Source organism: Amycolatopsis sp. NPDC049159, from assembly GCF_040648295.1.
Classification (GTDB): Bacteria; Actinomycetota; Actinomycetes; order Mycobacteriales; family Pseudonocardiaceae; genus Amycolatopsis; species Amycolatopsis pretoriensis_A.
This window is the reverse complement of sequence record NZ_JBEZDL010000002.1, coordinates 302,098-358,624: the sequence shown is the minus strand read 5'-3', so window position 1 is coordinate 358,624 and position 56,527 is coordinate 302,098. Positions and strand designations below refer to the sequence as shown.

Annotated in this window: 53 protein-coding genes (1 of these 53 cut by a window edge); 25 read left to right on the top strand and 28 right to left on the bottom strand. The window is 71.8% G+C overall.

Annotation, left to right across the window (positions count from 1 at the left end; genetic code table 11):
• From AB0B33_RS04920 to AB0B33_RS04895, 6 genes are all read left to right on the top strand, one after another.
• Positions 1-318: the 3' portion of a VOC family protein gene (locus tag AB0B33_RS04920; RefSeq protein WP_247011961.1), read on the top strand. It extends 93 nt beyond the left edge of the window; the window shows 318 of its 411 coding nt (coding positions 94-411); the start codon falls outside the window, past its left edge; it ends in the stop codon at positions 316-318.
• A 151-nt stretch (positions 319-469) separates the two neighbouring features.
• Positions 470-727 carry an AraC family transcriptional regulator gene (locus AB0B33_RS04915; protein WP_360766951.1) on the top strand — a complete coding sequence of 86 codons (258 nt, stop codon included), beginning with the start codon at positions 470-472 and terminating at the stop codon, positions 725-727.
• A gap of 34 nt (positions 728-761) precedes the next feature.
• Entirely contained in the window at positions 762-3,140 is a 2,379-nt protein-coding gene (locus tag AB0B33_RS04910; protein WP_360766948.1) for an excinuclease ABC subunit UvrA, read from the top strand.
• Between the two features lie 153 nt (positions 3,141-3,293).
• On the top strand, positions 3,294-4,313 hold the full coding sequence (locus AB0B33_RS04905) for an acyl-CoA desaturase (protein WP_360766945.1): 1,020 nt from the start codon (positions 3,294-3,296) through the stop codon (positions 4,311-4,313).
• Between the two features lie 9 nt (positions 4,314-4,322).
• Positions 4,323-5,384, top strand: coding sequence for an MBL fold metallo-hydrolase (locus tag AB0B33_RS04900; RefSeq protein WP_360766942.1), 1,062 nt, complete (start codon positions 4,323-4,325; stop codon positions 5,382-5,384).
• A 210-nt stretch (positions 5,385-5,594) separates the two neighbouring features.
• Positions 5,595-5,849, top strand: coding sequence for a Smr/MutS family protein (locus tag AB0B33_RS04895; protein ID WP_360766939.1), 255 nt, complete (start codon positions 5,595-5,597; stop codon positions 5,847-5,849).
• Here AB0B33_RS04895 and AB0B33_RS04890 read toward each other — a convergent pair whose 3' ends face one another.
• The 7 genes from AB0B33_RS04890 to AB0B33_RS04860 form a co-directional block, all read right to left on the bottom strand.
• Entirely contained in the window at positions 5,850-6,449 is a 600-nt protein-coding gene (locus tag AB0B33_RS04890; protein WP_360766936.1) for a hypothetical protein, read from the bottom strand.
• A 120-nt stretch (positions 6,450-6,569) separates the two neighbouring features.
• Positions 6,570-7,697: a hypothetical protein gene (locus tag AB0B33_RS04885; protein ID WP_360766933.1), complete on the bottom strand. Its 1,128-nt coding sequence runs from the start codon at positions 7,695-7,697 to the stop codon at positions 6,570-6,572.
• Positions 7,698-7,801: 104 nt separating this feature from the next.
• Positions 7,802-8,341, bottom strand: coding sequence for a 3-hydroxy-9,10-secoandrosta-1,3,5(10)-triene-9,17-dione monooxygenase reductase subunit (gene hsaB, locus AB0B33_RS04880; protein ID WP_247011974.1), 540 nt, complete (start codon positions 8,339-8,341; stop codon positions 7,802-7,804).
• Positions 8,338-9,249: an iron-dependent extradiol dioxygenase HsaC gene (gene hsaC, locus AB0B33_RS04875; protein WP_360766930.1), complete on the bottom strand. Its 912-nt coding sequence runs from the start codon at positions 9,247-9,249 to the stop codon at positions 8,338-8,340. Before hsaC ends, hsaB begins: the two co-directional genes overlap by 4 nt.
• Positions 9,249-10,094: a 4,5:9,10-diseco-3-hydroxy-5,9,17-trioxoandrosta-1(10),2-diene-4-oate hydrolase gene (hsaD, locus tag AB0B33_RS04870; protein WP_360766927.1), complete on the bottom strand. Its 846-nt coding sequence runs from the start codon at positions 10,092-10,094 to the stop codon at positions 9,249-9,251. Before hsaD ends, hsaC begins: the two co-directional genes overlap by 1 nt.
• Positions 10,094-11,257, bottom strand: coding sequence for a 3-hydroxy-9,10-secoandrosta-1,3,5(10)-triene-9,17-dione monooxygenase oxygenase subunit (gene hsaA, locus AB0B33_RS04865; RefSeq protein WP_360766923.1), 1,164 nt, complete (start codon positions 11,255-11,257; stop codon positions 10,094-10,096). Before hsaA ends, hsaD begins: the two co-directional genes overlap by 1 nt.
• A 33-nt stretch (positions 11,258-11,290) precedes the next feature.
• On the bottom strand, positions 11,291-12,889 hold the full coding sequence (locus AB0B33_RS04860; protein ID WP_360766920.1) for an FAD-binding protein: 1,599 nt from the start codon (positions 12,887-12,889) through the stop codon (positions 11,291-11,293).
• A 201-nt stretch (positions 12,890-13,090) separates the two neighbouring features.
• Between AB0B33_RS04860 and kstD the strand changes: the two genes are divergently transcribed.
• From kstD to AB0B33_RS04830, 6 genes are read left to right on the top strand one after another with little or no spacing between them, the layout of a single operon-like run.
• A complete protein-coding gene (gene kstD, locus AB0B33_RS04855) occupies positions 13,091-14,755 on the top strand; it encodes a 3-oxosteroid 1-dehydrogenase (protein ID WP_360766917.1) in 1,665 nt (554 codons plus the stop codon).
• Positions 14,752-15,888 carry a Rieske 2Fe-2S domain-containing protein gene (locus AB0B33_RS04850; RefSeq protein ID WP_360766914.1) on the top strand — a complete coding sequence of 379 codons (1,137 nt, stop codon included), beginning with the start codon at positions 14,752-14,754 and terminating at the stop codon, positions 15,886-15,888. Before kstD ends, AB0B33_RS04850 begins: the two co-directional genes overlap by 4 nt.
• Positions 15,885-16,142: a hypothetical protein gene (locus AB0B33_RS04845; protein WP_247011988.1), complete on the top strand. Its 258-nt coding sequence runs from the start codon at positions 15,885-15,887 to the stop codon at positions 16,140-16,142. The genes AB0B33_RS04850 and AB0B33_RS04845 overlap by 4 nt, the downstream gene beginning before the upstream one ends.
• Complete coding sequence (locus AB0B33_RS04840; protein ID WP_360766910.1) at positions 16,135-17,166, top strand: ferredoxin--NADP reductase; 1,032 nt, start codon at positions 16,135-16,137, stop codon at positions 17,164-17,166. Before AB0B33_RS04845 ends, AB0B33_RS04840 begins: the two co-directional genes overlap by 8 nt.
• 8 nt (positions 17,167-17,174) lie before the next feature.
• Positions 17,175-18,020, top strand: a complete 846-nt coding sequence (locus tag AB0B33_RS04835; protein ID WP_360766907.1) for a MaoC/PaaZ C-terminal domain-containing protein — start codon at positions 17,175-17,177, stop codon at positions 18,018-18,020.
• A gap of 57 nt (positions 18,021-18,077) precedes the next feature.
• Complete coding sequence (locus AB0B33_RS04830) at positions 18,078-18,530, top strand: riboflavin kinase (protein ID WP_360766904.1); 453 nt, start codon at positions 18,078-18,080, stop codon at positions 18,528-18,530.
• Positions 18,531-18,595: 65 nt separating this feature from the next.
• On the opposite strand, the gene AB0B33_RS04825 is transcribed toward AB0B33_RS04830, so the two are convergent.
• The 6 genes from AB0B33_RS04825 to AB0B33_RS04800 all read right to left on the bottom strand — a co-directional run bounded on the left by AB0B33_RS04825 (position 18,596) and on the right by AB0B33_RS04800 (position 24,133).
• The gene (locus AB0B33_RS04825) at positions 18,596-19,381 is read right to left on the bottom strand and encodes a DUF5134 domain-containing protein (protein WP_360766902.1); all 786 of its coding nucleotides are present in this window, start codon (positions 19,379-19,381) and stop codon (positions 18,596-18,598) included.
• 88 nt (positions 19,382-19,469) lie between these two features.
• Positions 19,470-20,639, bottom strand: a complete 1,170-nt coding sequence (locus AB0B33_RS04820; RefSeq protein ID WP_360766899.1) for a lipid-transfer protein — start codon at positions 20,637-20,639, stop codon at positions 19,470-19,472.
• Positions 20,636-21,022, bottom strand: a complete 387-nt coding sequence (locus tag AB0B33_RS04815) for an acyl dehydratase (protein ID WP_360766896.1) — start codon at positions 21,020-21,022, stop codon at positions 20,636-20,638. The genes AB0B33_RS04820 and AB0B33_RS04815 overlap by 4 nt, the downstream gene beginning before the upstream one ends.
• Complete coding sequence (locus AB0B33_RS04810; RefSeq protein ID WP_360766893.1) at positions 21,019-21,927, bottom strand: OB-fold domain-containing protein; 909 nt, start codon at positions 21,925-21,927, stop codon at positions 21,019-21,021. Before AB0B33_RS04810 ends, AB0B33_RS04815 begins: the two co-directional genes overlap by 4 nt.
• Positions 21,924-23,078, bottom strand: coding sequence for an acyl-CoA dehydrogenase family protein (locus AB0B33_RS04805; protein ID WP_360766890.1), 1,155 nt, complete (start codon positions 23,076-23,078; stop codon positions 21,924-21,926). Before AB0B33_RS04805 ends, AB0B33_RS04810 begins: the two co-directional genes overlap by 4 nt.
• A gap of 5 nt (positions 23,079-23,083) precedes the next feature.
• Complete coding sequence (locus AB0B33_RS04800) at positions 23,084-24,133, bottom strand: acyl-CoA dehydrogenase family protein (RefSeq protein WP_360766887.1); 1,050 nt, start codon at positions 24,131-24,133, stop codon at positions 23,084-23,086.
• 88 nt (positions 24,134-24,221) lie between these two features.
• Here AB0B33_RS04800 and AB0B33_RS04795 point away from each other — a divergent pair, with 88 nt between their 5' ends.
• On the top strand, positions 24,222-25,055 hold the full coding sequence (locus AB0B33_RS04795; RefSeq protein WP_360766884.1) for an alpha/beta hydrolase: 834 nt from the start codon (positions 24,222-24,224) through the stop codon (positions 25,053-25,055).
• Positions 25,056-25,068: 13 nt separating this feature from the next.
• Positions 25,069-25,566 (top strand): nitroreductase family deazaflavin-dependent oxidoreductase, encoded by a 498-nt coding sequence (locus AB0B33_RS04790; protein WP_360766882.1) that lies wholly within the window; start codon positions 25,069-25,071, stop codon positions 25,564-25,566.
• Here AB0B33_RS04790 and AB0B33_RS04785 read toward each other — a convergent pair.
• A complete protein-coding gene (locus AB0B33_RS04785) occupies positions 25,550-26,935 on the bottom strand; it encodes a wax ester/triacylglycerol synthase family O-acyltransferase (RefSeq protein WP_360766879.1) in 1,386 nt (461 codons plus the stop codon). The genes AB0B33_RS04790 and AB0B33_RS04785 overlap by 17 nt on opposite strands.
• A gap of 64 nt (positions 26,936-26,999) precedes the next feature.
• Here AB0B33_RS04785 and AB0B33_RS04780 point away from each other — a divergent pair, with 64 nt between their 5' ends.
• Complete coding sequence (locus AB0B33_RS04780) at positions 27,000-28,235, top strand: alpha/beta hydrolase (protein ID WP_360766876.1); 1,236 nt, start codon at positions 27,000-27,002, stop codon at positions 28,233-28,235.
• A gap of 41 nt (positions 28,236-28,276) precedes the next feature.
• The gene (locus AB0B33_RS04775; RefSeq protein WP_360766873.1) at positions 28,277-28,927 is read left to right on the top strand and encodes a DUF4145 domain-containing protein; all 651 of its coding nucleotides are present in this window, start codon (positions 28,277-28,279) and stop codon (positions 28,925-28,927) included.
• Between the two features lie 55 nt (positions 28,928-28,982).
• Here AB0B33_RS04775 and AB0B33_RS04770 read toward each other — a convergent pair whose 3' ends face one another.
• The 3 genes from AB0B33_RS04770 to AB0B33_RS04760 form a co-directional block, all read right to left on the bottom strand.
• The gene (locus AB0B33_RS04770) at positions 28,983-30,143 is read right to left on the bottom strand and encodes an SWIM zinc finger family protein (protein WP_360766870.1); all 1,161 of its coding nucleotides are present in this window, start codon (positions 30,141-30,143) and stop codon (positions 28,983-28,985) included.
• Positions 30,143-33,379, bottom strand: coding sequence for an SNF2-related protein (locus AB0B33_RS04765; RefSeq protein WP_360766867.1), 3,237 nt, complete (start codon positions 33,377-33,379; stop codon positions 30,143-30,145). Before AB0B33_RS04765 ends, AB0B33_RS04770 begins: the two co-directional genes overlap by 1 nt.
• Before the next feature lie 77 nt (positions 33,380-33,456).
• A complete protein-coding gene (locus tag AB0B33_RS04760) occupies positions 33,457-35,502 on the bottom strand; it encodes an acyl-CoA dehydrogenase family protein (RefSeq protein WP_360766864.1) in 2,046 nt (681 codons plus the stop codon).
• 146 nt (positions 35,503-35,648) lie between these two features.
• Between AB0B33_RS04760 and kstR the strand changes: the two genes are divergently transcribed.
• The gene (kstR, locus tag AB0B33_RS04755) at positions 35,649-36,269 is read left to right on the top strand and encodes a cholesterol catabolism transcriptional regulator KstR (RefSeq protein WP_247012022.1); all 621 of its coding nucleotides are present in this window, start codon (positions 35,649-35,651) and stop codon (positions 36,267-36,269) included.
• A gap of 7 nt (positions 36,270-36,276) precedes the next feature.
• Here kstR and AB0B33_RS04750 read toward each other — a convergent pair whose 3' ends face one another.
• Entirely contained in the window at positions 36,277-37,107 is an 831-nt protein-coding gene (locus tag AB0B33_RS04750; protein WP_247012024.1) for an LLM class F420-dependent oxidoreductase, read from the bottom strand.
• Positions 37,108-37,183: 76 nt separating this feature from the next.
• Here AB0B33_RS04750 and AB0B33_RS04745 point away from each other — a divergent pair, with 76 nt between their 5' ends.
• A complete protein-coding gene (locus AB0B33_RS04745) occupies positions 37,184-37,885 on the top strand; it encodes a class I SAM-dependent methyltransferase (RefSeq protein WP_360766861.1) in 702 nt (233 codons plus the stop codon).
• A complete protein-coding gene (locus AB0B33_RS04740; RefSeq protein WP_360766858.1) occupies positions 37,882-38,655 on the top strand; it encodes a hypothetical protein in 774 nt (257 codons plus the stop codon). The genes AB0B33_RS04745 and AB0B33_RS04740 overlap by 4 nt, the downstream gene beginning before the upstream one ends.
• On the opposite strand, the gene AB0B33_RS04735 is transcribed toward AB0B33_RS04740, so the two are convergent.
• The 3 genes from AB0B33_RS04735 to icmF form a co-directional block, all read right to left on the bottom strand.
• On the bottom strand, positions 38,642-39,052 hold the full coding sequence (locus AB0B33_RS04735) for a hypothetical protein (RefSeq protein ID WP_360766855.1): 411 nt from the start codon (positions 39,050-39,052) through the stop codon (positions 38,642-38,644). The genes AB0B33_RS04740 and AB0B33_RS04735 overlap by 14 nt on opposite strands.
• Entirely contained in the window at positions 39,049-39,330 is a 282-nt protein-coding gene (locus AB0B33_RS04730; RefSeq protein ID WP_360766852.1) for a hypothetical protein, read from the bottom strand. Before AB0B33_RS04730 ends, AB0B33_RS04735 begins: the two co-directional genes overlap by 4 nt.
• Before the next feature lie 64 nt (positions 39,331-39,394).
• Complete coding sequence (gene icmF / locus AB0B33_RS04725) at positions 39,395-42,658, bottom strand: fused isobutyryl-CoA mutase/GTPase IcmF (protein WP_360766850.1); 3,264 nt, start codon at positions 42,656-42,658, stop codon at positions 39,395-39,397.
• A gap of 144 nt (positions 42,659-42,802) precedes the next feature.
• Between icmF and AB0B33_RS04720 the strand changes: the two genes are divergently transcribed.
• The 3 genes from AB0B33_RS04720 to AB0B33_RS04710 are packed head-to-tail and all read left to right on the top strand — an operon-like array spanning position 42,803 to position 44,236.
• Positions 42,803-43,141: a metalloregulator ArsR/SmtB family transcription factor gene (locus tag AB0B33_RS04720; RefSeq protein WP_360767444.1), complete on the top strand. Its 339-nt coding sequence runs from the start codon at positions 42,803-42,805 to the stop codon at positions 43,139-43,141.
• Positions 43,134-43,580 (top strand): SRPBCC domain-containing protein, encoded by a 447-nt coding sequence (locus AB0B33_RS04715; protein WP_247012036.1) that lies wholly within the window; start codon positions 43,134-43,136, stop codon positions 43,578-43,580. The genes AB0B33_RS04720 and AB0B33_RS04715 overlap by 8 nt, the downstream gene beginning before the upstream one ends.
• Positions 43,577-44,236: a DUF899 domain-containing protein gene (locus tag AB0B33_RS04710; protein WP_360766846.1), complete on the top strand. Its 660-nt coding sequence runs from the start codon at positions 43,577-43,579 to the stop codon at positions 44,234-44,236. The genes AB0B33_RS04715 and AB0B33_RS04710 overlap by 4 nt, the downstream gene beginning before the upstream one ends.
• An 88-nt stretch (positions 44,237-44,324) precedes the next feature.
• Here AB0B33_RS04710 and AB0B33_RS04705 read toward each other — a convergent pair whose 3' ends face one another.
• The 4 genes from AB0B33_RS04705 to AB0B33_RS04690 are packed head-to-tail and all read right to left on the bottom strand — an operon-like array spanning position 44,325 to position 50,256.
• A complete protein-coding gene (locus AB0B33_RS04705) occupies positions 44,325-44,888 on the bottom strand; it encodes an ATP/GTP-binding protein (RefSeq protein WP_086861521.1) in 564 nt (187 codons plus the stop codon).
• Between the two features lie 28 nt (positions 44,889-44,916).
• Entirely contained in the window at positions 44,917-45,633 is a 717-nt protein-coding gene (locus tag AB0B33_RS04700) for a DUF742 domain-containing protein (protein WP_360766842.1), read from the bottom strand.
• 7 nt (positions 45,634-45,640) lie between these two features.
• Complete coding sequence (locus tag AB0B33_RS04695) at positions 45,641-46,093, bottom strand: roadblock/LC7 domain-containing protein (RefSeq protein WP_247012042.1); 453 nt, start codon at positions 46,091-46,093, stop codon at positions 45,641-45,643.
• Positions 46,090-50,256: a nitrate- and nitrite sensing domain-containing protein gene (locus tag AB0B33_RS04690; RefSeq protein ID WP_360767441.1), complete on the bottom strand. Its 4,167-nt coding sequence runs from the start codon at positions 50,254-50,256 to the stop codon at positions 46,090-46,092. The genes AB0B33_RS04695 and AB0B33_RS04690 overlap by 4 nt, the downstream gene beginning before the upstream one ends.
• A gap of 1,003 nt (positions 50,257-51,259) precedes the next feature.
• Here AB0B33_RS04690 and AB0B33_RS04685 point away from each other — a divergent pair.
• Positions 51,260-51,697, top strand: a complete 438-nt coding sequence (locus tag AB0B33_RS04685) for a DUF485 domain-containing protein (RefSeq protein WP_360766839.1) — start codon at positions 51,260-51,262, stop codon at positions 51,695-51,697.
• Entirely contained in the window at positions 51,694-53,286 is a 1,593-nt protein-coding gene (locus AB0B33_RS04680; RefSeq protein WP_360766836.1) for a cation acetate symporter, read from the top strand. The genes AB0B33_RS04685 and AB0B33_RS04680 overlap by 4 nt, the downstream gene beginning before the upstream one ends.
• Before the next feature lie 21 nt (positions 53,287-53,307).
• Here the strand turns inward: AB0B33_RS04680 and AB0B33_RS04675 are convergent, their stop codons facing one another.
• On the bottom strand, positions 53,308-53,874 hold the full coding sequence (locus tag AB0B33_RS04675; protein WP_360766833.1) for a TetR/AcrR family transcriptional regulator: 567 nt from the start codon (positions 53,872-53,874) through the stop codon (positions 53,308-53,310).
• A 136-nt stretch (positions 53,875-54,010) separates the two neighbouring features.
• On the opposite strand from AB0B33_RS04675, the gene AB0B33_RS04670 reads away from it, so the two are divergent.
• Positions 54,011-55,444 (top strand): MFS transporter, encoded by a 1,434-nt coding sequence (locus tag AB0B33_RS04670; protein ID WP_360766830.1) that lies wholly within the window; start codon positions 54,011-54,013, stop codon positions 55,442-55,444.
• Here AB0B33_RS04670 and AB0B33_RS04665 read toward each other — a convergent pair.
• A complete protein-coding gene (locus AB0B33_RS04665; protein ID WP_086857625.1) occupies positions 55,422-55,763 on the bottom strand; it encodes a DUF3817 domain-containing protein in 342 nt (113 codons plus the stop codon). The genes AB0B33_RS04670 and AB0B33_RS04665 overlap by 23 nt on opposite strands.
• A 10-nt stretch (positions 55,764-55,773) precedes the next feature.
• Positions 55,774-56,166, bottom strand: a complete 393-nt coding sequence (locus AB0B33_RS04660) for a hypothetical protein (RefSeq protein ID WP_360766827.1) — start codon at positions 56,164-56,166, stop codon at positions 55,774-55,776.
• Positions 56,167-56,527 lie beyond the last annotated feature (361 nt).

Below are 56,527 nucleotides of genomic sequence, written 5' to 3'. Positions count from 1 at the left end.
CAGAACGTCAAGTACGGCGCCATGCAGTGGATCACCGTCGGCCCGCCGAACCAGCCGGACACCGCGATCGTGCTGTCGCCGGTGTCCGCGACGCCGGGGCTGACCGACGACGAACGCCGCATGATCGCCGAGATGATGGCCAAGGGCACCTACGCCTCGGTCAACCTGGCCACCAAGGACCTCGACGCCCTCTTCGCGAAGCTCGAGGCGGGCAACGCCGAGGTCGTCCAGGAGCCGGTCGAGCAGCCCTACGGCATCCGTGACTGCTCCTTCCGCGACCCCGCCGGCAACCTGCTGCGCATCCAGGAGCTGCGCTGACCACGGCCGCGGCGCCGCCCGGCTACCGCGAAGTGCCGGGCGACCGGCGGGTCGCCGGCCTGCTCCTGGGGGACGCGCCGGCCGGCGTCGGCACAGGCATGCCGCTGGTCGCCCCGCTGAGTCCTCGGCCGCACACCGGAAAGGAACCGACATGTGCCTGAGCCTCGCCGTCGCCGCGCGGAAGCACCTGGCCGAATTGACGCTGCTGCGCCGCGTCCGCGACCGCATCGACCGCGAATGCGATCGGCCGCTCGACGTCGAAACGCTGGCGCTCGGCGTCGGCCTGCCGGTCACGCAATTCGTGCACCGGTTCCAGGAGGCTTTCGGCCTTTCCCCGCACGATTACCGGCGAGCCGCCGAAACCGTCAGGAATCGAGAAGCACGGGCCGCGCGGGCGAAAGCAGCGTGACCTCCGTGAACCCACCGAACGCTGGAGAACCCCGATGACCAAGCCCACGCGGAAGAGCGCGTCGCACACCGCCGACAGCCACGACCTGATCCGCGTCCACGGCGCTCGCGTGAACAACCTCAAGGACGTCAGCGTCGAACTGCCGAAGCGGCGCCTGACGGTGTTCACCGGGGTCTCCGGCTCCGGCAAGAGCTCCCTGGTGTTCAGCACGATCGCGGCCGAGTCGCAGCGGCTGATCAACGAGACCTACAGCACCTTCGTGCAGGGGTTCATGCCGACGCTCGCGCGGCCCGACGTCGACGTGCTCGACGGGATCACCACCGCGATCATCGTCGACCAGGAGCGGATGGGCGCGAACTCGCACTCCACCGTCGGCACCGCGACCGACGCGAACGCGATGCTGCGCATCCTGTTCAGCCGGCTGGGCACGCCGCACATCGGTTCGCCGCAAGCGTTTTCGTTCAACGTCGCCTCGATCAGCGGTGCCGGCGCGGTGACCATCGAGAAGGCCGGGCGGCAGATCAAGGAGCGCCGCAGCTTCAGCATCACCGGCGGCATGTGCCCGCGCTGCGAGGGCCGCGGCAAGGTCAACGACATCGACCTCACCGCGCTCTTCGACGAGACCAAGTCGCTCAACGAAGGCGCGATCACGATCCCGGGCTACAGCATGGAAGGCTGGTACGGCCGCATCTTCCGCGGCTCCGGCTTCTTCGACCCGGACAAGCCGATCAAGAAGTTCACCAAGAAGCAGTTCGACGACCTGGTGTACAAGGAACCGACCAAGATCAAGGTCGAGGGCATCAACCTCACCTACTCGGGACTGGTGCCGGCGATCCAGAAGTCCATGCTGTCCAAGGACGTCGACTCGATGCAGCCGCACATCCGTGCGTTCGTCGAGCGGGCGGTGACGTTCCAGACCTGCCCGGAGTGCGACGGCACGCGGCTTTCGGCGGAGGCCCGGTCGTCGAAGATCGACGGGATCAGCATCGCCGACGCGTGCGCGATGCAGATCAGCGACCTCGCCGGCTGGGTCGGGAAGCTCGCCGAGCCGTCGGTCGCGCCGCTGCTGGACGCGCTGAAGCACACGCTGGACTCGTTCGTCGAGATCGGCCTCGGCTACCTCTCGCTCGACCGTCCATCCGGGACGCTGTCCGGCGGGGAAGCCCAGCGCACCAAGATGATCCGCCACCTCGGGTCGTCGCTGACCGACGTGACGTACGTCTTCGACGAGCCGACGATCGGGCTGCACCCGCACGACATCCAGCGGATGAACGAACTGCTGCTGCAGTTGCGGGACAAGGGGAACACGGTGCTCGTCGTCGAGCACAAGCCGGAGGCGATCGCGATCGCCGACCACGTCGTCGACCTCGGGCCGCACGCCGGTTCCGCGGGCGGCGAGGTTGTCTTCGAGGGCACTGTGGACGGTCTGCGCAAGAGCAAGACCCTGACCGGGCGCCACCTGGACGACCGCGCGTCGCTGAAGTCCTCGGTGCGCTCGCCGTCGGGGTTCCTGGAGGTGCGCGGCGCTTCGACGCACAACCTGCAGGACGTCGACGTCGACATCCCGCTCGGCGTGCTGGTGGTCGTGACCGGGGTGGCGGGTTCGGGCAAGAGCTCCCTGATCCACGGCTCGGTGTCCGGCGGCGAGGGCGTGGTGACGGTGGACCAGACCGGCATCCGCGGTTCCCGCCGCAGCAACCCGGCGACCTACACCGGCCTGCTGGAGCCGATCCGCAAGGCGTTCGCCAAGGCCAACGGCGTCAAGCCGGCGCTGTTCAGCGCCAACTCCGAGGGCGCCTGCCCCAACTGCAACGGCGCCGGCGTCGTCTACACCGACCTCGGCATCATGGCGGGCACGTCGACCCCGTGCGAAGTGTGCGAGGGCAAGCGCTTCTCGGCGGAGGTGCTGGAATACACCTTCGGCGGCCGCGACATCAGCGAGGTCCTCGGCATGTCGGTCGCCGAGGCCCAGGAGTTCTTCGCCGACGGCGACGCGAAGACCCCGGCGGCGCACAAGATCCTGACGCACCTGTCCGACGTCGGCCTCGGCTACCTCACACTCGGCCAGCCCCTGACCACCCTGTCCGGCGGCGAGCGCCAGCGCATCAAGCTGGCGACGCACATGGCGGAACAGGGCGGGGTGTACGTCCTGGACGAGCCGACGGCGGGCCTGCACCTGGCCGACGTCGAGCAGCTGCTCGGCCTGCTCGACCGCCTGGTGGACTCCGGCAAGTCGGTGATCGTGATCGAGCACCACCAGGCGGTGATGGCCCACGCGGACTGGATCGTCGACCTCGGCCCCGGCGCGGGCCACGACGGCGGGAAGATCGTGTTCGAGGGCACGCCGGCGCAGCTGGTGAAGGCGCGGAAGAAGACCCTGACGGGCCGTCACCTGGCCGAGTACGTGGGCTGACCGAAGCACTCCGATGTGGCGTTCGGTGCGTCGGACGCAACCAACGCCACTCGGGGCGCTCGCATACCAGCGCGGCCGGTAGGGCTGGCCCCCCGAAGGTGCCGGGAGCCCACCGCATTCCGCTGGAGCCCGCCGTCGTGAAGACTCGGGTGGGTGACCGCAGACAACCTCGTGCGCACCGGGAGCGACTTCGCCCGGCTGAGCCACCGCATCTCCGCCGCCGGCCTGATGGCGCGCCGTCCCGGCTACTACGCCCTCCGGATCTCCGTCGTCGCCGGGCTCTTCGCCGGCGGGTGGGTGGCGTTCGCCTTCCTCGGGAACTCGTGGTGGCAGCTCGCCGTCGCGGCGTTCACGGCCGTCATGTTCGGGCAGATCGCGCTGCTCTCCCACGATCTCGCGCACAAGCAGGTGTTCCGGCGCCGCCGGCCGACCGAGGTCGCCGGGATGGTGGCGGGCAATCTCGGGGTCGGGATGAGCTACGGCTGGTGGATGGACAAGCACACCCGCCACCACGCCAACCCGAACCACGAGGAGCTCGACCCCGACGTCGACCCGGACATCCTGGTGTGGTCGAAGGACCAGGCGCGCGCCAGCCGCGGGGTGGCCCGGTTCATCGGGCGCTACCAGGCGTTCCTGTTCTTCCCGCTGCTCACCCTCGAAGGGCTGAACCTGCACTGGTCGGGGATCCGCGCGGTGCGCAAGCCGGGGCTGCGCCACCGCAAGACCGAGGCCGCGCTGCTCGTCGCGCACCACGTCCTGTACTTCGGCGCGCTGTTCACCGTCCTGTCCCCCGGCATGGCATTGCTGTTCTTCGCCGTCCACCAAGGACTGTGGGGTGTCTACATGGGGTCGATCTTCGCGCCGAACCACAAGGGCATGCCGACGCTGACCGGGCCCGCCGAGCTGGACTTCCTGCGCAAGCAGGTGCTGACGTCCCGCAACGTCCGCGGCGGCCTCGTCACCGACGTCGCGCTCGGCGGCCTCAACTACCAGATCGAGCACCACCTGTTCCCCAGCATGCCGTCGCCGCACCTGCGGCGGGCGCAGCCGATCGTCCAGGCCTACTGCGCCGAGCTCGGTGTCCCCTACCTGCAGACGAGCCTGGTCGAGTCCTACCGGCAGGCCCTCACCCACCTGCATGAAGCTGGGGCCCCTCTCAGGAACCGTTCGTAGACTCGGGTCATGAGGAAGACGATCGCGGCCCTGCGTGACCTGCCGGCGGCGTTCGGCGCGAAGGCGTCCGGGGCGCGAGCCGAGCGGATGCGTTCTTCGCCGCAGTTCGACGGCAAGGTGTTCCGCAACGTCGCCCCGCGCCACCCGATGACGGCGGCGTCGATGCGGACCATCTTCCGCGAGATGTTCTTCGGCGAGCACCGCGAACTGCGCAAACCGGGCGGCGCGGTCCCGCTGGTCGCGGCGGCCCCGGTCGATTCGGCCGAGGGCGTGCACCTGACCTGGTACGGCCACGCGTCCACGCTGGTCGAGCTCGACGGCGCCCGCGTGCTGCTGGACCCGGTGTGGAGCGAGCGCGTGTCCCCCGCGGCGTTCGCCGGCCCGCGCCGGCTGCACGAACCGCCGGTGCCGCTGTCGGGCGTCGGCCGGGTCGACGCGGTCGTGATCTCCCACGACCACTACGACCACCTGGACCTGGCCACCATCCGCGAGCTGGTGACGTCGACGACGGCGCCGTTCCTGGTCCCGCTCGGGGTCGGCGCGCACCTGGAACGCTGGCGCGTGCCGGCCGCCCGGATCATCGAACTCGACTGGCACGAAGAGGCCGAGGTGGCGGGCGTCCGCTTCGTGGCGACGCCGGCCCAGCACTTCTCCGGCCGCGGCATCTCCAACGACGGCACGCTGTGGACGTCGTGGGCGCTGCTGGGCCCGTCCCACCGGGTGTTCTACAGCGGTGACACCGGCTACTTCGACGGCTTCGCGAAGACCGGCACCGAACTCGGCCCGTTCGACGCGGCGCTGATCCAGATCGGCGCGTACGCCCCGCTGTGGCCGGACATCCACATGACACCGGAGGAAGGCGTCGCGGCGGGCCTCGACGTCCGGGCGAAGCTGCTGGTCCCGGTGCACTGGGCGACGTTCCAGCTGGCGATGCACCCGTGGGGCGAGCCGGCGGACCGCGTGTGGCGCGAAGCGAAGGCGGCCGACCTGACCCTGGCGATCCCCCGCCCGGGCGAGCGCATCGACGTCACGGCACCCCCACCGGTGGACGGCTGGTGGCAGGCACTGTGACCGGCGGCCGCGCGGAGCTCACCGCCTCGACCGGGTGATGGCGAGGCCGCGCCCGGCCGGCCGCGTTCGTGCCGGACCGCCGCTTCTCCACGCGGCGGCCGCGCGAACGGGCGTTGCCGCGCGCGGGCACCACGGGTGAGGATGGGCGGGAGACCGACCTGACGAGCGCGCCCGAGGGGCCGCGGGCGTCGGCCGAGCACGGGAGCGCGTGTGAAGCTCAAGCTGGACCTGCACGACATCTACAACCGCGGCGGCGAGATCGACCGGGCCCTGCGCGCGGTCATCGACGAGGCCGTCGCCAAGAAGGCGCCGCTCGTCGAGATCATCCCCGGCAAGGGGTCGGGTCAGCTGAAGAAGCACGTGCTGCGGTTCCTCGAGCGCAAGGACGTCAAGGTGCTCTACCACCGGGTCGAGAAGGACAAGGACAACTTCGGCCGGGTGTTCGTGCACTTCCGCTGGAAGTGATCAGAACCGGGTGTCGTGCCGGGTTTCGGCCCACGCGCGATCCCACGCCGTCGAGTGGAGGCGGCCCAGGACGAACCGGCCGGCGCCGTACAAACCGGCCAGGGAGCCCGTGATCGCGACCCACAGCAGGATCGCCGCGAAGACGCCGTCGGCCGCCGACGTCGACGGGGACAGCGGCTCCGCAGTCAGTTCGCCGCGCTGGTCGAGCCAGACGGACACGCGGGTGCCGGCCGGGCTGCCCGCGTCGGCGAGGACGTCACCGGTGTGGCGGGCGCCGCGGGTGTCGAACCAGGCGGCCTGGACCGTCGTCTGGTCGGCCGGGGCGCCGGCGCCGTCGGTGCTGTAGGTCTGGCTGGGCGCCGCGGCTAGCGAGACCGCCGTCGCCGGGTGGCGGGTCGTGCGCTCCTGCTCGGCGCGGGTGGTCTGCGCGGCGTAGGTCTCGGAGCCGAACGCCGCCGCGAACGGCACGGCCAGCAGCGCGCCGGCGATCACCAGGAGGAGCAGGAGGGACTCGAGCCGGTCGCCCGTGCGCGCCAGCGGGTTGCGCCCGGGGTGCAACCGGCGCCGGAACCGGGCGATCCGTCCGCTGGGCCTGCGCATGCGCGACTCACTCCTCCCAGAAGACGTCATCTCGATAACAGTGTGCGCGCAGGGGCTCGACTTTTTCTCGCGAATGGGATGCGGCCCACCTGTGAACCGGTGCACAACCACCCGGTCGTGCTAACTCGCCGCGATCGCCGAGCACAGCGCGTGAGCGATTTCCCGTCCGGTGACGTCGGTGTGGCCCCGCACGAAGCGCTCCGCGCGGAGGTTGTGCGGCACGCCCGGCCGCCACCGGTAGGTCCCGGTCACCGGGACCAGCTCCGCGGCGACGGCTTCGGCGGTCCGCTGCGCGCCGTCGTGACCCATGGCGCCGTACGGCGCGTCCCCGATCCGGGCCGCGATCGCGTACGGGACGCCGACGACGAAATCGGCGGCGGAGTGCGTGACCAGGATCGGCCCGCGCACGACCCGCTCGTCCAGCACGCGGCGGAACACGCCCGCCCGGCCGCCGCCCCAGTCCGCGGCGAAGCCGAAGTGCGAGAACGCGGCCTGCAGCAGGGTGAGCGTCGCCAGTGAGCCGGCCGGGAGCGCGCCGGCGGCCGCCGTCACCAGCCGCGCGCCGAAGCTGTGGCCGACGAGGTGGATCTTCGGCCCGCCGGGCGACGTCGCCAGCAGCGGCGCGAGCCCGCGGACGCCCACCTCGTTCGCGCGGGCTTTGAGCTCGTAGCAGGCGAGGAAGTCGAGCAGGTGCGTCGCCGCGGCCTTCCCGAGCCGGTCCATGACGGTGCCGCCGGGGAGGGTGAACAGCTGCGTCGAGGCGTCTTCGTGGTCGTCCGCGCCCCGGGTGGCCACCGACAGCAGCGCCGCGGCGAACGCGGTGCGCGCGGTGGCGCGGACCGGCAGCGCCGGCACGAGGTCGGCCGCGGCGTCGATGGTGAGCCGCTGGCCGGGCACGAGGTCCCGCAGCAGGTCGAGCCGCTCCGGCAGCCCGGCGTCCGGCCCGGCGGTTTTCCGCGACGGCCAAAGCACGCAGACGAGGGCGATCCCCCGCCCGGCCCCGCCGACCGACCGCATCGACCCGGCGAGGGCCGAGCAGAGCAGGCGCGCGACCAGGTGCCCGTCGTTCCAGCCGTGGCAGAGGACGACGAGATCGGTGACGCCCGGGGCGCCGGCCAGCTCCCGAACGGCCGCACCCCGGTCCCCGACGAGCTCACCGGCCGGGCCGAATTCGACCTCGGCGGCCGGGAAACCGCACCACTGCACGGGCTCCTCCTCGGGCGACGACTCCGGGAAAGTCGCGCGCACCCCGGCGCCCGTTACGGGAAATGGGCCGCGGGGTGCACCCCGCTTCGAAACCGGAACGCCGGCCCGCGCACCCGAGCGCAGCGGGCGGCAACCGTGGCCGCCGGTCAGAGCCAGTCGTCCGGGCGGGGCCACGGCATCAGCGCCGCCAGTGCGTCCCGCGCCGGCTCGGTCACCGCGTAACGGCCCCGGTGGAACAGCAGCGGCCGCGCCTCCGAAGGCGCACCCAACGCCGTGACCCGGCCGATCACGACGTAGTGGTCCCCCGCCTCGTGCACCGCCTCGAGAGAACAGTCGATCCACGTCAGCGCGCCATCGAGCAGCGGCGCCCCGGACGGGGCCGGCGTCCAGGCGACCCGGGCGAACTTGTCCGCACCCCGGGCACCGAACACCGCGCTGATCTCCTGCTGGTCCTCCGCCAGCACGTTGACGGCGAACCGCCCCGCCGCGGCGAGAACCGGCCAGGTCCGCGAAGTCCGGGCCGGGCAGAACAGCACCAGCGGCGGATCCAGCGACAACGCGGCGAACGACTGGCAGGCGAACCCGGCGAGAGTGTCGCCGTCCCGGCCGGTGACCACCGTGACTCCCGTGCAGAAGTGCCCGAGCACGCTGCGGAAGCCGGCCTGGTCGACCGCCATCGCGGTCATGACCCGGGCGGCCGCGCACCGACCGAGAAGTCGTGTCCCCACAACGAAACCGCGGTGCTTTCGCGGGCGATCCAGTTGTCGTCGTCGACCTGGCGGCCCTCGCACCCGAACTCGACGTCGAAGCCACCCGGGGTCTTCATGTAGAACGAGAGCATCAGGTCGTTGACGTGCCGGCCGAGGGTGGCCGACATCGGGACCTTGCGGCGGATCGCGCGGTCGAGGCACAGGCCGACGTCGTCGGTGTTCTCCACCTCCACCATCAGGTGCACGATCCCGCTCGGTGTGGGCATCGGCAGGAACGCCAGGCTGTGGTGGCGCGGGTTGCACCCGAAGAAGCGCAGCCACGCGGGCGCGCCGTCGACGGGACGGCCGACCAGCTGCGGTGGCAGGCGCATCGAGTCGCGCAGCCGGAAGCCGAGGACGTCCCGGTAGAACCGCAGCGACGCCTCGTCGTCCTTTGTGGACAAAACGACGTGACCCAGCCCCTGCTCGCCGGTCACGAACTTGTGGCCGTACGGGCTCACCACGCGCCGGTGCTGCAGCGCGACGCCGTGGAACACCTCCTGGGTGTTGCCGGACGGGTCATCGAAGCTGATCAGCTCGTCGACGCGCCGGTCGGCGAGTTCGTCGGGCGTGCCTTCCTTGTACGGCACGGACGCACTGTCCAACCGGGACCGGATCTCGGCCAGTTCGGCGGCGTTCGCGGCTTCCCACCCGGTGACGGCCAACCGGTCGGCGGAGCCGGGTGAGACGACCAGCCGTGCCGGGAAGTCGTCCATGCGCAGGTAAAGCGCGTCCGGGTCGATGCCGCTGCCTTCGACCATGCCGAGCACCTTGAGCCCGTACTCGCGCCACGCGGCCATGTCGGTGGCTTCGACGCGCAGGTAGCCCAGTGACCGGATGCCCATCAGGAACTCCCGAGGAAGTCGAGGGCCAGCCGGTTGAACTCGTCGAACTTCTCCAGCTGGGCCCAATGCCCGCAGCCGCCGAACACGTGCAGCTGCGCGCGCGGAATCGTCTTGCACGCCACCAGCGCGCCGTCCAAGGGATTGACGCGGTCCTCGCGGCCCCAGATCAGCAGCACGCGCTGGCGCAGCCGGTGGGCTTCGCGCCAGAGCATGCCTTCTTCGTAGGTTCCGGGCTGGGCGAACGACATCCCCATCGCGCGCATCGCGGCCAGAGACTCCGGGGTGTTCGCCGCGGCGAAGCGGTCGTCGATCAGCTCGTCGGTGATCAGCTTCTGGTCGTGGACCATGATGCGCAGGAACGCTTCCATGCGCTCACGGCTGGGGTGGGCCGCGAAGCGGCCGAGGTTCTTGACGCCTTCGGTGGGGTCCGGCGCGAACAGGTTGACGCTCAGCCCGCCCGGCCCCATCAGCACCAGCCGACCGGCGCGCTCGCCGTGGTTCAGCGCCAGCCGGACCGCCGCGCCGCCACCGAGCGAATTGCCGACGAAGTGGGCGCGCTCGATCCCCAGGGCGTCCATCAGCCCGGCGACGGCGTCCGCGCTGTGCCGGAAGTACTGCGGGTGCTCGGTCGGTTTGTCGGAGCGGCCGAACCCGGGCTGGTCGACGGCGATCGTCCGGTAGTGCTTGGCGAACTCCGGCAGGTTGCGCCCGAAGTTGCTCCACGCCGAGGCGCCGGGCCCGCCGCCGTGCAGCAGGATGACCGTCTCGGCGTGCTCGGCGCCCGCTTCGTGGTAGTGCAGGTTCAGCGAACCCGCCCGGACGTACTTGCCTTCCGGAGCGGCCATCAGTACATCGCGTTCTCGACGGGGAGCCCGAAGGCTCCGGTGCCGAACATGACGTAGGCGCGCTCGGCGTCGTTCGCCGCGTGCACCCGGCCCGCGTGCGCGTCGCGCCAGAAGCGCTGGATCGGCGTGCCGCGCTGGATCGCGCGGCCGCCGGAGTTCTCGAAGAGCCGGTCGATCGCGGCGATCGCGCGTTCGGTGCCGCGCACCTGGTCGCGCCGGACGCGCAGCCGGAGATCGGTGGGCAGCCGCTCCTCGCGCTCGGCCAGTTCGTACAGCTCCTCGATGTTGCGGGTCAGCTGCAGCCACGCCGCGTCGATTTCGCTGGCCGCCTCGGCGATCCGCACCTTGGCGAACGGGTCCTCTTTGGACTGTTCACCGGCGTACGCGGCCCGCACGCGCTTGCGCTGGTGCTCGACGTGCGCGTCGTAGGCGCCTTGGGCCATGCCGATGATCGGCGCGGTGATCGTGGACGGGTGCACGGAACCGTACGGCAGCCGGTACAGCGGCCCGGGGTTGATCGCCTGGCCCGGCACCTTGCACTTCGACGTCGCGATGAAGCTGAGCGCCCGGTGCTGCGGGATGAAGACGTCTTCGACGACGATGTCGTTCGACCCGGTGCCGCGCAGGCCCACGGTGTCCCAGACGTCCACGATCGCGTAGTCCGCGATGGGCAGCAGGTAGGTGCAGAAGTCGACCGGCTTGCCGCCGGAGAACGCGGGTCCCCCGAGCAGCACCCACGTGCAGTGGCCGGAGCCGGAGGAGAAGCTCCAGCGGCCGGACAGCCGGTAGCCGCCTTCGACGACCTCGGCCTTGCCCATCGGCGCGTACGACGACGAGATCCGCACGTCCTGGTCCGCGCCCCAGACCTCTTGCTGGGCCTGCTGGTCGAACAGCGCCACGTGCCACGGGTGGACGCCGAGGATGGAGGCGACCCAGCCGGTGGACCCGCACGCGCTCGCGATCAGCTTGACCGCGGTGTAGAAGCTCACCGGGTCGGTTTCGAGGCCCCCGAAGGACTTCGGCTGCAGCATCTTGAAGAACCCGGTCTCCTGCAGGGCCTTCACGGACTCCTCGGGGACGTTCCGCGCGTCCTCGGTGTCCTGGGCCCGTTCCCGCAGGACCGGCAGGAGGTCCCGGACCCCGGCGATCACCTGCTCGTTCATGCGCAGTCCTCTCTCGCGTTCACTGCGCCAAGACTAGAACACGTTCTCGTTTTTGTCGAGAACACCCTGCGCCAGCGCGCTGTTGATCCCCGCCCTGCGGCCGGAAAACACGCAGTCGGCCAGGGACAGACCGCTCACGTAGGACCTGGAACAGATTCCCACGGCGGTGCGCCCGGCGGCGTAGAGGCCCGGGATCGGCGCCCCCGCCGCGTTCCGCACCGCGCCGGTGTCCTCGTCCACGACCAGGCCGCCGAGGGTCAGCATCGGCGTCGGGTAGCCGAGGTTCGGCCGCACCGAGATGTCGATGAGCGAGTACGGCGGGTGCGCCAGGCGCCGCGCGAACTCGGCGGGCTTGCCCACCGGATCGCGATCGCCGTGGTAAGCCTCGACGCTGGCGCGCAGCCCCTGCGGGTCGACGCCGGCCTTGCGCGCCACCTCTTCGACCGACGCGCCGGTCACGCGGCCGCGGCGCAGCAGGTACCGCAGCTGGAGGCCCTGGAACCACTGGCTTTGCGCCTTCGTGTCCCGGCGGGCGTCGGCCACGACCGGCGCGTCGACGAGCAGCCAGCCCCGGCCCCCGTGCTCCTCGATGAGCTTCTCCCCGACCGCGGCGCCGTACCGGGATTCGTCGATGACCCGGCGGCCCGCGGCGTCCACGATGATCCCGCCGAGGAACGCGCTGGGCGGGGTGATGAACCGCCACGCGGAGATCCGGCCGAGCTCGCCGGTCGCGCCGCCGGCCTCGACCCCGAGGCGGATGCCCGATCCGTCGTCCGCGGACGTGCCGAGCGGGAGGCCGCCGCGGTACGCCGGCGCGTGCTCGCGCACCAGCTCGCGGTTCGCGATGAACCCGCCCGCGGCGAGCACGACCCCGCGCCGGGCGGAAATCCGCAGCTCACGGCCGTGCTGCCGTTCGAGGCGCGCGACCCGCCGGTGCAGCGACCTGCGCAGCGACGGCACGTAGATCCCGGGCTTCGCGGCGTACTTCGCGAGCCGCCGGTGCCGGGCCCGCACCCCGGCGGGCGCATCGCGCAGCGTGTCGGCGACGACCCCGGTGACGCGACCGTCCTCCTGGGCCAGCGAGCGCACGCGCGTCTGCGGCAGGACCCGGATCCCGCGCTTCGCCACGGCTTCCTTGAGCCGGGTCATCAGCAGCTTTCCCGAGGTCCCGGACCCCTTGACGCGGTGACCGCGCGGGGCGGGCTTTGCCGCGTCGCGGAAGCCACCGGCGGCCTCGCTGCCGGAGTAGTACAGGTAGTGGGCATCGCTCGGGTACGACGTCTTGTACGGGCACAGGCTGCCTTCGAACGGCACGCCGTTGCCTTCCAGCCAGGTGATCATCTCGCGGCTGCCCTCGCAGAACCGCCGCAACGTCCCTTCGGCGACGACGTCGCCGGTCTCGAGCCGCAGGTAGGCGTACATGGCGTCGACCGAGTCGTCGACGCCGGCGTCGAGCTGCTGGGCGGTCCCGCCGCCCGCGTAGACCACGCCCCCGCTGACCGCACTGGCACCACCGCCGTCGAACCGCTCGACGATGACGACGTCGGCGCCCGAGTCGGCCGCTTCGAGGGCGGCGCAGGCGCCGGCCGCTCCGAACCCCACGATGACCACGTCCGCGACGAGTTCGTCCATGGTCGGTACCCTAGAACTGAAACACGTTCTCGTCTATGGTGACCGAAGCGGCTCCCAACTGGATACTCGTTTCGTGGAACACGTTACCGATACGGCCGAAAAGCAGGCGGATGCGGGCCGGCGGCGGCCCACGCACCGGCAGCTGTTCCGCCGTGGCTGTCGGCCCGGATCGGTAACCATCGACACAGCAGGTGAGGTGGCATGACGGAGCAGTTCGACGTTGTCGTCGTCGGGAGCGGCGCCGCCGGGATGACCGCCGCGCTGGCTGCGGCTCACCGCGGCCTGAGCGTCGTAGTCCTCGAAAAGGCGGCCTGCTTCGGTGGCTCGACCGCCCGCTCCGGCGGCGGGGTCTGGCTGCCGGGCAACCACGCGCTGCGCGCCGCCGGGATAGACGAACCGCCCGAGCGGGCGCGCGAGTACCTGGCCTCGATCGTCGGCGACGTCGTGCCGGCCGTCCGGCGGGACACGTTCCTCGGCCACGGCCCCGAGGTGCTGAAGTTCGTCTGCGACCACACGCCGCTCAAGTTCCGGTGGGTGCGCGACTACAGCGACTACCACCCCGAAGCGCCCGGCGGGCGGCCCGGCGGCCGGTCGGTCGAGCCGATGGCCTTCGACGGCAAGCTGCTCGGCGCCGAATTGGCCCACCTCGAACCGCCGTACAGCGCTCCCCCGCTCGGCGTGCCGATCACCCAGGCCGACTACCGCTGGCTGAGCCTCCTGGCCCGGCACCCGCGCGGCAGCGCCCGGCTGCTGTCGCTGGGCGTCCAGTGGATCGCCGGGAAGCTCCGCGGGCAGCGGCTGCTCAGCATGGGGCAAGCGCTTGCGGCCGGCCTGCGGGTGGGCCTGACCAGGGCGGGCGTCGACGTCCGGCTGAACACGCCGCTGGTCGACCTGCGGGTCGAGGGCGAGCGCGTCACCGGGGTCGTCACCCCGGACGGCGTCGTCGGAGCCCGGCACGGCGTGATCCTCGCCAGCGGCGGCTTCGAGCAGAACCTGGAGATGCGCGAGAAGTACCAGCGCGCGCCGATCGGCGTCGACTGGACCGTCGGCGCCGCCGCCAACACCGGCGACGGCATCACCGCCGGCATCCAGCTCGGCGCGGCGCTCGACCTGATGGACGACGCCTGGTGGGGGCCGACGCTGCCGCTCACCGGCGGCCCCTGGTTCGCGCTGGCCGAGCGGTCGCGCCCGCGCAGCATCATGGTCGACGCGCGCGGCGAGCGGTTCGTCAACGAGTCCGCGCCGTACGTCGAGGCGGTGCACGCGATGTACGGCGACGGCGACGGGCCCGGCGAGCACATCCCCACCTGGCTGCTGTTCGACCAGCGCTACAAGGACCGCTACATGTTCACCGGCATCGGGCCGCGCCAGCCGCTGCCCGGCCGCTGGTTCAAGGCCGGGATCGCGGCGAAGTCGTCGACGCTGGCCGGGCTGGCGGCGAAGATCGAGGTGCCGTCCGACGCGCTCGAAGCCACGGTGACCCGGTTCAACGGCTTCGCCCGCACCGGCGTCGACGAAGACTTCCGGCGCGGGGTCAGCAAGTACGACCACTACTACGGCGACCCGCGCAACAAACCCAACCCCAGCCTCGGCCCGCTCGACAAGGCGCCGTACTACGCGGTGAAGATCGTGCCCGGCGACCTGGGCACCAAGGGCGGGCTGCGCACCGACGAACAGGCACGCGTGCTGCGCGAGGACGGCTCGGTGGTGCCCGGGCTGTCCGCCGCGGGCAACGTCAGCGCGGCCGTGATGGGCCGGACCTACGCCGGCCCGGGCGCGACCATCGGCCCGGCCATGGTGTTCGGCTACCTTGCGGCGACGCGGCTGGCGAACGAAGATCAAGGCACCACGGGAGGCGAGCGATGACGCAGGAGTCCGTACGCACGATCTACGCCGGTGAGCCGCCGGCCCGGTTCGCCCGCGGCTGGCACTGCCTCGGCCTGGCCGAGCGGTTCCGCGACGGGAAACCCCACGCCGTCACGGCGTTCGGCACGAAACTCGTGGTTTTCGCCGACTCGAAGGGCGGCCTCAACGTCCTCGACGGCTACTGCCGGCACATGGGCGGGGACCTCACCCAGGGCAGCGTCAAGGGCGACGAGGTCGCGTGCCCGTTCCACGACTGGCGCTGGAACGGCAAGGGCAAGTGCGTCTCGATCCCCTACGCCAAGCGGGTTCCGCTGCGCGCGCGGACGCGGTCGTGGACGGCGCTGGAGCGGAACGGCCAGCTCATGGTGTGGCACGACCCGGAGGGCAACCCGCCGCCGGACGAGCTCGCCATCCCGGAGATCGAAGCCGCCGACAGTCCCGAGTGGAGCAACTGGACCTGGGACTCGATCTTCATCGACGGCTCCAACTGCCGCGAGATCATCGACAACGTCGTCGACATGGCGCATTTCTTCTACATTCACTACGCCTACCCCACGTACTTCAAGAACGTCTTCGAAGGTCACATCGCCACGCAGTACCTCAACACCAAGGGCCGCCCGGACATGGGCATGGCGTCGAACTACGGCGGCGAGGACAACCTGCTGCGCTCGGAGGCGTCGTACTTCGGGCCGTCCTACATGATCAACAAGCTGGTGAACTCGTTCCAGGGCTACGAAATCGAGAGCGTGCTCATCAACTGCCACTACCCCGTGACGCCGACGTCGTTCGTGCTGCAGTACGGGATGAAGGTCAAGAAGCAGCACGGGCTCACCGACGAGCACGCGGACAAGATCGCGGCGAAGCTGGCCAAGGGCATCGGCGCCGGCTTCCTGCAGGACGTCGAGATCTGGAAGCACAAGACGCAGATCGACAACCCGCTGCTGTGCGAAGAGGACGGTCCGGTCTACCAGCTTCGCCGCTGGTACCAGCAGTTCTACGTCGACGCGGCCGACGTCACCGAGGACATGACCCGGCGCTTCGAGTTCGAAGTGGACACTTCGAAGGCGAACGAGGCGTGGGCGGCCGAGGTGGCGGAGAACCTGGCCCGCCGGAAGACCGAGGCGGAAGTGTGACCACCGCCGAGCAGACCGAGTTCCTCGCGGGCGGGTTGCGGCCGCACGAATGCCGCAGCTGCGGGACGTGCGTGCTGGTGAAGAAGAACAGCATCCAGCACACGAGCATCCAGTGGACGTCCCGGCCCGCCGAGACGTGCCCGGTGTTCGCCGACGCGGACGGTCCTTCGGCGCTGCTCGACACGTGCCCGAAACTGGCCGACAGCATCGGCGACGCCGTGCGCGACGGCACGCTGGCGGTGGCCGATGGCTGAGCGGGTCTACACGCTGACGGTCGCCGACGTCGTCGTCGAGACGCCGGACGCGCGGTCGGTGGTCTTCGAGGTCCCGCCCGAACACGCTTCGGCCTTTTCCTACACGGCCGGGCAGTTCCTGACGCTGCGGATCCCCAGTGACCGGACGGGTTCGGTGGCGCGCTGCTATTCGCTGTCGAGTGCGCCGCACGAGAACCGCGTGCAGGTGACGGTCAAGCGCACCGACGGCGGGTTCGGGTCGAGCTGGGTCTGTTCCTCGCTGCGGCCCGGGATGCAGGTCGACGTGCTGGCGCCGGCGGGCGTGTTCTGCCCGGCGTCGGTGGACGAAGACTTCCTGCTGTTCGCCGGTGGCAGTGGCATCACGCCGGTGATGGCCATCCTCAAAACGGCGCTGGAGACCGGGTCCGGGCGGGTCGTGCTGGTCTACGCGAACCGCGACGAGAACTCGGTCATCTTCGCGGGCGAGCTGGCGTCGCTGGCCAAGCGCCACGGCGACCGGCTGGTCGTCGTGCACTGGCTGGAAAGCGTCCAGGGCCTGCCGGACGTCTCGCAGCTGCGCGGGCTGGCGTCGGCGTACACGTCGCACGAGGCGTTCCTCTGCGGGCCGGCGCCGTTCATGGCCGCCGTGCGGGAGGCGCTCGGGCAGCTCGGCGTGCCCCGGGACCGGGTGCACGTCGAGAAGTTCACGTCGCTGACCGGAAACCCGTTCGAGGACGTCGTCGCCGAGGAAGAGCCGGAGTCCGGCGAAGCACCGGCGTCGCTGACCGTTTCGCTGGACGGTGACACGCGGTCGATGGCGTGGCCGCGGCAGCGCAAGCTCCTCGACCACCTGCTGGCCGCGGGCATGGACGCGCCGTACTCCTGCCGTGAGGGACAATGCAGCGCGTGCGCGTGCCGGGTGGTCTCGGGCGAGGTGAAGATGCTGCACAACGAGGTCCTCGACGCCGAGGACATGGCGGACGGCATCGTGCTGGCCTGCCAGTCGCTCCCGGTCACCGACGACGTCTCGATCAGCTACGAATAGGAGCCCGCGTGCCCATCAACCCCGACGTCGCGATCGGCGCCGAGATCGGCGAGGTGAGCTTCGCCTGGACGTCGTCGGACGTGCTGCTCTACCACCTGGCGCTGGGCGCGGGGCCCGGTGAGCTGCGCTACACCTACGAGCGGGACCTGGTGGTGCTGCCGACGTTCGCGACGGTCGCGGCCAACCTGCGCGTGTTCGAGCCGCCGGCGGTGTCGTTCCCCGGTGTGGAGATCGACCTGGCGAAGGTGCTGCACGGCAAGCAGGAGATCACCCTGCACCGGCCGATCCCGGTGTCCGGCAAAGCCGTGGCCCGCTCGCGGGTCGCGGACGTGTACGACAAGGGCAAGGCCGCGGTGGTCGTCCAGGAGGTCGCGGTGACCTCGTCCGACGGGAGTCCGTTGTGGACGGCCCGGTCGAGCATCTTCGCCCGCGGCGAAGGCGGGTTCGGCGGCTCGCGGGGGCCGTCGGACCGCATCGAGTGGCCTTCGCGCGAGCCCGACGCCGTGCTCGAGACGCCGACGCTGCCGCAGCAGGCGCTGCTGTACCGGCTGTGCGGCGACCGCAACCCGCTGCACGCCGACCCCGAGTTCGCCAAGGCGGCGGGCTTCGACCGGCCGATCCTGCACGGGCTGTGCACGTACGGGATCGTCGCGCGGGTACTGGTCGACGAGTTCCTCGACGGCGACCCGGCCCGCGTGGCGTCGTTCGCGACGAAGTTCGCCGGCGTGGTCTTCCCCGGCGAGACGCTGCGGATCCGCGTGTGGCGCGAGGACGGCGGGCTGCTGGTCACGACGTCGGCGGCCGAGCGCGACGACGCCCCCGTACTGGCGGACACGGTGCTGTCCACGCTCTGAACCCCCGCCCGCGCGCCCGCTACCGTGGAGGGGAGCGACTCGGGAGGACGGAACGCGATGCCGGAATACTTCGTGGTGCGGGGAACGGTCGAATCGGGCGACAAGCGCGGCCGTGAGCTGGGCTTTCCCACGGCCAACATCGCCCTGCGCGACCAGGACGGCTCCGTGGGCGACGGCGTGTGGGCGGGCTGGGTCCGCCGAGCCGGCGGAACGCACGTCCCGGCCGCGATCTCGGTCGGCCGCCGCCCGACGTACTACGGCGCGGACGGCTACCGCCTGCTGGAGGCCCACCTCCTCGACTTCACCGGCGACCTCTACGACGAGACGCTCGTGGTGTGGCTCGGCTCGCACCTGCGCGACCAGGAGAAGTACTCCTCGGCCGAGGACCTGATCACGGCGCTGAAGAACGACATCGCGACGGCGACCCAGTGGACGCTCGCCCACCCGGCCACCGCCCTGCCGGCCGCCGAGGACAGCCCCCTGGGCGAGGTCCGCCGCCGCACCACCTGATCCGCGCGGGTCGTGAGCGGGAAACAGGGTTGGAACACTGTTTCCCACTCACGAGCCCGCGGGCGTCAGAGAGCCGAGGCGAGGAGCAGGTAGCCCATGCCGGCGCCCATCGCCACCCGGCAGATCGCGCGCGAAGCGTGCCCGGAGCCGGCGGCGGTCGCTGTGCCGCCGGCTCCGGGCAGGGCATGCCCGGTCGCATGCGGTGCCTGCCCGGTCGCGCCACCGATCGCCCGCAGGGCTCGCCCGGCTGTGCCGCCGATCGCCCGCGGGGCCTGCGCGGCCGTGCCGCCCATCGCATGCGGGGCCTGCCCCGTCGCGCCGCCGATCGGGCGCGAGGCGTGCCCGGAGTCGGCCACCGTCGCCGCGCCGCCGATTGCGGGTGAAGCGTGTCCGGCCACCGTCGCCGTGCCGCGGAGGGCGATCACCCCCGTGCGGACCGCGTCGGCCACGAAATACCCCGCCGCCGCCACCGCCAGCAGCGGCAGGGCCAACCGGGTGTCCATTGTGGACATAGTCAGCCACGGGCCGTGCGTGCCCGGGTGGGGCATCGCCGTCACCATGTAGAACATCGCCGCCGCCGAGAGGGCGTGATGGGCGCAGGAGCGCCCCCGCCACCAGGCCGCCGTGAACCAGCCCGTCGTCAGCACCAGCACCGCCTGCCAGCCCGCCGCCGGGATCGGGCCGCCGACCGGGGAGACCATCGCCACCATCGCGACCACCAGCAGCAGCTCGGCCAGGTCGCCGTGGCGGAGGCCGTGGCCCAGCCGCGCGTAGTCGAGGCGGACCAGCCGCAGCACGCACGGCAGCGCCAGGGCCGCGAACACCGCCGTGAGCGCCCAGTCGACGACCATCGCGCGCTGTCCTCACTCTCCGTCGTGGGTGGTGTCTCCACCGTGACACCCACGACGGCCGCGCACCAGCCGTCAATGAGGTGACGCCTCAGTCACCCGTCAGGATGAGTCCGCTGGTCGGCACGCCCGTGCCCGCCGTGACCAGCACCCGGGACGCGCCGGTGACCTGGTTGACCGCCGTGCCGCGGACCTGCCGGACGCCTTCGGCGATGCCGTTCATGCCGTGGATGTAGGCCTCGCCGAGCTGGCCGCCGTGCGGGTTGAACGGCAGCGCGCCGTCGAGTTCCAGCGCGCCGCCGGCGATGAAGTCCTTCGCCTCGCCGCGGCCGCAGAAGCCCAGCTCCTCCAGCTGCATCAGGACGTACGGCGTGAAGTGGTCGTACAGCACCGCGACGTCCACATCGGACGGTCCGAGCCCGGACTGGCCCCACAGCTGCCGCCCGACGACGCCCATCTCGGGCAGCGCGGCCAGGTCGTCGCGGTAGTAGCTGGTCATCACGTACTGGTCCGGCCCGCTCCCCTGGGCCGCCGCGGCGATCACCGCCGGCGGCCGCGCGAGGTCGCGGGCGCGCGCCACGCTGGTGACGACCAGCGCGACGCCGCCGTCGCTCTCCTGGCAGCAGTCGAGCAGGTGCAGCGGCTCGGCCACCCAGCGCGACGCCTGGTGCTGCTCCAGGGTGATCGGCCGCTCGTGGAACCACGCGTTCGGGTTGGTCGCGGCGTGCTTGCGGTCGATCACCGCCACGCGGCCGAAGTCCTCGCTGGTCGCGCCGTAGTCGTGGAGGTAGCGCTGCGCGACCATCGCCACGGTGGCCGCCGGGGTCGCGATGCCCATCGGGTAGTGGAAAGCGTTGTCCACCCCCGACGAGTTCACCTGGCCGGCCGCGGCCGGGGACACCTGGCCGAACCGCATCCCCGAGCGCTCGTTGAACGCCCGGTACGCGACGACGACGTCCGCGACGCCGGTCGCCACCGCCATCGCGGCCTGCTGCACGGTCGCCGCCGCCGCGCCGCCGCCGTAGTGGATGCGGCTGAAGAACTTGAGCTCGGGGATGCCGAGTTCCCGCGCCACCGCGATCTCCGCGTTGCCGTCCATGGTGAACGACACCAGTCCGTCCACATCGGACGGCGAGAGCCCGGCGTCGGCGAGTGCGTGCGAGATGCATTCGGCCGCCAGCCGCAGTTCGCTGCGCCCGGAGTCCTTCGAGAACTCGGTCGCGCCGATCCCGGCGATGGCCGCCTTGCCCGAGAGCGTCACGGGAGGGTCACCTCCACGGTGCCGGCGACGTGCTCGCCGAGTGAGTCCACACCGGACACCGACACGACGACGTCGTTGCCGTCGGCGGACACCACCCGGCCGGTGAAGGTCAAGGTGTCGTAGGCGTAGCAGGGCACCCCGAGCCGGATCTTGACCGAGCGGATGAGCGCCTCCGGCCCGGCCCAGTCCGAGACGAACCGCTGCACCAGGCCGGTGTCGGTGAGGATGTTGAGGAAGACGTCCTTCGAGCCGCGCGCCACCGCTGCGTCCCGGTCGTGGTGCACGTCCTGGAAGTCGCGGGTGGCCAGCGCCGTGCTGACGACGAACGTCGGTGTCGCCTCGATCGTCAGCGGCGGCAGTTCCGTTCCTTCGGCGACGGTCATCGGGCCACCTTCCACGCGGGCAGGGTCAGGTCGTCGTCGACCCGGACGAACGCGGCCACCACCGGTAGTCCGATGTGGACTTCGGCCGGCGCGGCGTCGAGCAGCTCCGCCATCACCCGGACCCCTTCTTCCAGTTCCACCAGTGCCACGACGAACGGGAGGTCCTTGCCCGGCACCGGCGGGTGGTGGTGCACGACGTAGGAGAACACCGTCCCGCGGCCGCTCGCGACGACGTAGTCCGGCTTGGCGTCGAGCGCGCCGTCCGGCGGCATCGGGCCCGGCGGGTGCCGCAGCGTCTCGCCCCAGCGCTGGATGCGCAGTTCGCCCTGGCGAAGACCGTCCCAGAAGAACTCGGTGTCCTTGCTGATCACCGGCCGCAGCACCGGTGCCGCCGGCGGTCTCGGCGCGGGCGGCCGGAACTTGAGGACGCGGAACATCATCTCCGCGACGGCTTCGCCCTCGACGTACCAGGTCATCCGCGTGGTGACGAACCAGCCTTCGCCGAGCGCGGTCTTCTTCGGCCCGACGACGTCTTCCAGTTTCGTCCGCGCTTCCACCTGCTCGCCCGGCCGCAGGTAGCGGTGGTAGGTCTGCTCGGAATTCGTCGCGACGACGGACGTGAACCCGGATTCGTCCAGCAACTCCATCATCAGGCCGAGCGGGTCGTCGCTGCCGCGCGGGACGTTCAGCCCGCCCATCGTCCACACCTGCGCCATCGCGGGCGGCGCGACCAGTCCCTTGTGGACGCTCCGCGCGGCGAACTCCGGATCGGTGTAGACCGGGTTGGCGTCCCCGATCGCCTCGACCCAGTTGTTCACCATGGCCTGGTTGACCGGGTCCCGCGCCAGGCGCGGCGCGCACTCCCCGCGGGCGGCGATTTCCCGGGCGGTTTCTTCGATGGTCATCGCGGCACCCTCGGCAGGCCCAGGCCGATCGACGCGATCAGCTCCCGTTGGATTTCGCTGACCCCGCCGCCGAACGTCAGCACGATGTTGCGCTTGGCGGAGACGTCCAGCCAGCCGGCCAGCTCGGCGGTGTCCGGGTCGGCCGGATCGCCGTGGCGGGCGACGAGTTCTTCGAGGTTCCGGCCGATGCGCTGGATCACCTCGGAGCTGAACACCTTGGTCGCCGACGCGTCGCCGACCACGACCGGCGCGGTCGCCGAGGACACGGCGACCTGCCAGTTCAGCAGTTCGTTCACCCGCGTCACCGCCATCGCTTCGGCCAGCACGGCCCGCACGTCGGCGAGGTCGAGCAGACCGTGGGCGGCGGCCCAGGCGCGCACGCGGTCGTACATCCCGCCGATGCGCCCGGCCGGCCCGAGCATCACGCGCTCGTGGTTGAGCTGCGTGGTGATCAGCCGCCAGCCCTCGTTCTCCTTGCCCACCAGCCGGTTCACCGGCACGCGAACGTCCGAATAGTACGTCGCGTTGACGTGGTGGGCGCCGTCGCAGGTGATGATCGGCGTCCACGAGTAGCCCGGATCTCTGGTGTCCGTGATGAGGATCGAGATGCCCTTGTGGCGGGGCGCGTCGGGCGCGGTCCGGACGGCGAGCCAGACGTAGTCGGCGTCGTGCCCGCCGGTGGTGAAGATCTTCTGGCCGTTGACGACGTACTCGTCGCCGTCGCGCACCGCCGTCGTCCGCAGCGCCGCGAGGTCGGTGCCGGCTTCCGGTTCGGTGTAGCCGATCGCGAAGTGGATCTCCCCGGCGAGGATCTTGGGCAGGAAGAAGGACTTCTGCTCGTCGGTGCCGAACTGCTGCAGCGTCGGCCCGACGGTCTGCAGCGTCACCGACGGCAGCTGGACGTCGGCGCGCGCGGCCTCGTCGACGAACAGGTGCTGCTCGATCTCGCCGAAGCCCTGCCCGCCGTACTCCTTCGGCCAGCCGACGCCGAGCCGGCCGTCGCGGCCCATCCGGCGGACGATCTCGCGGAACACCGGTCCGTGCCGCTCCCGCCGCATTTCCCGGCGTTCTTCCGGGCTGATCAGCCCGGCGAAGTACGCCCGGAGCTCCGCGCGCAGGTCCTTCTGCGCCGCGGTCAGTTCGACGTGCATCCCGCTCACCCCGCCACTCGTTCGCCGAGCCTGCCGAGCCGGTGCGCGGCGCCGCCGAGCGCCCGGCCGAGATCCTTGACCGCCGACGAATACCGGTGCAGCGGGTAGGTTTCGTCGACGCCGACACCGCCGTGCAGGTGGTGGCAGATCGCGAGGGCCTTCGGGGCTTCCTCGGCGAGCCAGTAGGCGGCGATGTCCAGTTCGGCGTCCGCGTCGAGGCCGGCGGCCAGCCGCCACACCGCGGACGTCACGGCGAGGTGCACGGTCCGCGCGGCGACGTAGACGTCGGCGATCTGGCCCGCCACCGCCTGGAAGGCCGCCAGCGGACGGCCGAACTGGGCGCGTTCGCCGACGTGCTTGACGGTGAGCGCGAGGGCGCCGGCCACCAGCCCGTCGCCGAGCGCGAGCGCGCCGGCCAGCGCGAACCGGTGCAGCGCCGCGACCGCGCCCCGGTCGAAGAGCAGGTCGGCCTCTTCGACGGCGACCTCGTCGAGCCGCAGGGTGCACTCCGGCGTCCCGGCCGAGTTCCGCGTGGGGACGAGCGTGACGCCGTCGGCGCGCGGGTCGACCAGGTAGACGGCGGTGCCGTGCGGAGTGGTCACCGGCGTGAGGATCCGGGTGGCTTCGGCGGCGTACGGGACGGCCGTCTTCACGCCGTCGAGCAGCCACTTCCCGTTGGCCGCGCGCGCGGAGGCGGCGGGGTCGGCGGTCAGTGGCGCGGACGGCTCGTGCAGCGCGGCGGTGAGCAGCCCTTCCCCGGCCGCGACCGGCGGCAGGAACTCCGCGCGCTGGGCGGGCGTCCCGAGCGTCTCGACCGGCAGGACGCCCAGCGCGAGCGCGGCGTACGCGGGCACCGGCGCGGCGGCCCGGCCGACCTCGGTCAGGACCTGCGAGACCTCGGCGACGCCCAGGCCGTCGCCCTCGAGATCGGGGGGCAGCGCGAGCGCCAGCAAGCCCGATCCGGCGAGGGCGCGCCAGGGATCGTCTTCGGCGCCGAGCACTTTCGCGGCCAGCGCGGCGATCTCGCTCTGCGTGTCGTCAAGGGTGAAGTCCACGCCCGACCTCCGGCTCGGCGCAATACTGGAACATGTTCTAGTCTTAACCGGAAAGGACCGGCGCGGCAACCCCCGGAGGTGCAGCGGCATGGCGGCGACGCGGCGGCTGGTCACCGTGCCGCCCACGGCGGGCGTGCCCGACCCGGTTCCCCTCGAGCTGCCCGGCCGTGGGCGGACGGTGGTCACCGACGTCGGCCCGCGGGACGCGCCCGCGCTCGTCTTGCTGCACTCCGTGGCCTGCACCGGCCTGCTGACCTGGTATCCGGCACTGGCCGGGCTGGCGCGCGACCACCGCGTGGTCGTGTTCGACCAGCGGTGGCACGGCCGGGGCATCCGCTCGCCGGAGTTCCGGCTCGCCGACTGCGCCGGGGACGTGACCGCGGTCGCGGACGCGCTCGGCATCGGCCGGTTCGCGCTCGCGGGGTACTCGATGGGCGGGCTGGTCGCACAGCTGGTCGCCCGCACCGAGCCAGAACGTGTTACCGGTTTGGTGCTGTGCTCGACCGCGAGCACCTTCCGCCGCGGGCTCCGGCAGCGCGTCGCGCTCGACGTCTTCGGCCGGACGGTGCGGCAGCTGCGCGAGCGCGTGAAGCTGCCGGTCGCGCCCGCCGCCCCGCTGCGGCGCGTCGAGGACCACCGGTGGGGGCTGCGGGAGTTCCGCTCGACCAAGCCGTGGGAGATCGCCGTCGCCGTCGACGAGATCGGCCGGTTCGACTCGACGCCGTGGCTCCACACCTTGCGGCTGCCCACGGCGGTCGTCGTGACCGGCCGGGACCGGTTCATCGCGCCCCACCACCAGCGGTCGCTCGCCCGCCGGATCCCGGGCGCGGCCACCTACGAAGTCGCGGCCGGGCACGCCGCGTGCGTCCTGGCCGCCGACCGGTGGGTGCCCGCCCTGCTCGCCGCCGTCCACTCCCTCTGAGGAAGGAACCACGATGGGACGCTTCAGCCTGCCGGAGCAGAAACCCGACGGCCTGGACTCGCCGGTGACGGCGAAGGTCATGAAGTACGGCGCGAAGGCGCAGGTCGCGGTCTTCAAGCTGACCGGCGGCCGGATCGGCAGCACCTGGCGGGTCGGGGCCGGGTTCCGCAAGCCGGTGCCGACGCTGCTGCTGGAGCACCGCGGCCGCAAGTCCGGGCGCCGGTTCACCACCCCGCTGCTCTACCTGCGGTCCGGCGGGGACGTCGTCATCGTCGCCTCGCAGGGCGGGCTGCCGCGGCACCCGCAGTGGTACTTCAACCTGCGGGCGGCCCCCGAGACGCGCATCCACCTGAAGGGACGCCGGGACGTCCCGGTGACGGCCCGCGTCGCGGCGCCGGCCGAACGCGCCGAGCTGTGGCCGCGCCTGGTCGAGCTCTATGCGGACTTCGCGAAGTACCAGGCGTGGACCGACCGGGAGATCCCGGTCGTGGTGCTCAGCCCGCGGCCTTGAGCAGCTGGTCGAGGGCCTCCGGCAGCGCGTCGGCGAGCGGCCAGAGGTCCTTGACCAGCTCGCGCGCGCCCAGCAGGCCGACGTGCACCTTGCCCGCGTTGGACAGCACGGTGACGTTCAGGCCCGCGCCGTGGAAGACCGGGCCGAGCGGGTAGAGGCCGGTGATCCGCGCGCCGAGGAAGTACAGCGGCATCGGCGGGCCGGGCACGTTGGAGACGACCAGGTTGTGCACCACCGGGTGCTTCTCGGCCAGGCGCAGCGCCGAGTACGCGCGCACGGCGAGGCCGAACGCCGTCGCGGCCGAGAACTGCGCCCAGTCCTGCAGCATGTCGGCGTCGATGTCGTGGTGGTGGTCCTTCGAGAGCCGGTTGGCCTCGGCGAGGAAGAACACCCGCGCGGCCGGGTCGGGCAGGTGCGTCGGGAGCGAGGCGAAGAACGCGGAAACCTTGTTGCTGCCGTGGTCGCGCTCGGTCCGGTCGTGCACCGAGACCGGGACGGTCGCGACCAGCGGGTCGTCCGGCAGCTCACCGCGCGCTTCGAGGAACTCGCGCAGCGCGCCGGCGACGAGCGCGAGCACGACGTCGTTCACCGTGACCCCGAAGGCGTTCTTGACGTTCTTGACGTCGTCGAGGTCCAGCTGGGCGAACGCGACGCTGCGGTGCCCGGTGATCGTGCCGTTCAGCGACGTCCGCGGCGCGGTGAAGGGGATCGGCATCCCCTTGCCCCGCAGGGCTTTCCCGAGCCACCGCGGCACCAGCTCCAGCAGGTCGGGCAGCAGCCGGACCACTTCGGCGGGACGTCGCACGACGTTCCCTGCGCCCTCGCGGAGCAGGTCCAGCGGCGAGGGCGCGGCCGGGTTGCGCGGCTGCTCGATCGCCGGGGCGGGCGCGTCGGGCTCCAGGCCGGCGAGGTGGGTGATCAGGCTGGCGCCGCTCACGCCGTCGACGCTGGCGTGGTGCATCTTCAGCAGCACGGCGATCTGCCCGTCGGCCAGTCCTTCGATGACGTGGAGCTGCCACAGCGGCTGCGCGCGGTCGAGCTGCTGCCCGGCGATGTGCGCGCACAGCTCGGCCAGCTCGGCGCGGTCGCCGGGGGCCGGGACGCCGATGCGGTGCACGTGGTGGTCGAGGTCGAAGTCGTCGTCCTCGATCCACACGGGATGGCTCAGGTTCCAGAGGGGGTTGTGCAGTTTGCGGCGGAACGCCGGGATCAGCGCGACGCGTTCTTCGAGCCGCGCCTTGAGTTTCGCGAAGCTGTAGCCGCCGGGGACGGTCGAGCCGTCGAGGGTGAGCAGCCCGCAGACGTGCAGGACCTGGGACGGCGTCTCGAGGTACAGGAAGCTCGCGTCGAGGCCGCTCAGTCTCTGCATGGCGCCAGGGTAAGCCACTTCCGGTGAGCGGCGCGTCACCCTACTCACCGGTATCATCGCGCTGGTGCAGCCGAACTTCCTGATCCGCCGCGCGGTCCAGCTCGGTCTGACGGCGAACGCGCTCCGCCCCCTGCGGGCCCGCTCGACGACGATCCCGGTGTTCTTCGCCGGGTGGCTGACCGCCGAGCTGGCGCCCCAGCTCCTGGCCCTGACCGCGGCCGACACCGCGCTCCACCTGGCCCGCCACGGCGCCCGCGACCGCTCGACGCAGGCGGGCCTGGCCATGGCCGCCGCGTCCGCCGCCGGCCTGGGCGCGCTGATCCGCACGGGCCACGGCGCCCGCGAAGAGATCGAGGGCGCGTTGACCTCGGCGCTCGGCGAGGACTACGCGGCCGAGCTGGGCCGCTCCGACCTCGGCCTCCCGTGGAGCGAGCTGGCGCTGCCGTTCCGGATGGGCGCCCCGGACGTCCGGGTGGACCGCAACATCGCGTACGCCCCGGGCGGCAAGCGGTTCCTGCTCGACGTGTACCGGCCCGCCGAGCCGGTGTCCGGCGCCCCGGTGCTGCTGCAGGTCCACGGCGGCGCGTGGGTGATCGGCAACAAGGAGGAGCAGGGCCGCCCCCTGATGCGCTACCTGGCCCGCCGCGGCTGGGTGTGCGTGGCGATCAACTACCCGCTCTCCCCCACCCACCGCTGGCCGGCGCACATCGTGGCGGCGAAGCAGTCGCTGGCGTGGATCCGTTCACAGATAGCGTCGTACGGCGGCGACCCCCGTTTCGTCGCGGTGACCGGCGGTTCGGCGGGCGGTCACCTGTCGGCGTTGCTGGCGCTGTCGCAGAACGACCCGGCGCTGCAGCCGGAGTTCGAGGACGCGGACACGAGCGTCCAGGCCTGCGTCCCGCACTACGGCGTGTACGACTTCGCGGCGACGTCGGGTTCGCGGGCGAGTCAGTACCGGCTGGAGAGCCTGCTCGCGAGGCGCGTGTTCGCCCCCGACCGCGACCCGGTCAACCACCTGGACGACTACATCGCGGCCTCACCGATGGACCGGGTGAGTTCGGAGGCGCCGCCGTTCTTCGTGATCCACGGCCGCGACGATTCGCTGGTCCCGGTCCGCGAGGCCCGCGAGTTCGTCCGGCGGCTGCGGGAGAAGTCCCGGCAGCCGGTGGCGTACGCGGAGCTGGCGGGGGCGCAGCACGCGTTCGACGTGTTCACGTCGGTGCGGAGCGCGCACGTGGTCCGCGGGGTGGCCCGGTTCCTGGACCACACGTACAACACTTGGAAGGCAGCGAACCGGTAAAGTTCCGTCAGCAAAGAGCAGCAGGCGAGGGGTGTCGGCCGATGCGAGGAGAAACAAATTTCGGTCATCTGATTACCATCGATCGAAAGCTCGCCCGTCTTGGCATCTCCGCAGACAACTTTGTCGTCAACGAGCCGAACGCATCGATGGTCAAAGCCCGGCAATTCGTCGAACGAATGACTCAGCTCCTGTGGCAGCGAACCGATCTGGGCGCCGGTGACAGGCCTCTCCATCAGCGCATCACCGTCTTGGAGGACAAAGGCGTGCTCGACAGTGAGATCAGCGCGCTGTGCCACAAGGTGCGCTTGGGAGGAAACAGAGCCGTCCACGAGTTCGATGAGGCCCGCGCCGAGGCCTTCGACCTGGTTCGCGTGTGCCACAAACTCGGCGACTGGCTCGAATCGACGCTGAACGCGGACTATCAGCCGAAACCCTACACACCGCCGTCGCCTCAGGAACTGGGGTACGCCAAGGTCGATAAGGCGGGCGCATATCGCCTGGCCGACCTCACGTTCCCAGCGCATCGACCCCATTTGATCTTCTCGTTCGGCGGTAGCTACCCGCCTGCCGGACGGTCATGGCGGTACACCGAGCAGCGACTTCGGGAACTGCAAGACGAAGGCCGCATCGCTGTAAGCCAGTCGGGGCGTCCGGCGCTCAAGCGATACTTTCACGAGACATACCCCAGCTGATGTCGTCAAAGCGGGTCACGAGGGCACTCACCGGAGTCACCGCCACTGCGAGCGATCAGTAGGCCAGGTCCACCGGGCTCGCCGAGGGTGGGCCGTCCAAACGCCACTCCGTTCCGGAGCGGGTGAAGCGGTACCAGCGGGCGTCGCGGCCGTAGCGCAGTTGTAAGCCGCCCTGAGTGAGACGGTTGCGCCAGATCTTCGGCTGGCCCGGGAGGCCCGCTTCGGCCAGGATCGCTTGCACCTCCGCCAGGGGGCCGGGGCCGGGTTGCCAGGTGTCGCGCAGAGCTGACAGGCCGCCGCGGCCGGCTTCGCGCCAGGCTTCCGCCCAGCGGATCAGGTCTCGGGGTGGGACGCCCGCCGCCGTGGCGAGGGTGGTGATTTCCGGGGCGGTGCGGGTGGCCGCGCGGCGGGCGAGGTCCTCTTCGAACGTCAGCTCGGCCGCCGTCACGCCGCCGATCAGGAGGTCGCGGGCCAGGGAGGCCGCGTCGGCCGCCAGGGTCGACAGGGCGGCCGCCGTCCAGCCCGTGGCCGGGGGTGGGTCGAGGTCGAGGGTCGCCGGCGGACCCGCCGTGCGGGGCGGTGGGGGTAGAGCCGGGATCGGGCCCGGCCGCCGGGTGTAGGCCGCTCGCGGGGTGAGGCCTTCGTCCGCGGCTTTCGGCAGCTTCGGTTTCTCCGCGCGGGACGGTGACCGGCGGGCGCGCAGCTCGGCCAGGACGTCGGCCCGCGGGCGGCCACGCAGCAGGAACAGCGTGAAGAGGTCACGGTCCACCTCGTCGGCGACCAGGTAGTACACCGCGGCGACGTGCTTGCACGGGTTCGCCGAGTCCGGGCACGAGCACCGCGGCCGCAGGTCGCCCGGGCCCGGCAGGAGGTCGGCGCCCGCCTCCCGGGCTTGCTCGGCGAGCGCGGCCGGCAGCTCGCCGTCGAGCAGCGCCGCCGCGTGCCCGAGCTGCGTGCCGACGACGCCCAGCAGCGTGTCCCATTCGCCGTCGGTGAAGGTGCGCATGGTGATGGTCACCTTGTAGGGCTGCGGCCGGCTGCCGCGCACCCGCGCCGTCATCACGCCGGCGCCGAAGTGCAGCTCGGTGACCGTGCCCTTGCGCGCGTACGTGCGGCCGCGGGGCAGCCGGTTCGGGTCGAGTTTCGCGCGTTGTTCGAGGGCCTCGACCCAGGCGCGGCCCCACCAGGTGGTGCCGAAGTTCCGCCGGGGTGGCATCACCCGCTCCCGAGCCGGACCAGGTCGGCGAGGGCGTCGTCGGACAGTTCGGTGATCCAGTCCTCCCCCGCGCCGACGATCGACTCGGCCAGCCCGCGCTTCTTTTCGAGCACCTCCGCGATCCGCTCCTCGAGGGTGCCTTCGGCGATCAGCCGGTGCACCTGGACGGGCCGGTCCTGCCCGATGCGGTAGGCGCGGTCGGTGGCCTGGTCCTCGACGGCGGGGTTCCACCAGCGGTCGTAGTGGATGACGTGGGTGGCGCGGGTCAGGTTGAGCCCGACCCCGCCCGCCTTCAGCGAAAGCAGGAACACGGGGATCTCGCCGGCCTGGAACCGGTCGACCATGTCCTCCCGCTTCGACGGCGAGCTGTCCCCCGAGAGGACTTCGGTGGGCAGGCCGCGCTCCTTGAGGCGGCGTTCCAGCAGGCGGCAGAGCTGGACGTACTGGCTGAACACGAGGACGCTCTCGCCTTCGTCGAGGATCACGTCCAGGAGTTCTTCGAAGGCGGCGAGTTTGCCGGAGCGGCCGGTGAGCGCGCCGTGCGGTTCCTTGAGGAACTGCGCCGGGTGGTTGCAGATCTGCTTGAGCTCGGTGAGCAGCTGCAGCACCTGCCCGCGCCGCTTGATGCCCTGCGTCTCGCGGATTTCGGCGAGGTTCTCGCGCACGACGGCCTCGTACAGGGTGGTCTGCTCGGCGCTGAGCGGCACGAACCGATCGGTCTCGGTCTTGCGCGGCAGCTCCGGCGCGATGTCCGGATCGGACTTGCGCCGGCGGAGCAGGAACGGCCGCACGGTGGCGGCGAGCCGTTCGGTGACTTCCTTGTCGCGGTCGCGTTCGATCGGCCGTGCGACGGTGCGGCGGAAGCGGTCGAGCGGACCGAGCAGGCCGGGGGTGGTCCAGTCCACAATGGACCAGAGTTCGGTGAGGCGGTTTTCGACCGGGGTGCCGGTGAGGGCGACCTTGGCTCGCGCGGGAATTTTGCGGAGTTCCTTGGCCGTGGCGGACAGCGGATTTTTGACGTGCTGCGCTTCGTCCGCGGCGACCAGGCCCCAGTCCACTTCGGACAGCGTTTCGCGGTCGCGGCGGAGGACACCGTAGGTGGCGAGGACGACTTCGTCGGGGGCGAGGTCGTCGAGGTGGCGGCTGCCACCGTGGAACCGGCGGACGGGGATTTCGGGGGCGAAGCGGGCGAACTCGCGCTCCCAGTTGCCGAGGAGGGAAGTGGGGCAGAGGACGAGTGTGGGCCCGCCGGTGAGTGGGGTCTCGGCGCCGGCGGGCCCGGGCTCGGCACCGGCAGCCGGGGCGACGGCGGCGGGCACTGACGGGGCATCCGCGCCATCGGACCGGGGCTCGGTAGCGGCAGGCGGGGCATCGGCGTGGGCAGACCGAGGCATGGCGGCAGCGGGTGGGGCATCGACGCCGGTAGGCCGAGGCATGGCGGCAGCGGGTGGGGCATCGACGCCGGCAGACCGGGGCATGGCGGCAGCGGGTGGGGCATCGACGCCGGTAGGCCGAGGCATGGCGGCAGCGGGTGGGGCATCGACGCCGGCGGACCGGGGCGCGGACCGTGGGAGGTCTGCGCCGGGCGGCGGGGCATCGACTGCGCCGCTGGGTGAGGTCGGCAGCGGCCCGGCGGCAGCGAGCGAGGCCTCGGCGCCGGCGGGTCGAAGCTCGGCCGGGGTCGGCGGGGGCTGGGGGCTGGGCAGGCGGGCTGGTGCGAGTCGCTCGGGCCGGCCAGGGACAGGCTGGGCCAGGGCTCGGCGGTGCAGGTGGAGAGCGATCAGCTGGATCGTCTTCCCCAGCCCCATGTCATCCGCCAGGCAAGCACCCAGGCCCAGGCCGGTCATCGTCGCCAGCCAGGCCAGGCCCGCCTGCTGGTACGGCCGTAGCGTCGCCTGCAGCCCCGGCGGTGTCACGACCTCCGACGCCGCCCGGTCGCGGAGGCGAGAGGCCAGATCGCCCAGCACCGGTGGGGCCGCGAACTCGACGCGCTCGCCGTCCAGTTCCAGCTCGCCCGTCAGGGCCGCCGCCAGGGCTTCGCCCGCCTCCAGTTTGCGGGTGCGGCCGCGGACGCGGGCCAGGAGCTGGGGGTCCACCCGGACCCACTGGCCGCGCAGGCGGACCAGGGGGCGCTTCGCCTCGGCCAGTGCCGCGACCTCCGCCTCCGTCAGCTGCTCGCCGCCCAGACTGAGCTGCCAGCGGAACTCCAGGAGGCTGCGCAGGGCGAACTCCGGTCCCGCGACGCTCGCCGGGGCCTGGGTCGCGCTCGCCTTCGCCTTCACCTCGCCCGCGAACAGGCCCTTCGACCAGAGCACCTCGATGCCCGCTCCGCCCAGGTCGCGGGCGCCGTCGGCGAGCAGGTCGACGACCTCGTCGTCGGACAGGACCAGCGACGCCGGCGCCGGCTCGGCCAGCACCCGGCCCAGTGGCGCCCACGCTCGCGCGCCGCGACGCAGGCCCAGCAGGAGCTGGGTCTCGACCTGGTCGCCGAGGCGGTTCAGGACCGCGTCCGGGGCGTCCCACAGCGTCGATGCCTCCACCACCAGGCTCGGCTCGGCCAGGCTGCGGACCGCCAGCACCCCCGCGAACGTGTCGTCGCCGGAGCCCTCGACGCGCAGCAGCACCTGCACGCCCCGCGGCTCGCGCGCCTCCAGCTCGGCCAGCCAGGCGGCGCCGTCCGGGCCGAGCAGGGCCGGTTCGCGGGCCGCGAACGCCGGGTCGCCGGCGCCGACCGGGGCCGCCGGGCTGCGGACCAGCAGGTCGGCCGTCGCGTCCCAAAGCGCGCGGACCAGGGAATCCGGGGAGTGCAGGCGGATGCGTTTCAGCCCGGTCAACGGCAGCGCGTACGCCTCCGGTGGCAACGCGCCGGCGAGCCCGCGCAGCAGTTCCTCGTCCGCCGCGTCGAGCGGGCCGATCCGCCAGGCCGCCGCGCCGGCCGGGGACACGGCCGGGCGCAGCCGCCCCCTCGCCACGAGGTTCACCCCGGCGTTGACCGCGGCCGACCACGCCGCGACGGCCGGGCTCGCCGCCTCCCCCACGGCCAGCAGCCGCGGCAGCGCGCGTTCGAGGGGCACCAGCTCCGCGTCGACCTTCGTCCGCGCGAACTTGGCGCCCCGGGGCAGGACGAGCTCGATCGTGGTCCCGCCGGCCACGTCGTCGCCCCACAAGGCCAGCACGCCTTCCCGCGGGGGATCCGCGGGGAGGTAGGTGGCCTGGGTGTCTGCGCTGAACTCCACGACGGCAACGCTAGAACACGCCACCGACAGTTTCGGCCCGGGCGGCACGAACGGTCCTTTCGCGCCGACGGCGAAGATCAGCGCGGCAGGCCGAGAAGCCGTTCGGCCGTCAGCGAAAGCAGCACCTGGGTGGTCCCGCCCGCGATCGACAGGCACCGCGTCAGCAGGAACTCGCGCTGCGCCGCCCCGTCCGCGAGCAGCGCAGCGCTGCCGGCCAGCTCGACGGCGAACCCGGCGACGTCCTGCCGGTGCCGCACCCCGAGCAGCTTCCGCACGCTCGACTCGGCCCCGGGATCCTGCCCTCCGAGCCGCCGCAACGCCGCCCGCAGGTCCAGCACCGACCCCGCGATCCCGTCCGCCACCAGGGAACCGAGCCGGTCGAGCGCGACATCGTCGAGCAAAGAAGGATCCACTGTGGACACCAGCGTCTGCACGCTCTCGCCGACCGCGGACCCACTCCCGATGGCCACCCGCTCGTTCGCCAGCGTCGTGCGCGCGAGCCGCCAGCCGCCACCCGGCGTGCCGACCACGTCGGCGTCCGGCACGAACACGTCGTCCAGGAACACCTCGTTGAACACGGCGTCGCCGGTGATCTCCCGCAACGGCCGCGTGGTGATGCCCTCGGCGCGCATGTCGACCAGGAAGTACGTGATGCCCTTGTGCTTGGGCACGGCCGGGTCGGTGCGGGCCAGGCAAATCCCCCAGTCCGCTTCGTGCGCCAAGGACGTCCACACCTTCTGGCCGGACAGCCGCCAGCCGCCGTCGACGCGCCGGGCCGCCGTCCGCAACGCGGCCAGGTCGGAACCCGCGCCGGGCTCGCTGAACAGCTGGCACCACGTGAGTTCACCCCGGAGGGTGGGCCGGGCGAACCGCTCGCGCTGCTCGTCGCTGCCGTGTTCGAGGATCGTCGGCACCGCCCACGCACCGATCACCAGATCCGGGCGGCGCACCCCGGCTTCGGCGAGCGCGGCGTCGATCCGCAGCTGCTCCGCGGCGTCGGCGCCCCGGCCGTACGGCGGGGGCCAGTGCGGCGTCAGCAACCCGGCGTCGGCCAGCGCGGCCCGCCGCTCGCCGCCGGGCAGCCCCGCGATCCGCGTCACCTCTTCGCGCAGCGCGGGATCGTCGCCGACGTCGACGTTCAGGGTGCGTTCGGACCCCTCGAGCGCCAGCGACGCCGCCCGCCGCCGCCACATCCCGGTGCCGCCGAGCCACTGCCGCAGCGCGACCGCGCGGCGCAGGTACAGGTGCGCGTCGTGCTCCCAGGTGAACCCGATGCCGCCGAGGACCTGGACGCAGTCCTGGGCGTTGGCGACGGCCGCGTCGAGGGCGACGACGGCCGCGCTCGCGATCGACAGCGGGTGCTGCCCGGACGCCGCGTCCCAGGCCAGCGCTTCGGCCGCTTCGGCCCGGCAGAGCATCTCGGCGCACAGGTGCTTGATCGCCTGGAACGCGCCGATCGGCTTGCCGAACTGCTCGCGCACCTTGGCGTACTCGACGGCGACGGTCAGGCACCGCCGCGCCACGCCCGCCGCCTCGGCCGCGGCCAGCGTCGCCGCGAGGGGCGCGACCGGCGGCAGGGTGAGCACGTCGGCGCGGACACCGGAGAAGCGGACACGCGCCAGCGGACGCGAGAAGTCGAACGCGTCCAGGGGCTCGACCGTGACGCCCGGGGTGTCCGGCGCGAGGAGCACGTGCCCGCCGCCGGCCGGCACCAGCAGCCACGTCCCGGCGTCGACGCCGGGCACCGGGCCGGTGACGCCGTCGTCGAGCGAAGGCGCGTCCAGCAGCACGGCGAGGGTCGCCTCGCCCTCGGCCAGCGCGGGGAGGAGTTCCTTCGCGGCGGGGATCCCGGCGAGCAGGAGGCCGCCGAGCGCGGTGCCGAGCAGCGGCCCCGGCACGAGTTCCCCGGCCGCGGCGGCGAGGCCGGCGGCGAGATCGGCGATACTGCCGTCGGCACCGCCCGCTTCACCGGGCAGTGCGACGCCGAGCAGGCCGAGCTCGGCGAACCCACCAGGAATCCCGGTTTCCGCCGCGCGCACCGCCTCTCGCGGGTGGTGCGCCGCGGACCAGGCGTGGATCGCCTCGGCCAGCGCGGCCTGTTCGTCGGTGAGCGCGACCGGCATCGGGCCTCCTCGCGGGACGGGACACTACTCGCGAGTGTAGAACGTGTTACAGTTTTTCGGCCAGTGGGTCGATTGTTGAACGTTTCGCCAGGACAGGTACTCTACGTCATGAACTGGAACAAGTTCCGAAGGACGGGGGGACTCCGATGCCCGGCAAGACCAAGGCGCGCGGCAACGGCCTGAGCGCGATCGGCGCCGACGAACTCGGTTCGGCCGCCCAGCGCGACCGCCGGCGCCGGATCATCGACGCGACCCTCGCCCTGGCCTCGAAGGGCGGCTACGACGCCGTCCAGATGCGGGCCGTGGCCGAGAAGGCCGACGTCGCGCTCGGCACGCTGTACCGGTACTTCCCGTCGAAGATCCACCTGCTCGTTTCCGGGCTGGCGCGTGAATTCGAGCGCGCGCAGGAGAAGCTCGAGCGCCAGGCCATCCCCGGCGAGACGCCCGCCGAGCGGCTGATGTTCGTGCTCGGCCGCAACACCCGCCTGATGCAGCGCGACCCGCACCTGACCGAAGCCATGGTGCGGGCCTTCATGTTCGCCGACACGTCCGCGGCCGCCGAGGTCGAGCAGGTCGGGATGCTGATGGAGAACATGTTCGCCAAGGCGATGGGCATCGACGAGCCCACCGAGGCCGACCGGGACATCTTCCACGTCGTCGCCGACGTCTGGATGGCGAACCTGGTGGCCTGGGTGACCCGCCGTGCCTCCGCGGCCGACGTCGCCAACCGCCTCGAACTGTCGGTCCACCTGCTGCTGGACAAGTAGCCGCCGGTCAGCGGTGCGCGGCGGCCACCTCCGCCAGCTCGTCGAGGGCCTTGAGCGTCTCCGCTTCCGGCAGCGTGTCCAGCAGGAACGTGTACCGCTCGACACCGGCCTCGCGGAAGCCGTCGATCACCTTCGGGATCGTCGGGCCGCCGAAGACCGCGAACTGGACGTCTTCGCGCCCCTGCTCGGCCAGCCAGCGGCGGACGCGCTGGGCCTCCTGGTACTTCGTGTAGCCCCGGAGCAGCCAGCCGTCTCCGTACTTGGCGAGCCGGTTGAGCGCGGCTTCGCTCTCGCCGCCGATGTAGATCGGGACGTGCGGCTTCTGCACCGGCTTCGGCCAGCTGAAGATCGGGTCGAGGTCGATGTGCTCGCCGTGGAACTCGGCCTCGTCCTTCGTCCAGATCTCCTTGAGCGCGGCCAGCTGCTCGTCGATCAGCGCGCCGCGCGTCTTCGGGTCGGTGCCGTGGTTGCGCATCTCCTCGCGGTTCCAGCCGACGCCGACGCCGAACAGCGCGCGCCCGTCGGAGAGCAGGTCCAGGGACGCGACCTCCTTGGCCGTGTGGATGAGGTCGCGCTGGATCAGCAGGGCGATCCCGGTGCCGAGCAGCAGTTCCGACGTCGCGGTGGCCGCGGCGGTGAGCGCCAGGAACGGGTCGAGCGTGCGGTAGTACACGCGCGGCAGGTCTCCCCCGCCCGGGTAAGGGGTTTCCCGGCTCACCGGGATGTGCGAGTGCTCGGCCAGGAACAGCGAGTCGAAGCCGCGTTCCTCCAGTGCCGCACCCAGTACGTCCGGGCGGATGCCCTCGTCGGTCACGAACGTCGAGATCCCGAATTTCATGCTCCAGGAGTACCACCGTCTTGACAGCGGGTGCACGATGAAGTCATCTCATCATACGTTGAATAAGGGGGCGGTCATGGACGTACAGGGCCTCGACTTCGAGGAGCTCTACCAGGGCACCACGCCGATCGGCCGGAAGATGCCGTGGGACCTGGGCGCGCCGCAGCCCGCGGTGGTCGCGCTGGCCGACGCCGGCGAGTTCGGCGGCGACGTGCTCGACATCGGCTGCGGGCTCGGCGACAACTCCGCGTTCCTCGCCTCGCGCGGCCTGCGCGTGACCGGGCTGGACGGCGCCCCGTCGGCGATCGCCCAGGCCAGTGCGCGCGCCGCCGAGAAGGGCCTCGACATCGAGTTCGCCGTCGCCGACGCGACGAAGCTCGAAGGGTACGAAGGCCGGTTCGACACGGTCCTCGACAGCGCGCTCTACCACTGCCTGAGCGAGGAAGAGCGGCACAGCTACCTAGCGGCGTTGACCCGCGCGGCGCGGCCGGGCGCGCGGCTGCACCTGTTCGCCTTCTCGACGGAGCTCCCGGACGCGTTCCCGGCGCCGTACCTGATCAGCGAGGCCAACCTGCGGGAGACGGTCGGCGAGAACTGGACGATCGAGGTCCTCGAGCCGACGCTCTACACGACGTCGATGACGCCGGCGGAGCTGCGGCAGAGCGTCCGGGTGGTCCTGGACGCGGACCCGGCCGGGCTGCAGGCGATGAAGACCGACGCGGACGGGCGCGTGCTGGTCCCGGTCTGGCGGCTGAAGGCGGTACGTTCGGCCGGGTGATCGTCGAGTCGGCGCTCGTCCCCCGCACCGCCACCGAACCCTGCGCGGACCGGCTGATCGTCGGCGAGCACGTGGCCGGGGTCGCCGATGGGGCGACGAAGAAGCCGTGGGACACCGGCCCGGACGGCGCCGAGCTCGCCGAAGCCGTCGCGGGGCACTTGGCCGGGCTCGCGGCCGGGTGCACGGCTCGTGAGGCGGTCGACAGCGCGACGGCGCTCGTGCGGGGTTGGGCGGGCGGCGCGGGACTGGGGTCCGCGGTGACGTTCTGCGTGCTCTTCCGGCCCCGGCGCGAGATCTGGCGCGTCGGGGAAGCCCGGATCCTGCTCGACGGCGTCCCGGCGCCGCCACGGCCGTCGGGCGAGCGGGTGGTGGCCGAGGCCCGCGCCCTCGTGGTGCGGCGGTATCTGGCGGAGGGGGTCCCGGCGGCGGAGTTGCTGGCGGAGGACCCGGGGCGGGCGGCGGTGCAGGAGCTGTTGCGCGCGCTCGTCGGGCTGCGCAACCGGCCTCACGGCGGCGGGGCGGTGGACGGGCGGGACGTGCCCGACCTGTTCGTCGAGGTGATCCCGGTGCCGGCCGCGGTGCAGGAGGTCGTGCTCGCCACGGACGGGTACCCGGAGCCGGCGGCGACGCTGGCCGAGGCCGAGCGGCTGCTCGCCGAACGGCTGGCGCGGGACCCGTTGATGATCGAGGATCCCCCGGAGACGAAGGGGCTGCGGCCCGGAGCCGACTCGTTCGACGACCGGGCGTACCTGCGGCTCAGCTCAGCTTGAGCCACGCCGCCGCGCCCACCGGATCCCGGTCGAGCCACTGCCGGATCAGCCGGATGTTCACGTGCAGCGGGAAGGACAGCTGACCGCGGTAGCGGCGTTCGATCTCGTCGAGGGCCACGAGCAGTCCCGGAACGCCGTCGTACGGGTCGAAGTCGACGGTCCGGTGGTCGGAGGTGAAGAGCTTGTCCTTGCGGGCGATCCGGGTCGTCACGCGGCCCAGGGAGGCGATCCCGGCTTCACGAACGCGAGCAGATCGGAGCTTCGCGGCCGGGAGCGGCGCCGGAGCGGGCGCCTGCCCCGGCGGGCTTCGAGATCGCGCCAATCGGCTGAGCCGGTCGACGACGACGTGGTTGGAGCAGTTGCCCCACTCGAGTTCGGGCAACTCCCCGGAACTCACGGGTGGCGAGCCAACCGGACCTTGTCCTCGTCGAAGGCGAGCGCCGACACCCCAAGCGCACGGACTTCCTCGTGCTTGCCCGTCGGCCGCCACATTTCGGGCTTCGGGTCGAAGGCGATCCGCGCGTCCGCCGCGAGTTCCGCGTCCAGCTCCGGCTCGCGAACGGCTTCACAACCGTTCGCGGCGATCTTCGCCCAGCGGTCGTAAGGTCCCTCGTACGGCATCAGCACGGGCCTTGACCTCTTTGAAGTGGTCGAAGACTTCATGGCGATGTCCACCAGATCGTTGCCCGCCGGCGGCCGGCGGCTGAAGACGATCCACGCGCGCCAGAGACGGCCTGGCTCAGACGTTCCGCCGGTACTGGCCCCCGACCTCGAAGAACGCCTCCGTGATCTGGCCCAGTGAACACACCCGCGCCGCGTCCATCAGCACCCCGAACAGGTTCCCGCCCCGAGTCGCCGCTTCGCGCAACGCCTTCAGGGCCTGCTGGGCTTCCTCGTGGTGGCGGTGCTGGAAGTCCGCCAGGCGCTCGAGCTGGGACTTCTTCTCGTCCTCCGTCGCGCGGGCCAGTTCGACCTCGATGTCGTCCTCGCCCGCGTTCGGGTTGCGGAAAGTGTTGACGCCGATGATCGGCAGGGAGCCGTCGTGCTTCTTGCGCTCGTACAGGATGGACTCGTCCTGGATCCGGCCGCGCTGGTAGCCCGTCTCCATCGCGCCCAGGACGCCGCCGCGCTCGGAGATGCGGTCGAACTCCGCCAGGACCGCTTCCTCGACCAGGTCCGTCAGCTCGTCGATGACGAACGAGCCCTGCAGCGGGTTCTCGTTCTTCGACAGGCCCCATTCCTTGTTGATGATCATCTGGATGGCCATCGCGCGGCGCACCGACGACTCCGACGGCGTCGTGATCGCCTCGTCGAAAGCGTTGGTGTGCAACGAGTTCGCGTTGTCGTACAGCGCGCACAGCGCCTGCAGCGTGGTGCGGATGTCGTTGAAGCTCATCTCCTGCGCGTGCAGCGAGCGCCCGGACGTCTGCACGTGGTACTTCAGCTTCTGCGACCGCTCGTTCGCGCCGTAGCGGTCGCGCATCGCCACCGCCCAGATCCGGCGGGCCACCCGGCCGAGGACCGAGTACTCCGCGTCCATGCCGTTGGAGAAGAAGAACGACAGGTTCGGCGCGAAACAGTCCACGTCCATGCCGCGGGCCAGGTACGACTCGACGTAGGTGAAGCCGTTGGCCAGCGTGAAGGCCAGCTGCGAGATCGGGTTCGCACCGGCCTCGGCGATGTGGTAGCCGGAGATCGACACCGAGTAGAAGTTGCGCAGGTGGTGCTCGATGAACCACTCCTGGATGTCGGCCATCATCCGGAGGCTGAACTCGGTGGAGAAGATGCAGGTGTTCTGGCCCTGGTCTTCCTTGAGGATGTCGGCCTGCACGGTGCCGCGGACGTTCTGCAGCGTCCACGAACGCAGCTCGGCGGCCTCGGCGTCGGACGGCTCGCGGCCGTGCTCGACGCGGAACGCGTCGAGCTTCTGGTCGATCGCCGTGTTGAGGAAGAAGGCCAGGATCGTCGGCGCCGGGCCGTTGATCGTCATCGACACCGACGTGTTCGGCGCGGTCAGGTCGAAGCCGTCGTAAAGGGCCTTCATGTCCTCGACCGTCGCGATGGACACGCCCGACGTGCCGACCTTGCCGTAGATGTCAGGGCGCGTGTCGGGGTCGTGGCCGTACAGGGTCACGGAGTCGAACGCCGTCGAGAGCCGCTTCGCCTCGGAGTCGGCCGAGAGCAGCTTGAACCGGCGGTTGGTGCGGAACGCGTCGCCTTCGCCGGCGAACATCCGCGCCGGGTCCTCGCCCTCGCGCTTGAACGGGAAAACGCCCGCGGTGTACGGGAAGTATCCGGGCAGGTGCTCGCGGCGCAGGAACGACAGCAGCTCGCCGTCCTCGCCGTACCGCGGCAGGGCGACGCGCGGGATCCGGTTGCCCGACAGCGTGTCGCGCCACAGCTGCGTGCGCAGCTCCTTGTCGCGGATCTTCACGACCAGCTCGTCCTGGCGGTACTCCTCGGCCAGCTCGCGGAAGCGCGCCAGGAGCTTTGCCGACTCGCCGTCCACATCGGACTCGGCCGCGGCGAGCAGCCCGTCGAGCGCGTCGGTCGCGGCGTCCACCTTGGACAGTTCCTCGCGCGTCAACGCCAGCGCGTTGCGCTTGCGGACCGCGGCGACCTGCTGCTCGGTCTTCGCGTGGTAGCCGCGCACGGAGTCGGCGATCTCGGCCAGGTACCGCGCACGGTTGCCGGGGATGATCGTCGAGGCGTCCGTGGACACCTTGCCTTCCACGCGGGGCAGCGTGCCCGAAGAAACGGTCAGCCCGCGCTCGGCCAGCATGCCGCGCAGGTGCTGGTACAGCGCGGTGACGCCGTCGTCGTTGAACTTCGCCGCGCTCGTGCCGTACACCGGCATGTCTTCGGGGCCTTCCGAGAAGGCCTCGCGGTTGCGCACCAGCTGGCGCGCGACGTCGCGGCGGGCGTCCTCGGCGCCGCGGCGCTCGAACTTGTTGATCGCGACGACGTCGGCGAAGTCGAGCATGTCGATCTTCTCCAGCTGCGACGCGGCGCCGAACTCAGGCGTCATCACGTACAGCGACTCGTCCACGAAGTCGACGATCCCGGCGTCGCCCTGGCCGATGCCCGGCGTCTCGACGATCACCAGGTCGTAGCCGGCGGCCTTGCAGGCCAGGATCGACTCGCGCAGCCCGGCCGGGATCTCCCCCGACGTCGTGCGCGTGGCCAGCGAGCGGAAGAACACCGGCGCTGTGCCAGTGCCTCCAGGGCCGGCGGGCCCGTTGTCGAGGCAGTTCATCCGGATGCGGTCGCCGAGCAGCGCGCCGCCGCCCTTGCGCCGCGACGGGTCGACCGCGAGCACCGCGATCCGCAGCTTGTCCTCCTGGTCGAGGCGGAAGCGGCGGACCAGCTCGTCGGTGAGCGACGACTTGCCGGAGCCACCGGTGCCGGTGATGCCGAGCACCGGGACCGTCCGCCCGGACGCGGCTTCGGTGATGCCGTCGAGCAGCTCGCCGGGCAGCCGTCCGGCCGCCAGCTGGGTGATGACCCGCGAGAGCGCGGGGACGTCCCCGGAGAGCACCTTGTCCAGCGCCGGGCCCTCGGCCGCGAGGTCGGTGTCGCAGGCCTCGATCATCGAGTTGATCATGCCCGGCAGGCCCATCTCGTAGCCGTCTTCGGGCGAGAAGATGCGGGCGACGCCGCGCGAGTGCAGCAGGTCGATCTCCTCGCGCACGATCACCCCGCCCCCGCCGCCGAAGACCTTGATGTGGCCGGCGCCGCGCTCGCGCAGCAACTCGACCAGGTACGAGAAGTATTCGACGTGCCCGCCCTGGTAGGCGGAGATGGCGACGCCCTGGACGTCCTCGGCGATGGCGGCGGTGGCCACCTCGTCGACCGAGCGGTTGTGGCCGAGGTGCACGACCTCCGCGCCCTGCGACTGCAGGATCCGCCGCATGATGTTGATCGACGCGTCGTGGCCGTCGAAGAGGCTCGACGCCGTGACGAACCGGACGGGGTGCGCGGGGCGGTACAGCTCACTGCTCATCCCCTAAAAATACTTTGACTTCCTACTGTTGGAAACCCGAGGACCAGTGACACGGCTCTCAGCACCGCTCGCCGCAACCTTGACAGTGCGCTGCTGGGGTCTATGTTCAACGTAGTCGTTAATTAACAAGGTGCTGAAATGACCATGCCCACGGACCACCTGAGCCGCACGTTCGCGGCCCTCGCCGACCCGACCCGGCGCGCCATCCTCGCCCGGCTTTCGGCGGGCGAGGCGACGGTGAACGAGCTCGCCGAGCCGTTCCCGATGAGCCTGCCCGCCGTCTCGCGGCACCTCAAGGTGCTGGAGCAGGCCGGGCTCATCACCCGCGGCCGCACGCGCCAGTGGCGGCCCTGCCGGCTGGCGGCGAAGCCCCTGGAAGACGTCGCCGACTGGGTGGCGGCCTACCGCCCGTTCTGGGACGACGGGTTCGACCGCCTCGACGAGCACCTGCGCTCGCTGCGGAGCGGGGGCGAGCATGCCTGAGCTGACCATCACCCGCGTCTTCGACGCACCCCGCGAGCTCGTCTTCGCCGCCTGGACCGACCCCGACCAGCTGGCGAGCTGGCTCGGCCCGCACGGCTACACCGGCTGCGCCGTCACGCTCGCGACGCGGCCGGGCGGCGCCTGGCGGGCGTGCATCCGCTCCCCCGAAGGCGACGAGCACTGGATGCACGGCACCTACCGCGAGATCACCGCCCCCGAGCGGCTCGTATTCACCTTCACCTGGGACACCGAGGGCGACCTGCGTGCCGAGACCCTCGTGACGATCGACTTCGCCGATCTGGACGGCAAGACGGAGATGACCTTCGTCCAAGCCGGCTTCCCCGCCGCCGCCGACCGCGACGACCACCACGGCGGCTGGACCTCCAGCTTCGACGACCTGGCCGGCTTCATCCACCACCGAGGAGAGGAAGACCGATGACCGCCACCCAGCACGCCCTGCCCGAGATCGTCTCGCCGGAGGAGTGGCAGGCCGCGCGCGACGCACTGCTCGTCAAGGAGAAGGAGCACATGAAGGCGGCGGACCACCTCGCCGCCGAACGCCGCCGGCTGCCGATGGTCCCGTTCACGAAGCCGTACGTCTTCGAATCGACGGAGGGGAAGAAGAGCCTGCTGGACCTGTTCGACGGACGGCCCCAGCTGATCGTCTACCACTTCATGCTGCACCCGGGCGACGAAGCGGGCTGCCCCGGCTGCTCCCTGCTCGTCGACAACATGCCGCACCTGGCCCACCTGCACGACCGCGACGTCACGCTCCAGGTCGTCGCGCCGGCGACGCTCGCCGAGATCGAGAGCTACAAGGCCCGGATGGGCTGGGACGTGCCGTGGGTGTCCGCGCACGGCAGCGACTTCACCGAGGACTGCGGCGTCGGCATGGGCTTCGGGATCAGCGTGTTCCTGCGCACCGGCGACGACGTGTACCGGACGTACTTCACCAGCAACCGCGGCGGCGAGATGTTCCTCGCCTCGCACCGCTACCTCGACGTCACGCCGCTGGGGCGCCAGGAGGCGTGGGAAGAGGAGAGCCGGGGCGACGACGGTCCCGGTGCCTGGTGGCGCCGGCACGACGAATACTGACGCCTGCCCGCGGGCGGGCGACGCCGGCCGACGATCCACCGGGTGTGCGCGGCGCCGGGCCCGGGGTGTTCCCCGGGCCCGTGTGGCGTCAGCGGGCGTTGGCCGCCCGCAACGCGATCCACTGCCGCATGGCGTACTCGACCAGCGTGATGAGCGTCTGCTTGGTCGACTCGCGGTCCCGCGCGTCGCAGCGGACGATCGGGATGTTCGGGTCGATCGACAGCGCCTCGCGGACGTCGTTGATGTCGTGCTCCAGCACGCCGTCGAACGTGTTGACGCCGACGATGTACGGCAGTCCCCGGTCCTCGAAGAAGTCGATCGGGGCGAACGAGTCCGCGAGCCGGCGCGTGTCGGCGAGCACCACCGCGCCGATCGCACCGCGGACGAGGTCGTCCCACATGAACCAGAACCGCTGCTGGCCGGGGGTGCCGAACAGGTAGAGGATCAGGTCCGCGTCCAGGGAGACGCGCCCGAAGTCCATCGCCACCGTCGTCGTCGACTTGCCCGGCGTGTGGTCGAGGTTGTCGACGCCGACGCTGGCGTCGGTCATCATCGCCTCGGTGGTCAGCGGCACGATCTCCGACACCGACCCGACGAAGGTCGTCTTCCCCGCTCCGAACCCGCCAGCCACCACGATCTTGGCGGATGTCATGGTCGGGGGCGCGGTGTCCCGCGGTGCCTTATAGCCGACGGAGTCCACTCAAAACCCTTTCCATCAACACCAGATGTGCCTCGGCGCCGTCATTGCCCGTAATCGTCTTGTGCACCGTGACCAGCCCCGCGTCGGCCGCGTCGCTGATCAGCACCCGGGCCACACCCAGTGGCACCCGCAAGGCCGACACGATCTCGGCGACCGAACGGGGGGTCCGGCACTCTTCCATGATCGAGATGCACTCGATCTGCTCCGCGGCCACTTCGGGGAAGCCACCGGTGGCAGCGTAGTCCTTCGCGGAGATCAGTGTCTCCAGCTCCAGGGCGTAGTTTGCCCGAGTGCGGCCGCCGGTCAGCGCGTAGGGCCGGACGATGGCCGTCAGCTCCTCCGGCGCGGGCGGCTGCTCGAACACCGCGGGCATCACGAACTCGCCGCTGGGTGGCCCCGGATCGAACAAACCACCAGGTCGCGGGCTGTCCCCGTCGGTACTGCCGGGTGGAGAGACTAAAGAGGTCACGCGATCTCCTGGGTCGGCCGACGGCGCGGGCGCCGGCGGTTCCGCGGCCGCGTGCGCACCGGCGGCCGGGGGTGGCGGGGACTCCTTGCTCTTCTTGCGCTTCCGGCGGGCACGGCCGGAATCCAGGGTGAACCCGTTGAGGACGTCGGCGAACGTGCCGTCGTCCCCACGCCCGGCGGGCTGCTGGCCCTCGGGTGGTTCGCCGTTGAATCCGGACCCCGTGCTCATCGCGCCATCATCCCACCGGTTCGCCGATCAGCGACCCACCGGAGCCCTGAAGCTGGGCGCGCAGCTCCGGCGTGAGGATCTGGCCGACCCGGTCCACGAGCATCGTCATCTCGTAGGCGACCTGGCCGATGTCGCAGTTGGGGGCGGCGAGGATGGCGAGGCAGGACCCGTCGCTGATCGACATCAGCACCATGATCCCCAGTTCCATCTCGACGACGGTCTCGTTGACCGCGCCGGCCTCGAAGCAGCGGGCGGCGCCCTGGGTGAGGCTGACCAGACCCGAAGCGACCGCGGCGAGCTGGTCGGCCCGGTCGAGCGGGAGCCGGTTCGACGCGGTCAGCAGCAAGCCGTCCGCCGAGACGACCACGGCGTGGGCCACGCCGGGCACCCGCTCCGCGAAGTCGTTCACCAGCCAGCCGAACTGGTTCTGCGTCGGCTGGGCGCTACTCGGCGAGTTCATTCACCCTCCAGTGTCTCGTGGTTGGTCTCGGCCGCCTGTGCGGTGCGGTGGCGTCCACGCTCGATGCCCTGCTGGAAGCTCCGCAGGCGGCCGCGCACGTCGTGCGCGTCCCGTTGTGGTCGGGGAGCCGTGGCTCCGGTGGGCGGTCCGGCGCTGCCCGGAAGCAGCTGCTCCCCGCGACGGCGCCGGGGCAATCCTGCCGAAGTGAATGTGGCGGGTGCCGACTGGGACACCGCTTGCACCGCCCGCCACCCGTCATCGGTCCCGAAGTTCCACTCGGTGGTGACCTCGACGGCGGAGGTTTCCTCGCGGGGGACGGGGGTTTCGGGGGTCTCCGGGGTTTCCGCCCCGGCGCCGCGGCGCGAGGGCAGCGACGACGGCGGGGCGCTGGGGCGGCCGGTGGCGAGGACTTCCGGCTCGTCGGACGGCGGTTGCGCCGGGGGGTGGAGGTCGGTGGCCGGTGGGGGCGCGGTCTGGCCGCGCTGGGGCAGGCCGTTCGGAGCGCCGGGCGGGGTCGGCTGGGGCGCGCCGTTCGGCTGGGCGCCTGCCTGGCCGGGCTGCAGCAGGCCGTTCGGCTGAGCACCCGCCTGGCCCCGCTGAGGCAGCCCGTTCGGCTGGGCACCGGCTTGGCCCGGTCGGGGCAGGCCGTTCGGCCGCCCCGGCGGAAGCAGGCCGTTCGGCAGGGCACCCGCCTGGCCCGGCTGGGGCAGACCGTTCGGCTCAGCGCCTGCCTGACCCGGCTGGGGCAAGCCGTTCGGCAGGGCACCCGCCTGACCCCGCTGGGGCAGACCGTTCGGCAGGGCACCCGCCTGACCCGGCTGGGGCAAGCCGTTCGGCAGGGCACCCGCCTGACCCGGCTGGGGCAGACCGTTCGGCAGGGCACCCGCCTGACCCGGCTGGGGCAGACCGTTCGGCTCAGCGCCTGCCTGACCCGGCTGAAGCAGGCCGTTCGGCTGAGCGCCGGCCGGGCCGGGCCCGGGCTGGCCGCTCTGGTCCGCCGGCGACTCGCGGCGGGGTTGGGGCAGGCCGTTCGACTGGGAGCCGGCGGGCTGCTTGTCGGTGCCGGTGGTCGGGTGCGCGGCGGAAGCGCTCTGATGGGCCGCCGTCTCCGGCTGCGGGCCGGTCGGCTGGTCCGCGCTTGCCTGCGTGGCCGAAGCGCCCACCGCCGGCTCGTCGGTGCCCGGCTGGTGCGCAGGCGAAAGACCCGCTGCCTGCTGAGGTGCCGGATCGCCCGCGCCCGGCTGGGGTGCCGGAGTAGTCGTGCCCGGCTGGGCGGCCGTGGCCGGTGTCGCGCCCTCGGTGCCGGCTGCTGGGGGCTTCGACTGGCGGGCCTGCTGGCGGCCACGGGTCACGCCCTGCTGGAAGCTGCTCAGGCGGCCTCGGACGTCCGCCGGGTCGCGGACCGGGAGTTCCGGGCGGGACGGCGCCGGGGTGGGGGCGGCCGGGGGCGGGACCGCGCTGCCCGGCATCAGCTGCTCGCCTCGGCGGCGGCGCGGGAGGCCCGCCTCCGTGAACGCCGTCGGGGCGGCCTGGGACCGGGCCTGGACCGTGCGGAAGTTCTCGTCGCTCGCGAAGTCCCAGCTGCGTCGCTCCTGCGGTTCCGCTTCCGCCGCGGCCGGTTCCTCGGCCGAAGGAGCCGAGGCGGGGGCCGAAGGAGCAGGAGTGACCGGGGTCGCCGGAGCGGCGGCCGGCTTGTCCTCGCGGAACCACGCCGACAGCATCTCGTCGAAGATCGGGGTCGTCTCCGACCGGTCCGGGGCCGGCTCGGGGGCCGGGGCGGCCGGCGGGGTTGCCGTTGCCTGCCGCCACCAGTCGCTCAGCGTCGTCTCGTTGGCGGAGAACAGGTCCTTGCCCGCCGGCAGCTCGTCCGGCTTCGGCTGCTTCGGCGGCTGCGGGGGCACCGGCAGCACCGCGGGCAACGTCGGGCGGGGCGGCGACGGCGGGGTGTCGTCGTCCTTCGGGAGGGGGGCGAACAGCGCCGTCCCGGAGATCTCCAGGTCCGAGGGCGGGCGCGGGTCCGAGAGGCCCGCGAGGTCGCTCGCCGACGGCCAGCGCTCCTCCCCCATCGCCGGCTGCTGCGGGACGACCGGGCGCGGGCGGGAGTGGCCGTTGACCTGGCGGCGCGGCAGGCGGTTGCCCGCCGCGGGGCTGGCCGGGTGCTGCTGGAGGGCGCCGATCGGGCCGGTCGCCGGGCCGTCGGTCACCGGCATCACCAGGTCCGCCGGGACGACGACCGTGGCGCGGACGCCGACGATGTCCTTGCCGCCGTGCAACGAGACCCCGATGCGGTGCCTGCTGGCCAGGCGGCCGACGACGAACAAGCCCATCCGGCGCGAGGTGGCCAGGTCGACCGAGCCCGCCTCGGTCAGCCGGGTGTTCGCCTCGGCGACCTCGGTCTCGTTCATGCCGATGCCCTTGTCGAGGATGTCGATGTTGAGCGAGCCGTCCTCGCCCAGCCGCGACGCCACCGTCACCGACGTCTCCGGCGCGGAGAACGCCGTGGCGTTGTCCAGCAGCTCGGCGACCAGGCGCATCAGGTCGCTCGCCGCGTAGCCGACGATCCGCGCCGGGGGCGGCGGCTGGACCTGGACCCGCTGGTACTGCTCGATCTCCGACACCGCGGCGCGCAGCATGTCCGTCGTGCCGACCGGCTTCCCCGACCGGCGGCCCGGCTCGGCGCCCGAGAGCACCATCAGGTTCTCGTTGTTGCGCCGCATCCGGGTGGCGAGGTGGTCGAGCTGGAACAGCGTCGCCAGCTGGTCGGCGTCCTCCTCGTCCCGCTCGAGCTGCTCGATCAGCTGCAGCTGCCGCTGGACCAGGCTCTGGCTGCGCCGCGAAAGGTTGACGAAGACGCTGCCGTAGCCGGTGCGCATCGCGGCCTGCTCGGTCGCCAGCCGCAGCGCCTGGTGGTGCACCTTGTCGAACGCGCGCGCCACCTCGCCGACCTCGTCGTCGGTCTGCACCGGGACCGGCCGGACGTCGGTGCCCTGCGCGCGGCCCTCCTGGATGTTGCGGACGGCCTCCGGCAGCGCGTTCTCGGCGACGTCGAGGGCGCTGCGGCGCAGCACCTTCAGCGAGCGCAGCAGCTGGCGGGTGATGAGGAAGACGACCGCGACGGCGAGCACCATCGCGCCGAACAGCAGCACGGCGAGCAGGCCCGCACCGCTGCTGGACTCGTCGACCAGCTCGGCAGACGTCGCCGACGCCGCCCCGCCGAGCCGGTCGGCGACCTGCCCGATCTGCGTGCGCATCGCGCCGGACGCGGCGTTCCAGTCCTGGGGCGACAGCGTCCGGAAGGCGTCGTCGACCGCGCCGCTCGGCGCGTTCAGCACCGACTCGACCATCCGGGCGCGGCTCTGCGCCTGCGAGCCTTCGGCGATGGCCGCGAAGTCGCGCTGCAACGTGTCGCCCGCCGCGGAGCGGAAGTCGACGAGCCGGTCGCCGAGGCGCAGCTCGGCGGCGCGGAGGGTGGCGAGCTCGCTCGGCGAAAGCCCGGCGCGCGCGATGCCGAAGGACACCAGCGCCTGGCTGACCGACACCTGCTCGCCCGCGACGAGGAGTTCGTGCAGACCGGCGGGGGTGCCGCCGAGCGTGCCGTCGCCGGCGCCCGCGGTGGCCGCGGTGTCGAGGGCGACGAGCGGCTTCGCGAGGTCGGAGAACGCCGTGATGGCCTGGCCGGGGTCGAGCTGGCCGCCGTCGACCTGGCGGCGCAGGAAGTCGAGGTTGCCCAGCTGCGAGGTGGCGGCGCCGGCGGCACCCGCGACGCCCGGTTCGATGGCGGCCGCGCGGGACTGGGCGGCGGTGAACGGGCCGACCGCCGCGTCGGTGGCCTTGCGGGCCGCCGCGAGCTCGGGGGTGCCGCCGACGGTGCCGTCGGTCAGCATCGCCGCGGTGACCGTGCGCTCCTGCTGCAGGGCGCCGGTGAGCGCGCGGACCTGGCCGCCGAGCGCGACGAGCCGGTCGAGCCGCTGGTATTCGTCCGAGCGGCCGACCTGGGCCGCGATCGTCGTGATGCCGAGCACCAGCGCGATGACGATGGGCACGACGGTGACGGCCGAGAGCTTGACGGGAAGGCTCCAGTCGCGCCAGTGCACGAGCGCGTGCCACAGGGCCTTCCCCTTCGACCGCCGGGGCGCTCGGCCGAGCAGCTCCCCCACGGGCACCTGACCTTCTCCTGCAACGGTCACGTGAGTGACTCCCTGTCCGGCGTCATGGATCCGCGTCGGCGGCGCGGCGTGCCGGCTCGCGGCGGGCGCCCGGACGGCCGCGCCGTCCGCACCCTGCCACTTCGCCGTCGCCCTCGCTCGCCCCCGGCAGCCCCGCCGTCCGCGCGCCCGTTTCCGGGCAGGCACCGCCCCGACGTCCCGTGCAAGGGACTGTGCACGTGCACGTCGCAAGTTGCGTTCTGCACGGTTGTCGAGATCAACTTTATCGGTGCCAATCGATCGCTGCGGTCAGCTGGGCCAAAGAATCGTACCCCCGCGGTCGGGCCGGTCAATTTTGTCGTCCGCTCGGGCGCTGACCTGCGAAAAGCGGAGCACCGGCCGAGAACCCCGCCGATCCCGCTCCCAAAGGGGGAATTCCGGTTACCGGACAAGCCTCACCCAGGCATCCGGTCGTCACCCGATTAGCCCAGACAGGGGAGCAGCATACCTCGGACGATCTACACTCTGTACCCCCAACGGGTGGGTCAAGTCTCAAGATGTGCCCGATCTTGTGGCGTTGCGGCCTGCCGTGACCCGACCTGGTGATTTCTGACGAGAACCCGCGCCTACCAGTGGATCTTCGTCGCCACGCCCGCCGCGGGAGGACCCTCTTCGGCGCCATCGGACCTTACTTCGCCTACCCGGAGTGATCGAAGGTCACCCGAGCCCCGCCCGGTTACCTCATTCGCCGCAGCGTAGGCCGAACGCGACAACGTCGCGTCACAATTCTTCTCATCATTACGAGTGATCTGCCCGTGATCTCGCCACCGAAAGCGCATTCGACGGATTCGACGGGAAACCGAATACCCGGTGCTGCCGGACCCGGAACCGCCCGGCCGCCTTCGGACTCCGCCGGACGGCGTAGTTACGATGTTCGCCTCGCAGACCGCAAGGGCGGCCGGCGCCCCGCCGCGGGGCACCGCGTCCCGCCGCCACGCCAGGCTCTCTGCCGGAGGCACCCATGTACGACGTCGCGCGACCAGCGACGGGCAACGCCCTCGAGGAGACCGGCCGGATGCCGGCCCTCTTCAGCGGGGAGCGCCCGCCGGGCGCCCCGCAGCGGCGGCCCGCCGCTCCCACCGGCCCCGACTACACCGGGATCCAGGCCAGCCGCGAGTTCGTCGCGCTGCGCCGCCGGTTCCGCGGGTTCGTCTTCCCGATGAGCCTCGCCTTCTTCGCCTGGTACATGACGTACGTGCTGCTGGCCGCCTACGCGCACGACTTCATGAGCCGCAAGGTGTTCGGCCAGGTCAACGTCGGCATCGTGCTCGGCATCGGCCAGTTCGCCAGCACCGCGCTGGTCACCTGGCTCTACCTCCGCTACGCGCGCCGCCACGTCGACCCCCGCGTGGCCGAGCTGCGCGCCCGCGCGGGCGTGCCGGAAGGGCCGCGCCGGTGACCGCCCTCGCCGCGGGCGGAGTGCCCGCCAGCAACCCGATCGTCAACACGGCCGTGTTCGCCCTGTTCGTCGCCATCACGCTGTACGTCGTCTACCGCGCCAGCAGCCGGAACTCCTCCACGGCGGACTACTACGCCGCGGGCAGCGCGTTCACCGGCCGCCAGAACGGCATCGCCCTCTCCGGCGACTTCCTGTCGGCGGCGTCCTTCCTCGGGATCGCCGGCGCCATCGCGATCCACGGCTACGACGGCTTCCTCTATTCGATCGGCTTCCTCGTTGCCTGGCTGGTCGACCTGCTGCTGATCGCCGAGCTGCTGCGCAACACCGGCCGCTTCACGATGGGCGACGTGCTCAGCTTCCGGATGAAGCAGCGCCCGGTCCGCGCGGCGGCCGCGACGTCGACGCTGGTCATCTCCTTCTTCTACATGCTGGCGCAGATGGCGGGCGCCGGCGGCCTGGTGGCGCTGCTGCTGAACGTGCACTCCAAGCTCGGCCAGGCGCTGGTGATCGGCGTCGTCGGGCTGGTCATGGTGCTCTACGTGCTGGTCGGCGGCATGAAGGGCACCACGTGGGTGCAGATCATCAAGGCGACCATCCTGCTGCTGTGCGGCGCGCTGCTCACGGTGTTCCTGTTCGGCAAGTTCGGCTTCTCGTTCTCGAACCTGCTCTCCTCGGCGGCCGAGAACAGCCCGCTCGGCGACAAGCTCCTCGAGCCGGGCGGCTCGTACGGCAAGAACGGCACCACCAAGCTGGACTTCGTCTCGCTCGCGCTGGCGCTGGTCCTCGGCGCGGCGGCGCTGCCGCACGTGCTGATGCGCTTCTACACGGTGCCGAACTCCCGTGAGGCGCGGCGAAGCGTCGTCTGGGCGACGGCGTGCATGTTCCTCTTCTACCTGTGCACGCTGGTGATCGGCTTCGGCGCGGCCGCGCTGGTCGGCGCGGACGAGATCAAGGCCGCGCCCGGCGGCGAGAACTCGGCGGCGCCGCTGCTGGCCCTGCACGTCGGCGGGACGCTGCTGCTGGGCATCATCGCCGCGGTCGCGTTCGCGACGATCCTCGCGGTCGTGGCCGGGCTGACGATCACCGCGTCGGCCTCGTTCGCCCACGACGTCTACGCGAACATCTTCAAGCGGGGCAAGGCGGAGCCGGCCGACGAGGTCCGGGTGGCGCGGCTGACCGCGATCGTCGTCGGGGTGTTCGCGATCGTCGGCGGCGTCCTGGCGAACGGGCAGAACATCGCGTTCCTGGTGGCGCTGGCGTTCGCGGTGGCGGCGTCGGCGAACCTCTCGACGCTGCTCTTCTCCTTGTTCTGGAAGCGGTTCAACACGACCGGCACGCTCTGGGGCATCTACGGCGGCCTGATCGCGTGCCTGCTGCTGGTGCTCTTCTCGCCGGTCGTCTCGGGCTCGCCGGACTCGATCTTCAAGGGCATCGACTTCGCCTGGTTCCCGCTGAAGAACCCGGGCCTGGTCTCGATCCCGTTCTCGTTCCTGTGCGGGTTCGTCGGCACGCTGGTCGGCAAGCCGAAGGCGGACGCCGAGAAGCAGGCCGAGATGGAAGTCCGTTCCCTCACCGGCATCGGCAGCTGAGCCCCGCCTGGACGGCCTGCGTCAGACGCGCAGGCCGTCCAGGATCACGGCCAGCACCCGCCTGCCGTCCTCCGGGCTGCAGTTGCGCACCGCCATCCCCGCGCCGTGCCCCAGCCGCAGCACGTCGACACCCTCGATGTCCGCGCGGATCAGCCCCGCGTCCTGAGCGGCGTCCACCAGCACCCCGGTCGCTTCCCGCAGCCGCTTCTGGCAGTACTGGAACGTCTCGGAGCCCGAGTCGATCGACTCCTTGAGGAACGTGGCCAGCTTGTGCCGCTCGACGACCCAGGTGACCTGGTCGGTCAGCCACGCTTCCAGCGCCTCCCACGGCGGCAGCTCGTCGTGCAGCGCGAACGCGCGGTCGGCGAGCACTTCGATCTCGTCGCGGTAGACCGCTTCGAACAGCTTCTCGCGGGTCGGGAAGTGCCGGTAGAGCGTCCCGGCCCCGACTCCCGCCTTCTTGGCGACGTCGTCCAGCGGCACGTCAGGACCCTGCGCGGTGAAGAGCTCCTTCGCCGTCGCGACGATGCGCTCGTAGTTGCGCCGTGCGTCCGCCCGCATCGGACGGACCGCGTCACCACCCGGCATCCCGGCCTCCTCACCACGTAACCGGAGAGATTCTCCGAATTCACTTGCGCATCCGGAGACGCTCTCCATATTATCGCGTCGTGTCCAAGTGGAGAAACTCTCCGCTTACCTTCCTGCTCCTTTGGGGGAGTATCCCTTGTCGCAGCAAACGCTCCACCGCGCGCCCGTCCCGGCGCCGGCCCACCGCAGCGGGCTGGTCCTCGCGATCATCCTGACCTGCCAGCTCATGCTCATCCTCGACGCGACCGTGATGAACGTCGCACTCCCGCGCATCCAGGCCGACCTGGGGTTCTCCCCCACCGGCCTGTCCTGGGTGATGACCGCCTACAGCCTCGTCTTCGGCGGCCTGCTGCTGCTCGGCGGCCGGGCGGGCGACCTGTTCGGGCGGCGCCGGATGTTCGTCGCGGGCACCGCGCTGTTCACCCTCGCCTCGCTGGCCGGCGGCCTCGCCGACTCGGCCGCGCTGCTCATCGCCGCCCGCGTCCTGCAGGGCGTCGGCGCCGCCATGGCCGGGCCGAGCACCCTGGCCCTGGTCACCACGACGTTCACCGAGGCCAAGGCCCGCGTCCGGGCGCTCGCGCTGTTCTCCGCGATGTCCAGCGGCGGCTTCGCGATCGGCCTGATCGTCGGCGGCCTGCTCACCGAATGGATCTCGTGGCGCGCCGCGCTGTTCATCAACGTCCCGTTCGGGCTGGCGATCGTGCTCCTCGCCCCGAGGTTCGTCCCCGAGCCGCCCCGCCGGCGGGCCCACCTGGACCTGCCCGGCGCGATCACTGGCACCTTCGGCGTCGGAGCGCTCGTGTTCGCCTTCACCCACGCCGCGTCCGACGGCTGGGGCAGCCCGGTGACGCTCGGCTCGCTCGCCGGCGGCCTGGCGCTGCTGACGGCGTTCGTCGTGATCGAAGCCCGGACCGCGTTGCCGCTGGTCCCGCTGCGCCTGTTCGCCGACCGCAACCGCAGCGCGGCCTACGTCAACTTCTTCCTCGGCCCGATGGCGATGATGTCGATGTTCTTCTTCCTGACGCAGTTCATGCAGGACATCCGGCACTACGCCGCGCTGGCCACCGGGTTCGCGTTCCTGCCGATGGCGGCGCTGATCTTCACCATGAGCCGGCTCGTGCCGCGGCTGCTCCCCCGCTACGGGCCGAAGCCGCTCGCGATCAGCGGTTCGCTGATGATGGTCGCGGGCGTCGGCTGGCTCGCCACGCTCACCACGAGCAGCGCGTACTTCCCCGCGTTGCTGGGTCCGCTGCTGCTCATGGGGCTCGGCGCCGGGCTGGCGTTCGCGCCGCTCAACGTGATCGTGATGGCCACGGTGCCCAGCGAGGACGCGGGCGCGGCGGGCGGCGTGCTGCAGACGATGCAGCAGGTCGGCAGCACGCTCGGCCTGGCCGTGCTGATCACCGTGTTCGGCTCGGTGACCCGCTCGGCGGGCTCGGCGGGCGCCCAGCTGACGGTCGACGGGATGACCGCCGCGTTCGGGACCGCCGCGGTGTTCGCGGCCTGCACGTTCCTGGTGGCGCTGACGTTCCGCCGCCAGGCCGCGGCTACAGCTTCTGCCCGGCCTTGACCTTGTGCGTCACCCGGCGCTCGACGAGGAACGAGACGAACGGGACGCAGCCGGCCAGCAGCACCAGCACGGTGCCCTTGATCGACCAGCGGGCCTTGATCGCCAGGTCGATGGTCAGCACCAGGTAGATCATGTAGAGGACGCCGTGGATGGGCGAGTACACCGCGGACGGCGTCGGGTTGTCGAAGCCGTAGCGCAGCACCATCACGAAGCAGAGGCCGAGCAGCCCGACGCCGGTGACGTAGGCGGCGGTCCGGAACCGGACCAGGGGGCCGGCGAGCGGCACCGCTGTCCGGGCGCCTTCGGTGCTGGTGGTCATCGGGTCGTCCTCACTCTGCGGCCTGCTGGTCGCGGGCGTTCAGCTCGCGCAGGTAACGGTTGTACGCGGCCAGCTCCTCGTCCTCGTCCGAGACGTGGGTGTCCGGACAGGGGCGGGGGGCGGGCACTTCGGCGACGGGCGCCGGCTTCTCGTCCGCGGTGCCGTCGGCTTCGGCCTTCAGGCGCAGCTGGCGGATCCGCCAGAACATGAAGGCCGGGAAGAGCCCGAACAGCGGCCACTGCAGGACGTAGCCGAGGTTCTGGAAGGTGCCGTTCGCCGAGGTGAAGCGGTCCCACTGCCACCAGGCGAGCCCACAGCAGACGAGCAGGCTCACCAGGCACGTCGCGGCGATCGCGATCCGGCGCCCCCAGGGGGACGCGGCCGACGGGCGGGGATCTGGCACGGGTCCGACGCTAGCACTGGACGGCTGAGAGAAGCCCGGCCCCCGCCCTGTCCCTGGGGGGCGTCCCCTGGTCCAGTCTATCGGCGGCCACCGACGATCCCGGCCTCAGCGGCCCGGCGGGGGCGAGTTGTCCACATGGGGCCTTGCTTGTGGATGGACTGGGCGCCCATCGCGCAGCGGGCCGGCAGCCGCGGTGGTCAGCCCTGCTTGCGAACCGACTGGAACCCATCACCCACCGAGCCAGCAGCCACGATGGCCAGCCCCACTTGCGAACCGACTGGAACCCATCACCCACCGAGCCAGCAGCCACGATGGCCAGCCCCACTTGCGAACCGACTGGAACCCATCACCCACCGAGCCA

Coding starts and splice junctions, on each gene's coding strand:
- AB0B33_RS04915 (WP_360766951.1), top strand. CDS start 470: ATGTGCCTGAGCCTCGCCGTCGCCGCGCGGAAGCACCTGGCCGAATTG.
- AB0B33_RS04910 (WP_360766948.1), top strand. CDS start 762: ATGACCAAGCCCACGCGGAAGAGCGCGTCGCACACCGCCGACAGCCAC.
- AB0B33_RS04900 (WP_360766942.1), top strand. CDS start 4,323: ATGAGGAAGACGATCGCGGCCCTGCGTGACCTGCCGGCGGCGTTCGGC.
- AB0B33_RS04890 (WP_360766936.1), bottom strand. CDS start 6,449: ATGCGCAGGCCCAGCGGACGGATCGCCCGGTTCCGGCGCCGGTTGCAC.
- hsaB (WP_247011974.1), bottom strand. CDS start 8,341: ATGACCGCGATGGCGGTCGACCAGGCCGGCTTCCGCAGCGTGCTCGGG.
- hsaC (WP_360766930.1), bottom strand. CDS start 9,249: ATGGGCATCCGGTCACTGGGCTACCTGCGCGTCGAAGCCACCGACATG.
- hsaD (WP_360766927.1), bottom strand. CDS start 10,094: ATGGCCGCTCCGGAAGGCAAGTACGTCCGGGCGGGTTCGCTGAACCTG.
- hsaA (WP_360766923.1), bottom strand. CDS start 11,257: ATGAACGAGCAGGTGATCGCCGGGGTCCGGGACCTCCTGCCGGTCCTG.
- AB0B33_RS04860 (WP_360766920.1), bottom strand. CDS start 12,889: ATGGACGAACTCGTCGCGGACGTGGTCATCGTGGGGTTCGGAGCGGCC.
- kstD (WP_360766917.1), top strand. CDS start 13,091: ATGACGGAGCAGTTCGACGTTGTCGTCGTCGGGAGCGGCGCCGCCGGG.
- AB0B33_RS04850 (WP_360766914.1), top strand. CDS start 14,752: ATGACGCAGGAGTCCGTACGCACGATCTACGCCGGTGAGCCGCCGGCC.
- AB0B33_RS04840 (WP_360766910.1), top strand. CDS start 16,135: ATGGCTGAGCGGGTCTACACGCTGACGGTCGCCGACGTCGTCGTCGAG.
- AB0B33_RS04830 (WP_360766904.1), top strand. CDS start 18,078: ATGCCGGAATACTTCGTGGTGCGGGGAACGGTCGAATCGGGCGACAAG.
- AB0B33_RS04825 (WP_360766902.1), bottom strand. CDS start 19,381: ATGGTCGTCGACTGGGCGCTCACGGCGGTGTTCGCGGCCCTGGCGCTG.
- AB0B33_RS04815 (WP_360766896.1), bottom strand. CDS start 21,022: ATGACCGTCGCCGAAGGAACGGAACTGCCGCCGCTGACGATCGAGGCG.
- AB0B33_RS04810 (WP_360766893.1), bottom strand. CDS start 21,927: ATGACCATCGAAGAAACCGCCCGGGAAATCGCCGCCCGCGGGGAGTGC.
- AB0B33_RS04805 (WP_360766890.1), bottom strand. CDS start 23,078: ATGCACGTCGAACTGACCGCGGCGCAGAAGGACCTGCGCGCGGAGCTC.
- AB0B33_RS04795 (WP_360766884.1), top strand. CDS start 24,222: ATGGCGGCGACGCGGCGGCTGGTCACCGTGCCGCCCACGGCGGGCGTG.
- AB0B33_RS04790 (WP_360766882.1), top strand. CDS start 25,069: ATGGGACGCTTCAGCCTGCCGGAGCAGAAACCCGACGGCCTGGACTCG.
- AB0B33_RS04785 (WP_360766879.1), bottom strand. CDS start 26,935: ATGCAGAGACTGAGCGGCCTCGACGCGAGCTTCCTGTACCTCGAGACG.
- AB0B33_RS04775 (WP_360766873.1), top strand. CDS start 28,277: ATGCGAGGAGAAACAAATTTCGGTCATCTGATTACCATCGATCGAAAG.
- AB0B33_RS04770 (WP_360766870.1), bottom strand. CDS start 30,143: ATGCCACCCCGGCGGAACTTCGGCACCACCTGGTGGGGCCGCGCCTGG.
- AB0B33_RS04760 (WP_360766864.1), bottom strand. CDS start 35,502: ATGCCGGTCGCGCTCACCGACGAACAGGCCGCGCTGGCCGAGGCGATC.
- kstR (WP_247012022.1), top strand. CDS start 35,649: ATGCCCGGCAAGACCAAGGCGCGCGGCAACGGCCTGAGCGCGATCGGC.
- AB0B33_RS04750 (WP_247012024.1), bottom strand. CDS start 37,107: ATGAAATTCGGGATCTCGACGTTCGTGACCGACGAGGGCATCCGCCCG.
- AB0B33_RS04745 (WP_360766861.1), top strand. CDS start 37,184: ATGGACGTACAGGGCCTCGACTTCGAGGAGCTCTACCAGGGCACCACG.
- icmF (WP_360766850.1), bottom strand. CDS start 42,658: ATGAGCAGTGAGCTGTACCGCCCCGCGCACCCCGTCCGGTTCGTCACG.
- AB0B33_RS04720 (WP_360767444.1), top strand. CDS start 42,803: ATGCCCACGGACCACCTGAGCCGCACGTTCGCGGCCCTCGCCGACCCG.
- AB0B33_RS04715 (WP_247012036.1), top strand. CDS start 43,134: ATGCCTGAGCTGACCATCACCCGCGTCTTCGACGCACCCCGCGAGCTC.
- AB0B33_RS04710 (WP_360766846.1), top strand. CDS start 43,577: ATGACCGCCACCCAGCACGCCCTGCCCGAGATCGTCTCGCCGGAGGAG.
- AB0B33_RS04705 (WP_086861521.1), bottom strand. CDS start 44,888: ATGACATCCGCCAAGATCGTGGTGGCTGGCGGGTTCGGAGCGGGGAAG.
- AB0B33_RS04700 (WP_360766842.1), bottom strand. CDS start 45,633: ATGAGCACGGGGTCCGGATTCAACGGCGAACCACCCGAGGGCCAGCAG.
- AB0B33_RS04695 (WP_247012042.1), bottom strand. CDS start 46,093: ATGAACTCGCCGAGTAGCGCCCAGCCGACGCAGAACCAGTTCGGCTGG.
- AB0B33_RS04685 (WP_360766839.1), top strand. CDS start 51,260: ATGTACGACGTCGCGCGACCAGCGACGGGCAACGCCCTCGAGGAGACC.
- AB0B33_RS04675 (WP_360766833.1), bottom strand. CDS start 53,874: ATGCCGGGTGGTGACGCGGTCCGTCCGATGCGGGCGGACGCACGGCGC.
- AB0B33_RS04665 (WP_086857625.1), bottom strand. CDS start 55,763: ATGACCACCAGCACCGAAGGCGCCCGGACAGCGGTGCCGCTCGCCGGC.